Consider the following 57,045-nt stretch of genomic DNA (forward strand, 5'->3'; position numbering starts at 1 on the left):
GGTGAGCGGGGCTTGGTGCGTGCAGCTGCAAGGCGGAGGAGGGAGTCGACGCGGCGCGTCGGCGACCGACGACAACGCGGCAGATGTGCGTGCCAGGCCCCGCGGCCCCGGGGTGATCCGAAAGACACGGCCTAACCCCGCAGGGCCGCGCCGTCTCCCATGACCACGACCGGATGGCGAGCCGGGTCGAGCGTGCGCAGCAGCGACTCCATGGCCTCCTTCGAAACGCTGACGCAGGCCGAGGTGCCACTGCCGTGGTCCATGTGCAACCAGATGCCGCCGCCCCTGTCCGCGCCCCACGGGCGGGTGGCATCGCGCGGCGGTGTGCCTCTGCGGCGGTTGTAGTCGATGGCGATGACGTAGTCGAAGTCGTGCTGGTGTGCCTCGTCCCACTCGGCCGGCGGTGCGTAGGCGCCCGCGTCGTGGTCGTAGGGCAGCCGGGTGCCCGGGTCGGCGAGCACCCCGCCCGCGTCGGTGAGGGTGAAGACGCCGACCGGGCTGCGTCCGTCGCCCTCGTGGTGGTCCCTGGTCCAGCCGTGCCGTCCGTTGTGGGCGGGCCATCTGCCCGCCGGGTGCCAGTACGCGCCCCGCCGGGTGTACAGCACGACCTCGGAGTCCGCCGAGTCCGTACCCGCGCCGTAGACGGCCACGACCTGACGGGAGGCGGCGGGGATCCGGCGGTCCATGCGGTCGCCCAGACCCGGGATACGGGTCGGGTCGGCCGTGGGGGCGGACGATCCGGCGGGAGCGCGCGCGGCCGGGCCGTGGGCACCCTGCGCGCCGCGGGTGGGGCCGGGGGCGGCGGTGCCGCAGGCGGTGAGTGTCGCGAGGAGGGTGCCGAGGGCCGCCCATGCCACCGTCACGCGCCGCGCACTGTCGATTCGCACCCGTCCATGCTGGCACCCCGAACCGGCCGATCGTGCGCACTTCTCCACCATCGCCGTCGTGGGTGCCGCGGCTGCCCGGAGCCTGACGGGCGGGGCGGCGGTCCCGGCTGCGCCGCCGGCTGTGACGTCGGGTGCGGCTCGGCCCTGGCCGGAAGTGGGCGGATCGCGCGGGTGGTCGAGGAAAACCGGTTGAAATCCACGACTTCCTGACGCGAACCTTTCACGGCTTGTTCGCCGCTCGCCGCCCTCCTCCCCTGACACGAGCCACTGGGACGTCATGCAGATTCAAGATCTTCCGTATCCCGATCCGGGCGTGCCCGACGCGCGTTCGGGTCCCCGATTCCTGTGGTGGCTCTGGCGCAATCAGCTGGGCGGGCAGCTGAAGTCGCTCGCCTGGGGCCTGCTCCACTTCGTCTCCGTCTCCGCCCTGCCCTTCTGCGTCGGTCTCGCGGTGCAGGCGGCCGTCGACCGCTCCGGCACCCGGCTCGCCCTGACGGGTGGTCTGATGCTGCTCTGCGGCATCGGCATCGCCGTCGGCGACACCTTCCTGCACCGGACGGCCGTCACCAACTGGATCACGGCCGCCGCCCGCGTCCAGCAGCTTCTGGCGCGCAAGGCCGCCCAGCTCGGCTCCGCCCTGACCCGGCGGGTGGCCGCCGGCGAGGTGGTCGCCGTCTCCACCGGCGACGTGGAGAAGATCGGCTGGTTCGTGGAGGCCGTCTCACGCTTCACCGCCGCGGCGCTGACCGTCGTGGTCGTCTGCGCCGGCCTGCTCGTGTACCAGCCGTCCCTCGGCGTCGTCGTCGCCGTGGGCGTGCCCGTCGTGGCGCTCGCCGTGCTGCCCCTGCTGCCACGGGCGACGCGCCGCGCAGACGAGCAGCGCGAGAAGGCGGGCCGGGCCACCGAGCTGGCCTCGGACACCGTGGCCGGCCTGCGGGTGCTGCGCGGCATCGGCGGCGAGGAGCTGTTCCTCGACCGCTACCGCCGGGCCTCACAGGAGGTACGGCACGCCGCCGTGCGCAGCGCCCGGATGTGGTCGCTCATCTCCGCCGTCCAGGTGCTGCTGCCCGGACTGCTGCTCATCGCGGTCGTCTGGCACGGCATCCACCTGGCCCGCCAGGGCCGGATCTCGGTCGGCGAACTCGTCACCGTCTACAGCGCGGTCATGATCCTCAACTACCCGCTGCGGCACTTCGAGGAGATCGCCATGGCGTACTCCTTCTCCCGCCCCTCGGCCAAGCGCGCCGCGCGCGTGCTGTCGCTGGAACGGTGCACGGCCACCGACGGCTCCCGCGAGGCGGAGGTGCCGAGCGGTGACCTGTACGACCCCGCGACCGGTCTGCTGGCTCCGGCCGGCCGGTTCACCGCCGTGGTGTGCGGGGACCCGGACGCGGCGGGCCGGCTCGCCGAGCGGCTGGGCGGCCACCCCACGGAACCGGGCCGTTCGGTGCTGCTCGGCGGGGTGCCGCTGGACGAACTGCCCCTGGACAGCGCCCGGACCGCGGTCCTCGTCCAGGACAAGGACCCGGTGCTGCTCTCCGGCACGCTGCGCGAACTGCTCGACGTGCCCGCCTCCGGTGCCGTCCGGGCCGCGGACGCGCTGGCGGCGGCGCAGTGCGAGGACGTGCTGGACGCGCTCGCGCAGGGTTCGCTGGACGCCACCGGCCCGATGGACGCCCGCATCACCGAGCGCGGCCGCTCGCTGTCCGGCGGCCAGCGCCAGCGGCTCGCCCTCGCCCGGTCGCTGATCACCGATCCGGAGGTCCTGGTGCTGGACGAGCCGACCTCCGCCGTCGACTCGCACACGGAGGCCCGGATCGCGGACGGACTGCGCCGGCTGCGGTCGGGGCGGACGACGGTGGTCTTCACCTCCTCGCCCCTGCTGCTCGACCGCGCGGACCGGGTCGCCCTGGTCATCGAGGGAGAGGTGGTGGCGGTCGGCCCGCACCGCGAGCTGGTCGACGGCGAGCCCAGGTACCGGGCCGTGGTGACCCGGGAGACCGACGAGGAACTGGCCGCGGCCGATGAGGGCATCCTCCTGGGCGCCCTCCAGGAGCTGGAAGAGATCGAGGAGAGCGCATGATCGGCGTTGCGCCGCCGGCGTACGACCCGGCGGCCCCGACGACCGCCACCACCCTGCCCGTCGGCGCCGCGGCGACCGTACGCGCCTACGTCACCGAGCTGTTCCGCCGGCACCGCCGGGCCTTCCTTCTGCTCATCGCGGTCAACACCGTCGCCGTGGTCGCTTCGATGGTGGGCCCGTACCTGCTCGGCGGCCTGGTCGAGCGGGTGGCCGACGGTGCCGGGGAACTCCACCTGGAGCTCACCGCCGGGGTGTTCGTGCTGGCGCTGACCGTGCAGGCCGTGTTCGTCCGGCAGGTACGGCTGCGGGGTGCGATGCTCGGTGAGCGGATGCTGGCCGACCTGCGGGAGGACTTCCTCGTCCGGTCGGTCGGTCTGCCGCCGGGCGTGCTGGAACGGGCCGGCACGGGTGATCTGCTCTCCCGGATCACCACCGACATCGACCGCCTGGCCAACGCCATGCGCGAGGCCGTGCCGCAGCTGGCCATCGGTGTCGTGTGGGCCGTGCTGCTGCTCGGCGGACTCGTCGTGACGGCACCGCCGCTGGCCGCCGCGGTGCTGCTCGCCGTGCCGGTCCTGGTGATCGGCTGGCGCTGGTACTTCAAGCGTGCGCCGTCCGGCTACCGCTCGGAAGCCGCCGGGTACGCCGCCGTCGCCGCCGCCCTCGCCGAGACCGTGGACGCGGGCCACACCATCGAGGCCCACCGCCTCGGCGCCCGCCGCGTGGCACTCTCGGAGCAGCGGATCAAGGAGTGGACGGCCTGGGAGCGCTACACCCTCTGGCTCCGCTCCGTGCTCTTCCCCGTCATCAACACCGTGCACCTCCTCGTGCTCGGCTCGGTCCTGATGGCCGGCGGTGTGTTCGTCCTGCACGGCTGGATCGGGGTGGGCCAGCTGACCACCGGCGCCCTCATCGCGCAGATGCTCGTCGATCCGGTGAACCTGATCCTGCGCTGGTACGACGAGGTGCAGGTCGCCCAGGTGTCGCTGGCCCGCCTCGTCGGTGTGCGGGACATCGAGCCGGACGCCGGTGACGCCTCGCTGGCCCCCGACGGACAGCACGTGCACGCCGACCGGGTGCACTTCGGCTACCGCGAGGGCGTCGACGTGCTGCGCAAGGTGTCCCTGGAGGTCGCGCCGGGCACCCGGCTCGCCCTGGTCGGCCCGTCCGGCGCGGGCAAGTCCACCCTGGGCCGGCTGCTCGCGGGGATCTACGCGCCCCGGGACGGGCGGATCACCCTGGGCGGCGCGGAGCTGTCCCGGATGCCCGCCGAGCGCGTCCGCTCGCATGTCGCCCTCGTCAACCAGGAGCACCACGTCTTCGTGGGCTCCCTGCGCGACAACCTGCTGCTGGCCATCCCCCACTCCCGGCTCCGCTCGGACGGGGGGAGCGGCACCGGCGCCCACGACGCCGAGCTGTGGGCGGCCCTGGGCGCGGTCGACGCGGACGGCTGGGCCCGGGCGCTGGACGACGGTCTGGACACCGAGGTCGGTTCCGGCGGGCTGTCCCTGACCCCGGCGCAGGCGCAGCAGATCGCGCTGGCCCGGCTGGTGCTGGCCGATCCGCACACGCTGGTCCTGGACGAGGCGACCTCGCTGCTCGACCCGCGTGCGGCCCGCCATCTGGAACGCTCCCTGGCCCGTGTGCTCGACGGCCGCACGGTGGTCGCCATCGCCCACCGTCTGCACACCGCCCACGACGCCGACGTGATCGCCGTCGTGGAGAACGGCCGCATCAGCGAGCTGGGCAGCCACGACGAGCTGGTCGCGGCGGGCGGTGCGTACGCGGCGCTGTGGCGCTCCTGGCACGGGTGAGGCCGGGCCGGTACCGGTGGGGGCGGTACCGGCAGTCCCCCGCTCCTACGCCCGGTGGATCCCGCCCGGCCCGGGAGCGGGGGCCCGCGCCCGCGCCGGGGCGCGTGCCGTTGCGCGGTGCCGAGCAGGGGTGGAAGGCTGGAGAGCGGCACCGGTTCGGGGGGCGCCCGGGAACCTCGGTTCACGGCGTGCCGCCCGCGTGCCGGGCGTGCCGACGGCCTGCCGCCCGCTGGGGCGGCACCCGGCCGTCCTCACCACCTGGAGGTAGTCGTGGACAGCGCGGACGGCTGGGGGGATGACGTCTACCAGCCCGATCCCTCGGAGATCCGGGAGGACTCGGGGGTGCTCGACGTCGAGGACACATTGGACTTCGACGGCGTGGCGGACCCTCTCGACCGCGGCTGGTCCCCTCCCGAGCGACCGTGGGCGGTGGAGCACACCGGCGTGACAGCGGCCGAGCGCCAGGCGGGCGAGACCCTGGACCAGCGGCTCGCCGAGGAGATACCCGACCTCACCGCGCCCGACGGCGACGGCATCGGCGACTGCGACGGCACGGACGGGGAACTCCTGGACAACGAGGTCGGCAAGTCCCGCTCCGGCCGGCTGGTGGCCCCCGACGAGGGTGCGCACGAGGACGAGGAAGCCGCCCTCGTGGCCACCGATGTCGGCATCGACGGTGCCGCGGCGTCCGCCGAGGAGGCAGCGGTGCACATCGTCGACGAGGACCCCCTGCCCGGCTGAGCCCCGCCCGACCGGGCATCCGCCGACCGGACCGGACGATGACGATACGGACGTGCCCGACCCGACCGCCGCGTACGAGGAGCCGCGATGCAGCAGGACAAGCACCCCGACTACCAGCCCGTCGTCTTCCGCGACCGCGCCGCCGGATACGCGTTCCTGACCCGGTCGACCGCGCGGAGCGAGCAGACCATCGAGTGGGACGACGGCGAGACCTACCCGGTGATCGACGTGGAGATCTCCTCGGAGAGCCACCCCTTCTACACGGGCAAGGCCCGCACGGTCGACACCGAGGGCCGCGTCGCCCGCTTCGAGCGCCGGTACGGCGGGGCGGACGCGGGCGGGGCGACCTGAGCGCCGGGGCTCCCTCAGATCACGTTGAGGGCCGCCGCGCAGCCCACTCCCCCGAGCAGCATGAACGCCGGCATCAGCACCCTGAGCTCGACCCAGCTCCCGGCCCGGAACCGCATCGCCTTCGGCGGGCCGACCGGGTACCAGCGCTTGCGGCCCACCGGGATCGGCCACAGGATCGGGCAGCCGGACACCGTCAGCGCGTCGCCGAGGTCGTGCACCAGCGCGCCCAGCACGATCGGCAGCCCCAGCCACAGGTACTCCTGCCCGGGCGCGGTGAACAGCCAGTCCGAGCCGTAGCCCGGCTTGTCCAGCACGCCGGCGATGATCCACGCGCTGGTCGCCGCCAGCAGCCAGACCAGGACGTCGCTGCTGGAGCCGCGCGCCGCCCGCCACAGCAGGCCCTCGATCGCGAGCACCATGTGCACGAACAGGATCGCCAGCACCGCCCAGCGGCCCCCGGTGATCGCCGCGGCGGAACAGCCCGCACCGATCAGGACGGCCCACAGCCAGGTGTGCGTCAGCGTCCGGTGCCCGCCGGAGCGGCGAGGGTCGCCCTGCTTCCTGGTGCCCTTGTAGACCGCGTAGGACAGCTTGTCCACGATCTCGCAGATCCAGCGGGAGACCGGCCCGAAGGCCCGGGAGATGGTGGCCGCCTTGTGGTCCAGGTCCGGGGCGAGTGCGGCGCCGGCGCAGATCAGGGCGCCGGTGAGCAGGACCGGCCAGGGCATCGTGTGCCCGGCCGCGGCGGCGGCCGCCCCGACGCCCAGCCAGGCCGCGGCCCCCGACAGTGAGTGTGCTGGTCCCATCATGGCCGCTTTCCGCCCCATTCCTCGTGTGCCGCTGTCCAGTTGACCTGGTGCGCTGACGCTGCGCCGGCGACACAGCGTAGCGGCCGTGATCTTCGTTCCCGCAGCCGATTCCCCGCTCGGGCGGAAGGCCAGGCAAGATGGGGGCGTGAGCCTCATCGATCAGTTGCCGCCGACCGCCGACCCCGACGCCCTGTACGAAGCCTTCGAGTCGTGGGCACAGGAGCGCGGTCTGACCCTCTACCCCCACCAGGAGGAGGCGCTGATCGAGGTGGTCTCCGGGGCGAACGTGATCGTCTCGACGCCCACCGGCTCGGGCAAGAGCATGATCGCCGCGGGCGCGCACTTCGCCGCACTGGCCCGGGACGAGGTCACGTTCTACACGGCGCCGATCAAGGCCCTGGTGTCGGAGAAGTTCTTCGAGCTGTGCAAGCTCTTCGGCACGGAGAACGTCGGCATGCTCACCGGCGACGCGTCCGTGAACGCCGACGCGCCCGTCATCTGCTGCACCGCCGAAGTGCTGGCGTCGATCGCGCTGCGTGACGGAAAGGGCGCGGACGTCGGCCAGGTCGTCATGGACGAGTTCCACTTCTACGCCGAGGGCGACCGAGGCTGGGCCTGGCAGATCCCGCTGCTGGAGCTGCCGCAGGCGCAGTTCATCCTGATGTCGGCCACTCTGGGCGATGTGTCCTTCTTCGAGAAGGACCTCACCCGCCGCACCGGCCGCCCCACCTCGGTGGTCCGCTCGGCGACCCGTCCGGTGCCCCTGTCCTACGAGTACAAGCTGACCCCGCTCACCGAGACGCTCACGGATCTGCTGGAGAGCAAGCAGGCCCCGGTGTACATCGTGCACTTCACGCAGGCGCAGGCCGTGGAACGGGCGCAGGCGCTGATGAGCATCAACATGTGCTCGCGTGAGGAGAAGGACCGGATCGCCGAGCTGATCGGCAACTTCCGTTTCACCACCAAGTTCGGCCGCAACCTCTCCCGTTACGTACGGCACGGCATCGGCGTGCACCACGCCGGCATGCTGCCCAAGTACCGGCGGCTGGTGGAGAAGCTCGCCCAGGCCGGTCTGCTGAAGGTCATCTGCGGCACCGACACCCTGGGCGTGGGTGTCAACGTTCCCATCCGCACCGTGCTGTTCACGGCGCTGACCAAGTACGACGGCAGCCGCGTGCGTACCCTGCGGGCCCGCGAGTTCCACCAGATCGCGGGCCGGGCCGGGCGGGCCGGCTTCGACACCGCCGGGCTCGTGGTCGCCCAGGCGCCGGAGCACGTCATCGAGAACGAGAAGGCGCTGGCCAAGGCGGGTGACGACCCCAAGAAGCGGCGCAAGGTGGTGCGCAAGAAGGCGCCGGAGGGCTTCGTCGGCTGGACGGACAACACCTTCCAGAAGCTGATCGAGTCGGAGCCGGAGCCGCTGACCTCGCGCTTCCGGGTGACGCACACGATGCTGCTGTCGGTGATCGCCCGCCCGGGCAACGCGTTCGCGGCGATGCGCCACCTCCTGGAGGACAACCACGAGCCGCGCAGGCAGCAGCTGCGGCACATCCGCCGGGCGATCGCGATCTACCGCTCGCTGCTCGACGGCGGGATCGTGGAGAAGCTCGACAAGCCGGACGCCGAGGGCCGCATCGTCCGGCTCACGGTCGACCTCCAGCAGGACTTCGCGCTGAACCAGCCGCTCTCCACGTTCGCCCTGGCCGCGTTCGAACTCCTCGATCCCGAGTCGCCGTCCTACGCGCTCGACATGGTCTCCGTCGTCGAGTCCACGCTGGACGACCCGCGCCAGATCCTCGTCGCCCAGCAGAACAAGGCGCGCGGTGAGGCCGTGGCCGCGATGAAGGCGGACGGGGTCGAGTACGAGGAGCGCATGGAGCGCCTCCAGGACATCACGTACCCGAAGCCGCTGGAGGAGCTGCTCTTCCACGCGTACAACACCTACCGCAAGAGCCACCCGTGGGTCGGCGACCACCCGCTGTCGCCGAAGTCGGTCATCCGGGACATGTACGAACGGGCGATGTCCTTCACGGAGCTGGTGTCCTTCTACGAGCTGGCCCGCACCGAGGGCATCGTGCTGCGCTACCTCGCCAGCGCCTACAAGACCCTGGACCACACCATCCCGGACGACCTCAAGTCCGAGGATCTCCAGGACCTGATCGAGTGGCTGGGCGAGATGGTGCGCCAGGTGGACTCCAGCCTGCTCGACGAGTGGGAGCAGCTCGCCAACCCGGAGGAGATGACCGCCGAGGAGGCCCAGGAGAAGGCCGACGAGGTCAAGCCGGTCACCACCAACGCCCGCGCCTTCCGCGTGCTGGTCCGCAACGCGATGTTCCGCCGGGTGGAGCTGGCCGCCCTGGACCAGGTCGGGGAACTCGGCGAGATGGACGCCGAGTCCGGCTGGGACGCCGACGCGTGGGGCGAGGCGATGGACAAGTACTGGGACGAGTACGACGACCTCGGCACCGGCCCGGACGCCCGCGGCCCCAAGCTGCTCGTCATCAACCAGGAGCCGGAGAACGGACTCTGGCGCGTGCGCCAGATCTTCGACGACCCGAACGGCGACCACGACTGGGGCATCAGCGCCGAGATCGATCTGGCGGCCTCCGACGCCGAGGGCCGTGCGGTCGTCCGTGTCACCGACGTCGGCCAGCTGTGAGCCAAGGAGAACCCCACCGATGACGAATCCGGCCGAGAGACTGGTCGACCTCCTCGACCTGGAGCAGATCGAGGTCAACATCTTCCGTGGCCACAGTCCGGACGAGTCCCTGCAACGGGTCTTCGGCGGCCAGGTGGCGGGCCAGGCCCTGGTCGCCGCCGGCCGGACCACGGACGGCGAGCGCCCGGTGCACTCGCTGCACGCGTACTTCCTGCGCCCGGGCCGGCCGGGCGTGCCGATCGTGTACCAGGTCGAACGGGTCCGCGACGGGCGCTCCTTCACGACGCGCCGGGTCACGGCCGTGCAGCAGGGCCGCACGATCTTCAATCTGACCGCCTCCTTTCACAAGCCTGAGGAAGGACCCTTCGAGCACCAGCTGCCGCCGGCCCGCGAGGTGCCGGACCCCGAGTCGCTGCCGACGGTGTCCGAGGAGATCCGCAAGCACCTGGGGGCGCTGCCGGAGCAACTGGAGCGGATGGCGCGCCGCCAGCCGTTCGACATCCGGTACGTCGACCGGCTGCGCTGGCACGCCGGGGAAATAGAGGGCGCCGAGCCGCGCAGCGCCGTGTGGATGCGAGCGGTCGGACCGCTCGGCGACGACCCGCTGGTCCACACGTGCGCGCTGACCTACGCGAGCGACATGACTCTGCTGGACGCTGTGCGCATTCCGGTCGAACCCCTGTGGGGACCACGGAACTTCGACATGGCCTCGCTGGACCACGCCATGTGGTTCCACCGGCCGTTCCGTGCCGACGAGTGGTTCCTGTACGACCAGGAGTCGCCGATCGCCACCGGCGGGCGCGGGCTGGCCCGCGGGCGTATCTACGACCTCGAGGGACGGCTGCTCGTCTCGGTCGTCCAGGAGGGTCTGTTCAGGGACCTGTAGTGCCTGCCGGCAGCGGCAGCGGCTACGGCAGCGGCCCCCAGGGTGGTCAGACCCGCGAGCAGGGGTGGGAGGGCTTCGGGGGTCGGGGTGGTGACACGGGCCGTCCGGACCGCGTGGATCTCCGCCGCAGCCAGGCCCGCAGTCCGCGGGGCGCCCGCGGCGGATTCGACCGCGCCGGTTCGTGGCCCCTCGGGACGGGCAGCGCCACCGGTCGCACCCCCGCTCCCGGATGCAGGACGGGCAGCGCCGCAGGCCACGCCGCCGGCTCCGGCGACAGCGCCGGAGCCGGCCCGGGCCGCTGCGCCGACGCGGGTGGGTGGTCCGACGGCTCCCCGGCCCGTGTCGCCGGCCGCGGGAGCGTCGCGGCCTCGTCCGCGGGCCGGGTGACGGTCCGGGCCATGGGCGGGATGGGGCGGGCGGCCGCGCGGACGACCGGAGGGACGCGGCGGGCGGCGGGGCGCGGGGCGGGCGAGACGCCGCGGGCCTCCTCGATCGAGCGTGCCAGATCGCTGCGCAGCCAGCCGATCTCGTCCTCGTCCTGAGCCGTCATGATCCGCTGGGCGAGGTCCGCGGAGCGCGACCCGGGAACACCGTGGCCGGGTGGCGCGGGCCGGAACCGGTTCAGGTAGGCACGCTCGTACGGGTCCCTGACGACGTCGGCGATCTCGACGGGCGGGAGGAAGGCGGCCACGGCGCCGGCCCGGGCCCACGGGTCCTCGGCGTGCCGCAGCAGGAGGCCCAGGTGGCGACCACGCCAGTTGCGGGCACGCAGGTCCACTCCCGCCGCCAGCTGACCGCGCAGCGTCTCGGGTGTACGCCCCTTCAGCAGGGTCGCGTTCTCCGGGCCGGAGGCGAACTGGCGCAGCTCCTCCGCCAGATAGAGCCACACCACTGCTCGGTAGCGGTTGAGGTACCACCTGACCGGCACGAACAGGCCCAGGCGGGCGAGCCGGGTGAACCGGCCGGCCGGGACGTCCATGAGGGCGGCGCCCTCCGCGGTGCCCACGACCCGCACCGCGTCCCGGAGGGACTCGGGGAAACCGTCCTGAGCGCGGAGGCGGTCGATCTCCGCGTGTTCCACCCGCCGGCCTCCTCCCCCGCCCTCGTCGGGCACGGTCCGGATGCGTCCGAGCTGTACGGCGAGGCCGAACTCGCCGGGCTTGAGCCCCAGTTCGCGAGCGGCGCTGCTCGGCGTGCAGGTGGTGGCGCGCGGTGGGCCGAAGGTGTCTGCCGGCATGGTCGTACTCCCCCGTGGAGTCCGTGGCTCACGCCCGGTGCGTTTGCCGTGCTCCCACCGTAGCCAGATCGTCGCATCGCGCGGCGAGCCTGTGGATAACTCCACTGGTCAGGCGGAGTTCGCAGGTCAGGGCTCCATTGTGCGAGTCCGCTCAGGGTGCCGGGCATCGACCGCGAGGTGCTCGCCGACCCGGTTGACGAGCAGCGTCATCTCGTAGGCGATCTGGCCTATGTCCGCCTCGGCCCCGCTGAGCAGGCAGAGGCAGCTGCCGGTGCCGGCCGCGGTCACGAACAGCACGGCGTCGTCGTACTCGATCATCGTCTGCCGTACCCGGCCCGCGCCGAAGTGGCGTCCCGACCCCTTGGCGAGGCTGTGCAGCCCGGATGCGACAGCGGCCAGATGCTCGGCGTCCTCGCGGCGAAGGCCCGTGCTCGCCGCGGTCACCAGTCCGTCGTTCGACAGGACCAGTGCGTGGCGTACGTGCTCCACCCGCCCGGTCAAATCGTCCAGGAGCCAGTTGAGTCCCTGGTTCTGCGCCATGTCCGTCTCCCCGTGTGACGTCTCCCCCTGGCTGGAGGAACTCCCCGCCAGCCTTCCCCACGCCCGGCGTGCGGGCAAGCAGGATGGGCCCATGGCAGAGAAGATGACCGATGAGGAATGGCGGGCGTTCGTCTCGGACGGCACCCGCACCGGCAAGCTGTCCACCGTCCGCGCCGACGGGAGCCCGCACGTGGCTCCGATCTGGTTCGTGCTGGACGGGGACGAATTGGTGTTCAACACGGGCAAGGAGTCGGTCAAGGGCCGGAATCTGGCTCGTGACGGCCGGATCGCCCTGTGCGTCGATGACGATCGTCCGCCCTTCCATTTCGTGGTGCTGAACGGCCGCGCCCGGCTGTCGGAGGACCTTGCCGAACTCCGCCTGTGGGCCACCCGGATCGCCGCCAGGTACATGGGCGAGGAGCGTGCCGAGGAGTACGGCGCCCGCAACGGTGTACCGGGTGAACTGCTCGTCCGTGTCTCCATCGACCACGTGGTGGCCGTGCGGGATCTCGCGGCCTGAGCCGCGCACCGGGCTGTACGGGATTTCGCGGCCCGAGTAGCTCACCGAGTTGTACGGTCTCTCGCCGGCCCGAGTAGCGCACGAGCTGTCGGGGATCTCGCGGTCCGAGCCGCGCTCTGGGCCGACCGAGTCCAGGAGCCGGGCGGTGTGCATTCGCCCGGCGTCCTCGACCAGCCGGATCAGTCCGAGAAGTGCCGGGTCATGGCGCACAGTTGCGACGGAACGATCGGTCCCGCTCGAACGTGCGCACCGGGACGTTCGACGGTGAGGAATCATGCGGAGCATGAGCGACGACCACACACACGTCCAGGAGTTCTTCACCGCCCGCGCCGCCGACTGGGACACCCGGTTCCCGGACGACGGCCCGGCCTACGCGGCGGCCGTGGCCGACCTGCGACTGCGCGAAGGTGACCGCGTGCTGGACGCCGGCTGCGGCACGGGACGCGCCCTGCCGCCGCTGCGGGCCGCCGTGGGGGCTTCCGGGGTGGTGCTGGGCGCCGACCTGACGCCGGCGATGCTCCATGCCGCCGTACGGGCGGGCCGGGACCGCGACGGGCGGCTGCTGCTCGCGGACGTCGCCGCGCTGCCGTTGCGCTCGGGGTGCCTGGACGCCGTGTTCGCGGCCGGGCTGATCGCCCACCTGCCACATCCGGTGCACAACCTGCGGGAACTGGCCCGCGGGGTGCGGCCGGGCGGAACACTCGCGCTCTTCCACCCCATCGGCCGCGCCGCGCTGGCAGCGCGCCAGGGCCGCCGGATCACCCCGGACGACCTGCGGGCCGAGGGCAACCTCGGTCCCCTGCTGGCGCGTTCGGGCTGGCGCATGACGTCGTACGTCGACGAGGACGCCCGCTTCCTGGCGCTCGCGGTACGCGACAGCTGACGGCGCGGACGGGTCAGCCCGTTCCCGCGACAGCTGACAGCGCGGACGGTCAGCCCGTTGCCGCGACAGCTGACGGCGCCGACGGATCAGCCCGATCCCGCCCACGAGCCGTGCCGAACCCGCGCGGCTGCGTGACACCCTGGCCTCACTCGACGGGGTCGGCCGCTGAGGTGTCGTGGTGCCGCACCGGGCAGCCGCGCAGCCCGGGGACCGGATGGGTGCCCAGGTCGGCCACGCGGTAGCCGTTCGGGTAACCCTTGACCTCCCGGTTCTGGCGCGCGAAGTGCGGGCTGCGGCGCGGCGGCAGCAGCCGGACGAGCCTGCCGCGCGTCCGTACGGCGCGGCGCACCAGCGCGGTGGCGGCCGAGCCGGGCCGCGGATAGCGGAACGCGCGCAGCAGCGGCTCGTCGAGCAGGGCCAGGGTCGCCGTGCGCAGCAGCGGGGCCAAGGGGCGCGGATACCACGACGCCATCAGGTCGAGGGTGGCGTCGGAGACCCGCCGGGCCTCCTCGTCCCAGGCGAAGTGCTCTTCTTCGTAGGCGTCGAGAAGGGTCTCGAACTCCTCGTACGTACGGGGGACGTCCGGGATGCCCATGTGCCGGCCGAGGGTGCGGTAGTACTCGGTGCCGGCGACGATCTCGTGCCGGGACAGGCGACGCCAGCCGTAGGCGTCGATCCAGCGCCGGGGCACCACGACGAAGGTGCTGAGCACGTACCGCATGTCGTCGTCGCCGATGTCGTAGCTGCGGTGCATCTGGTTGATGCGCCGGATCGCGGTGCGCCCCTGCTCCGTGGCGAAGCCGTGTTCCACGACGGTGTCGAGGAGCAGCACGGTGTCGTCGTACCGCTTCTGCGTGCGCTCGGTCAGCTCCGCCGTCCGCGCGAGCAGCCGGCCGATGCTCGGCACCGCGTAGGTGCGGTACAGAGCCAGTTCCAGGGCCCGCGTGTAGTCCCAGGGGAACTCGTACGCCATGCTGATCCGGTGGATCTCCAGGGCGTCCGCCACCGGGTCGAGCCGGCGGATCCGCTCCAGGCGTTCGAACCGCTTCACCGCGCCGTCCCCCTTCTGCCACCGGATCTCCAACTCTACGTTGTGGAGCAGCAGATGGTGATCGATACTGCATTCCTCCGGGGAGACAGGTGATTCGTGTGTTCGGCATGATCCGCAGGTACAAGGACAGGCTCCGCACCTCCGCGTCCGCGCGGCCAGAGGGCTCCCGGGACAAGCGCTCGCACAACTTGTTCGAAGCCGCGGCCGTCTATGTGGCGGCCCGTGCGCAGGACGACCAGGACCGCGTCGAGGAGGCGTCCGCCTGGGTGTCACCGGAGGCGCTGTCCTTCGGCGTGAGCGAGCTGGCCTGCCGGGCGGTGGTCGCGCTGGCCCGGGAACGCGGTGAGTCCCCCGGTGCGGTGGCCCGCGACCTCCTCGGGCTGCCCGCCGCCTGAGCGGAACATCTCCCTCCAGATGTGACCGTTCCGCCCCTGTCCAGGCGAAGACCCGCAGCTCCGCGCCGGGGCCGGAGTCGTGACAAGCGGGTCCCGCTCGCACTAGGGTGCGCGCCGACGGACGAACCACTGGGAGGCAGGGATGGCCGGGACGGACCATGAGGCCGTCGCCGCCGCGGACGATGCGCTGTACGTGCTGACGGCGGTGCTGCTGACCCCGGCGCAGTTCCCGAGCGTGCTGGGCGACGACTACCCGGAGGCGTGCGCGGCACTGGACCTCGCGCCGCGCGCCGACGGGTACGGCCTGGTGCTGGGCCAGGACGGGGACGGTGCTCGCTGGACGGTCGTCATCGACGACGTCTCGCTGGTCGCCGTGGCGATCGCGTCCTGGGACTGCGGCATGGAGTACGAGCTGTCGCCGGACGAGCGCTCGGTCGTCGCCGCTCTGCCGGGCTGGCCCCTGGCGGTCGCCGTCGCGGCGCCCGGCGTGCCCGCTCCGCACGATCCCCCCGCCGAGGCGGCGGGCCGGCCGGCGCTGAGCCCGCCGGACACCGACTCCTGGGGGCCCGCCCAGCGCCGTCTGGGTGCCGACGAGATAGCGCTGCAGTGGGCGGCCTGGCGGCAGCAGATCGACGACGCCGACTTCCCCGCGCCCGGCGAGCGGGCCGCCTCCTCACAGTCCCCGCCCGAGGGCGGGGAGGGCCCCGTGGTGGGCGGGCACGCCGGTGTCCGCCGGGTGCTCGCGGAGGCGCGCGGCTACGTCGCCTCCCCGCCGCCGCTCGGCCGGGTGCGTTCGTCGTTCGCCCCGGGCGAGGCCCGCACGCTGCGCGCCGACGGCCCCGGCTGGTCGATCGTGGCCCGCACCGACGACATCGCCTTCGTCCTGCTCGACGACGAGCCCGGTGAGGTCCTGCCGGTGGGCCGGGGCCCCGAGCTGCCGGGGCTGCTGGAGGCGCTCGACAAGATGGCCGTACGGCCGCTGTGATCCGGAGCGGGCGGACAGCTGCGCCCCCGGTCGCCCGGAGGTCCGGGGGCCGACGGCGCCTCGTCCGCTCGGCGTGGAACCGAGGAGCCCGGAGGGTGCCGCCGGCGGCGCGACACCGCCTCAGCGGCCGATCTCCTTGCGGGCGACCCGGCGCAGCCTGCGCCGCTGCGCGGGGTCCAGGACCAGGTACGCGCCCGCGGGCACTCCCACCATGATCAGGAACGCCACCCACCACGGCACGGGCAGCCATATGAGCAGGATCAGCCCGATCGCCACCCCGCCTGCGGCGATCTTCGCGTTCTTGGACATGAGCGTCGCCTCCTTCGCGGCCACTGCCGCTCTCACATCCTGAAAACGGCCCGCCGCTCCCCGCCGGTTCCGTCCTCCGGCCCTGAGACATCCCGGAGACGCGCCCCCTAATGGCTCCACCGGAACCGGTGGGACGACCGCCCGTCCACGTGGGGACGGGCGGTCACGCGCGCATGGCGGTCAGCCGCGCGCTCCCAGCAGGTGGTCCATCGCCAGCTGGTCGAGTCGTTCAAAGGCCATCCCGCGCGCGGCGGCCGCGTCCACGTCGAAGTCCTCGAAGGCCGCACGGTCGGCGAGCAGGGCACGCAGTCCGTCGGCCGCCGTCGGCTGGGCCAGCTGGTCCAGCCGCGACGCGCGCAGCGCCTCCTGCACCTCCGGGTCCGCGCGGAAGGCGGCCGAGCGCTCCTTGAGGATGAGGTAGTTGCGCATGCAGCCCGCCGCGGACGCCCACACGCCGTCGAGGTCCTCGGTCCGCGGCGGCTTGAAGTCGAAGTGGCGGGGCCCGTCGTAACCGGCGCTCTCCAGCAGGTCGACGAGCCAGAAGGCGGCCCGCAGGTCGCCGGCGCCGAACCGCAGGTCCTGGTCGTACTTGATCCCGGACTGGCCGTTGAGGTCGATGTGGAAGAGCTTGCCCGCCCACAGGGCCTGGGCGATGCCGTGGGGGAAGTTCAGGCCGGCCATCTGCTCGTGGCCGACCTCCGGGTTGACCCCGTACAGCTCGGGCCGCTCCAGGCGCTCGATGAAGGCCAGCGCGTGTCCGACCGTGGGCAGCAGGATGTCGCCGCGGGGCTCGTTCGGCTTGGGCTCGATGGCGAAGCGGATGTCGTAGCCCTGGTCGGTGACGTACTCGCCGAGCAGGTCGAACGCCTCCTTCATACGGTCCAGGGCGGCGCGCACGTCCTTGGCGGCGCCGGACTCGGCGCCCTCGCGGCCGCCCCAGGCGACGTACGTCTTCGCGCCCAGTTCGGCCGCCAGGTCGATGTTGCGGATGGTCTTGCGCAGGGCGTACCGGCGCACGTCACGGTCGTTGGCGGTGAACGCGCCGTCCTTGAAGACGGGGTGCGTGAAGAGGTTCGTGGTGGCCATCGGGACGGTCATGCCGGTGGCGTCGAGGGCCTGCCGGAACCGCTTGATGTGCGACTCGCGCTCGGTGTCCGAGGAGCCGAAGGGGATCAGGTCGTCGTCGTGGAAGGTCACCCCGTGGGCGCCGAGTTCCGCCAGGCGCTGCACCGTCTCGACCGGGTCGAGGGCACGGCGGGTGGCGTCGCCGAACGGGTCCCTCCCCTGCCAGCCGACGGTCCACAGGCCGAAGGTGAACCTGTCATCGGGGGTGGGCTGGTAGTTCATGCCGCGGCTCCTTGCTGCGTACGACTATTCGTCATGGCGGTTTACAAATTAGTATGCGGACGCACCGCTGGGAAGAGACAACATGTCTTCGACGGCAAGGTGTCTTCGAACAGCCCACCGCACATCCCGCTCAGCCGCGGGAGAGGGAGAGCCCGATGTCAGCAGCCGAGGGTCCGCTCGTCGTCGGAGTGGACACGTCCACCCAGTCCACGAAGGCGCTGGTCGTCGACGCGGCCACCGGCCGGGTGGTGGCGAGCGGCCAGGCACCGCACACCGTGACCTCGGGGGCGGGCCGGGAGAGTGATCCGCGTCAGTGGTGGGACGCCCTGTGCGCGGCGCTGCAGCAGTGTGGCGACGCGGCGCACGAGGCGGCCGCGGTGTCGATCGGCGGCCAGCAGCACGGCCTGGTCACGCTGGACGAGCACGGCGAGCCGGTGCGCCCGGCGCTGCTGTGGAACGACGTCCGCTCGGCACCGCAGGCCCGCCGCCTGGTGGAGGAACTGGGCGGGCCGAAGGCCTGGGCCGAGCGCACCGGGAGCGTGCCGGGCGCGTCCTTCACGGTGACCAAGTGGGCGTGGCTCGCCGAGCACGAGCCGGAGGCGGTCCGCGCGACCCGGGCGGTGCGGCTCCCCCACGACTACCTCACCGAGCGCCTGACCGGACAGGGCACGACCGACCGCGGCGACGCGTCCGGCACCGGCTGGTGGGCCTCCGGGACGGAGGCGTACGACGAGGAGACCCTCGCGCACATCGGTCTCGACCCGGCACTGCTGCCCCGGGTGGCGCGCCCCGGCGAGGTGGTCGGCACCGTGCGCGACATCCACGACCTGCCGTTCTCCAAGGGCACCCTGGTGGCTCCCGGGACCGGCGACAACGCGGCGGCGGCGCTGGGCCTCGGCCTGCGTCCCGGCACTCCGGTGCTGAGCCTCGGCACCTCCGGTACCGTCTACGCCGTCTCCCGGCACCGCCCCACCGATCCGACCGGGACGGTGGCGGGCTTCGCCGACGCCCACGGGGACTGGCTGCCGCTGGCCTGCACCCTGAACTGCACGCTCGCGGTGGACCGTGTCGCGGCGCTCCTCGGTCTGGACCGGGAGGCCGTGGAGCCCGGCGGCTCGGTGACCTTCCTGCCGTACCTGGACGGTGAACGCACCCCCAACCTGCCGCACGCCTCCGGCCTGCTGCACGGGCTGCGCCACGACACATCCGCCGGTCAGCTGCTCCAGGCCGCGTACGACGGCGCGGTGCACGCCCTGCTCGGGGCCCTCGACCTGGTGCTCGACGAGGACGCGGACCGCAGTGCTCCGCTGCTGCTGATCGGCGGCGGAGCCCGGGGGACGGCCTGGCAGCAGACCGTGCGCAGGCTCTCGGGACGGCCCGTCCAGGTACTGGAGGCCAGGGAACTGGTCGCCCTGGGCGCGGCGGCGCAGGCGGCCGGCCTGCTGACCGGAGAGGATCCCGCGGCGGTGGCCCGCCGCTGGAACACGGCCGCGGGCCCGGTCCTCGAAGCCGTGGAGCGGGACCGGGCGGCCCTCGACCGGATCACCGGGGTACTCTCCGACGCGGCCCCGCTGCTCGACCGGGGGACCGGAGCCAGCCGCACGGAGTGAGCCGGGCGGCAGACGACGAGGATTGACGGAGGCATGACCGCACCGCCGCACGAGGCCCGCCAGCCGGGCACCGGCCGCCCACTGCCGGACACCCAGCAGGGCATGCGCCGGCGCAACCTCGCCCGGGTGATGCACGCCGTCAGCGCCGAGGGCTCCCTGTCCCGGGCGGCGGTGGCGTCCCGTATCGGTCTGACCCGGGCGGCGGTGTCGACGCTGGTGGACGAGCTGATCCGCTGGGGGCTGCTGGAGGAGCTGGGCCCGGAGCGGCCGGGCCGGGTGGGCCGTCCGGGCTCGGCGCTCGCGGTCAGCGGCCGGGGCCCCGCCGGGATCGGCGCGGAGATCGGCGTCGACCACCTCGCGGTGTGCGCGGTCGACCTGCGCGGCGAGGTCCGGGCGCGGGCGGTGCGGCACGGCGCCAACCGGGGCCGGGCGGCCGAGCCCGTGATCGCGGAGCTGACCACGCTGATCGGCCAGGTCGTCGCGGAGGCGGAGCGGGCACAGCTCTGGCCCGCCGGGCTCGCGGTCGCCGTGCCCGGCCTGGTGGCCAGGGACGGGCGGACCGTCGTACGCGCCCCGAATCTCGACTGGCACGACACCGACCTCGGCTCCCTGCTCCCCGGCACCTGGCCGCTGACCGTGGACAACGAAGCGAACTTCGGCGCCCTGGCCGAGCTGTGGCTCGGGGCCGGCACCCCCGGTGACTTCCTGCACGTCTCGGCCGAGGTCGGCATCGGTGCCGCGGTCGTCGTGGACGGCCGGCTGCTGCGCGGGACCCGCGGGTTCGCGGGTGAGCTGGGCCATGTGCCGGTACGGCCCGACGGTCCTCCCTGCCCGTGCGGCAGCCGGGGATGCCTGGAGCAGTACGCGGGCGAGGACGCGGTCCTGCGCGCGGCCGGGCTGGAGCCGCGCGAGGACCTGGTGGGCCTGCTCGCCGAGCGCGCCGGGGAAGGCGACGAGGGGGTTCGGGCCGCCCTCCGGGACGCCGGTACGGCGCTCGGTATCGCCCTGACCGGGGCGGTGAACCTGCTCGACCCCGAGACGGTGGTCCTGGGCGGGGCCCTGGCCGGGCTCTCGCCCTGGCTGCTGCCCACGCTGCAGTCGGAACTCACGGGCCGTACGGCCGGCCCGGCCTGCCCGGTGACGGTGTCCCGGCTGGGGCCGCAGGGGCCGCTCCTGGGCGCCGCGCACTCGGTCGTCCGGGCGGTACTGGACGATCCGGCGGTCGTGGCGGAACGGTCCTGACACCAAGGTGGGCGGCCTGCGGGCACGACTGTCGCCCGTGGGCGGTCCGCACGCACGGCCGTGACGAGGCGGGGGCGGCCGGGCGGCCGGCGCGCCCCACTGCGACGGGCCGCCGGTGCTGCCGCCGTCCGCGAGCGCCGGCCGCGCGCCGGCCGGCCCCGCGCGCGAGCGGATCTCACCCGTTCGGGTGACCGGTTTTTCCACAGGCCGCGGGTCGTCCACGGAACCGTGGCGGCCCCTTCTGCCCAACCGCCCCGCGTCGTACCGTGATTCACGCGAGAGGCAGCCGACGGGCCGTCATGACCGGTCAGGCGCTCGCGGAAGTGGCACGAGGTCGACAGGCACAGGCAGCGGGTGGCAGCGGCCCGACACGTATCGGGGGGGACACATGCCCGGGGAACCGAGCGGGACGTTACGGCACGACGCGATCGGATTGCGCGAGGTGCTGTTCCAGAGCATCACGGCGATGGCACCGGCCGCCGCGGTGGCCGCGTCGATTCCGTCCGGTGCCGCCTTCGCCGGCGGCAGCCTTCCGCTGGCGGTGCTGATCGCCCTGGTGGCCTGCCTCTTCACCGCCTCCTGCGTGGCCGAGCTGGCCAGGGAGCTGCCGGCGGCGGGCTCGGTGGCGACCTACGCGGCGCGGGGGCTGCACCCGGCCGTGGGCTTCCTCGTCGGGTGGGCCTACGTCTTCGTGGAGATGCTGGTGCCCCCGCTGCTGCTCCTGCAACTGGGCTTCACCGCGGCCGGCACGCTGCACGCGGAGTGGTCCGCGTATCCGGGCGACCTGTGGTGGCCCTGGTCGCTGGCGGGAGCGGCGGTGATCGCCGGCACCGGCTACCTCGGCGTCCGCGCCTCGGCCCGCTTCGGCACCGTTCTCGGCGTCTTCGAGGTCCTGGTCCTCCTGGTGTTCGCGGTCCTGCTCATCACCGAGGCCGGAAGCGCCAACACCCTGTCGGTGTTCGGCACTTCCCACACCGCGGACGGCTACACGGGGGCCACCGGGGTGTTCGCCGGATCCGTGTACACGGTGCTGGCCTTCGCCGGGTTCGAGGCGGCGGCACCGCTCGCCGAGGAGACGCGCGACCCACGGCGCACGATGCACCGCGCGGTCCTCGGCGCGGCCCTGGGCATCGGCCTGTTCTACGTGCTCACGACGTACGCGATCACCGTCTACGTCGGTCCCGACCGCTTCGCGGGGTTCGGTGCCGCCGGCGAAGCGTCCTGGGAGGGAGTCGCCCGGGCGTCGTTCGGTCTCTTCTGGGTGCTCGTGTTCCTCGCGGTGGTCAACTCCACCATCGCCAACGCCAACGCCAGTGCGAACGTCTCGACCCGCACGGCCTTCGCCCTGGCCCGCATCCGCGTCCTGCCCGGGCTGCTCGCCACGCTCCACCCCCGGCACCGCTCCCCCGTGGCCGGCATCGCCGTGCAGACCGCCGTGGCGGTCGGAGCAGCGCTCGGACTCGGCTTCGCCCACGGCCCGGTGACCGCGTTCCTGCTGCTCGCCACGGTGATCGTCACGGTCGTCGTCGGGGTCTACATCGTCGTGAACCTGTCCTGTGCCGGCTACTTCCTGCGGTCCGGCCGTGCTGCCCTCAAGCCGGTGCGGCACCTGCTGTCCCCGGTGCTGGGCACCGTCGCGTTCGTCCCCGCGCTGCTGACGGCCGCCGGCCTCCCGGTGTTCGACTTCGTGACCGAACTGACGCCGCCGGTGTCCTACGCCGGTCCGGTGGTGGGCGGGTGGATGGTGCTGGGTCTGGTGGTATTGCTCGTCTTGATACGCCGTCACCCCGAGCGCATAGCCGAGACCGCGCGCGTGCACCTGGACGCACACGATCCGGGCGCCGACCGGCAGGGCGGGGCCGTGCCCCGCTGACCAGCCGTCACCGCCGCGACGGCGACACCCGTCCGACCCGCTACCCCGGCCCGACGACCGCCCCGCAGATGGGAGGCATGCCACGATGACCGACCCCCGGATCCTCACCGTGCGCCCGGAACCCGATCAGTACGCCTGGACGTTCGGAGGAGCGGCGCCCCTGGCCCGTATCACGCCCGGCACGGTTCTCGACCTGTGGACGGAGGACTGCTTCGCCGGCCGCGTCCGTTCCGAGAAGGACCTCGTCTCGGAGGTGTGCGAGTTCCCGTTCCTCAATCCGCAGACCGGCCCCTTCCACATCGAGGGCGCCGAGCCCGGTGACACCGTGGCCGTGCACTTCGTGTCCATCGAGCCGGCCCGCGACTGGGCGGCCTCCACGACGGTTCCCCTCTTCGGTGCGCTCACCTCCACGCACACCACGGCCACGCTGCAGCCGCCGCTGCCGGAGCGGGTCTGGATCTGGCAGCTGGACCGGAGCCGGCGGACCGCCCTGTTCCAGGCACGGGACAGCGATCTGGAGCTGGAGCTGCCGCTGGACCCGATGCACGGCACGGTGGGCGTGGCACCCGCCAATCTGGAGGTGCGTTCGGCCCTGGTGCCGGACGCCCACGGCGGGAACATGGACACGCCCGAGATGCGGGCCGGTGTCACCTGCTACCTGGGCGTCAACGTCGAGGGCACCCTGCTCAGCCTCGGTGACGGGCATGCCCGGCAGGGCGAGGGCGAGACCTGCGGCGTGGCCGTGGAGTGCGCGATGAACACGGTGGTGGTCGTGGACCTCCTCAAGGGCGTCGCCACACCGTGGCCCCGGCTGGAGTCGGACACCCACATCATCTCGACCGGTTCGGCCCGCCCCCTGGAGGACGCGTTCCGGATATCACAGCTCGACCTGGTGCAGTGGCTGGTGAGCGACTACGGGTTCAGTGAGCTGGACGCGTATCAGTTCGCGACCCAGGCGGTCGAATCGCCCTTGGCCAACGTGTGCGACACCAACTACACGTGCGTGGCCAAGCTCCGCAAGGAATGGCTGCCCGCGCGCGAGACGTACCGGGGTGTGCACGCACGGCTGCGGGAGACCGCGAGGGCCCTGCGCCCCTGATGTACCCGCCCTGCCCCTGACTCCCCGAGAGGGCCCCCTGAGAGGCATCCCGCCATGGACATGGACCGAGTACCACGGCTCAGCAGACGACGGCTGCTCAAGGGCGCGGCACTCGCCGCCGTCCCCTACGCGCTGCTCCCCGACGCGCGCGCCGGCGCGCACACCGCATCGGTCGACTACCCGGCCGCCGAGTGGCGGCCCGCCAGCAGTTCCAACTACACGGTGTCCGCGCGCCCCGGCGCCTACGCCATCGACCGGGTGATCATCCACGTCACGCAGGAGACGTACGCCGACACCCTGGCGATCTTCGGCAATCCGCAGAAGAAGGTCTCCGCGCACTACCTGGTCCGCTCCGCGGACGGGCACGTGGCCCAGTGCGTGCGCGAGAGCGACATCGCCTGGCACGCGGGCAACTGGACCTACAACACGCGCAGCATCGGCATCGAGCACGAGGGCTGGGTGGACCGACCCGCCTACTTCACCGACGCGATGTACGAGGAGTCGGCGCGGCTCACGGCGGCGGTCTGCGCCGAGTACGGCATTCCCCGGGACCGGGAGCACATCATCGGCCACTATCAGGTGCCCGGCACCGACCACACCGATCCGGGGCCGGGGTGGGACTGGGTGCGCTACATCAGAATGGTCAACTTCGCCTAGCCGGGGCGAAGGCGCCACCACCTGCGCACCGCACCGCAGCATCACCGTCGTTCCACTGTCCGGGGAGGCCGAGTTGACCGATCCTTGGGTGGCCCTGGAGCCGGGGGCCGATCCCGTCGAGCGCGTCCGGGTGCTGCGCCAGGCGCACGAGACCTTCACCACGGCGGGGACGGTGCCGCGTCCGGTGCGCTCGGTGGTGGCGGAGTCGTGGCGGCGCAGCGCGCGGGCCGGTGTCGGGCCGGACGGCACCGCCAGCGTGGAGATGACCGACGGCGACCTCGGCAGCTATCGCGCGGAGCATCCGCTGGCCCGGGTGATGCCGCTGTTCCGGGAGCTGATGGGGACGTTCGCGGCCGACGGGGAACATCTGCTGGCGGTCTGCGACGCGCACGGCAGGCTGCTGTGGGTGGAGGGGCACGCGGCGACCCGGCGCCGTGCGGACCGGATGAACTTCGTCGCCGGGGCCCGCTGGTCGGAGAGCGCGGTCGGCACCAACGCACCGGGGACCGCGGTCGCCGTGGGCCGGCCGGTGCAGGTGTTCGCCGCCGAGCACTTCATGCGGCGGGTCCAGCCGTGGACGTGTGCCGCCGCCCCGGTGCACGATCCGCGTACCGGGTACGTCCTGGGGGCCGTGGACATCACCGGCGGTGACAGGCTCGCCCATCCGCACAGCCTCGGTTTCGTGCAGGCGGTGGCGCGGGCCGCCGAGGCGCAGCTCGCCCTGTCCGCCCCGCGGCGGTGCGAGCAGGCCGCGCTGCTGAGCGCGCTCGGCCGGGACGAGGCGGAGCTCACCCTGGACGGCCGGCGGCTGCGGCTCAGCCGCCGGCACAGCGAGATCCTGGTGCTGCTGTCCCGGCGTCCCCAGGGGCTGAGCGGCGACGAACTGCTGTGCGCGCTGTACGCGGACGAGTCGGTGACCCCGGTGACGCTGCGGGCGGAGCTGGCGCGGCTGCGCAGGCTGCTGGGGCCGGAGCTGCTCGCCTCACGGCCGTACCGGCTGACGGCCGCGGTCGAGTCGGATGTGACGGTGGTCGAGCGGCGGCTGGAGGCGGGTTCGCTCACGACGGCGGTGAAGGCGTACACCGGCCCGCTGCTGCCCGGCTCGCAGGCCCCGGCGGTCGGCAGGCTGCGGGAGCGGCTCGCCGGCGGGCTGCGCACGGCGCTGATCGCGCACCGCGACCCGGACCTGCTGGCGGACTGGGCGCACGCGCCCTGGGGCGAGGACGACATCGAGGTGTGGCGGGCGCTCGCCGCGCTGCGCCCCACTCCCCCGGTCCGCGCCCGGCTCACCGCGCTGGAGGCCGAGCTGGGGGCGCCGTCCGGCCGGTCGCCGGCGCGGCCCCGCGGCGCAACGTACTTGCAACGTCCGCGTCCCTAGCCTCGCGTCGGGAGCTGCCCGACGGCGGGCAGCGCTGCACCGGGAGGCAGACCAGGATGACTCGTTACGCGGCGCCGGGCACCGAGGGCTCGCTCGTCTCCTACCAGGCGCGCTACGACCACTTCATCGGCGGGGCGTACGTGCCGCCGGCACGCGGGCGGTACTTCGAGAATCCGTCACCGGTCAACGGGCAGCCGTTCACCGAGATCGCGCGCGGGACCGCGGAGGACGTCGAGCGGGCGCTGGACGCGGCGCACGAGGCGGCTCCCGGCTGGGGCCGTACGTCGGTGACGGAGCGCTCCGACATCCTGTTGAAGATCGCCGATCGCATGGAGGCCCACCTGGAGCCGTTGGCGGTGGCCGAGAGCTGGGAGAACGGCAAGCCGGTGCGGGAGACGCTGGCGGCCGACATCCCGCTCGCCATCGACCACTTCCGCTACTTCGCGGGGGCGATCCGGGCGCAGGAGGGTTCGCTGGGCGAGATCGACGACGACACGGTGGCGTACCACTTCCACGAGCCGCTCGGGGTCGTCGCGCAGATCATCCCGTGGAACTTCCCGATCCTGATGGCGACCTGGAAGATCGCGCCGGCGCTGGCCGCGGGGAACGCGGTCGTCCTCAAGCCGGCCGAGCAGACTCCGGCTTCCATCCACTACTGGCTGAGCCTGGTCGCCGACCTGCTGCCGCCGGGCGTGCTGAACATCGTCAACGGCTTCGGTGTGGAGGCGGGCAAGCCGCTGGCGTCCAGCCCGCGGGTGGCGAAGGTCGCGTTCACCGGGGAGACCACGACCGGGCGGCTGATCATGCAGTACGCCGCGGAGAACATCAAGCCGGTCACCCTGGAACTCGGCGGAAAGTCGCCGAACATCTTCTTCGACGACGTGTGGGCGCACGACGACGATTTCCGCGACAAGGCACTCGAAGGCTTCACGATGTTCGCGCTGAACCAGGGCGAGGTCTGCACCTGCCCCTCCCGGGCGCTGATCCAGCGCGGCCACTACGCCGAGTTCCTGGAGGCGGCCGTCGAACGCACCCGGCGCATCGAGCCGGGCCACCCGCTCGACACCGACACGATGATCGGCGCCCAGGCGTCGAACGACCAGCTGGAGAAGATCCTCTCCTACCTGGACATCGGCCGGCAGGAGGGGGCGAGGATCCTCACGGGCGGCGAACGCATCGAGCACGAGGGCGAGCTGAAGGGCGGCTACTACGTCCAGCCGACCATCTTCGAGGGTGACAACCGCATGCGCGTCTTCCAGGAGGAGATCTTCGGCCCGGTGGTCTCCGTGGCGTCCTTCGACGACTTCGACGACGCGGTGAAGATCGCCAACGACACGCTGTACGGGCTGGGCGCGGGGGTGTGGACCCGGGACGTCAACACCGCCTACCGCGCCGGCCGCGCGATCCAGGCGGGCCGGGTGTGGACCAACTGCTACCACACCTACCCGGCGCACGCGGCGTTCGGCGGCTACAAGCAGTCCGGGATCGGCCGGGAGACACACAAGATGATGCTGGAGCACTACCAGCAGACCAAGAACCTGCTGGTCAGTTACTCGCCGAAGAAGCTCGGCTTCTTCTAGACACGGCAAGGGGGGCGTGGCGAGGGGAGGTGCCCGCGGCGGACACACCCTGGGCAGCGAGCCGGAAACCGAGGCAAGCCCGGCAGGTCTTTCCGAAGCCTGCCCGTGACGTCCCGGGCAGGCTCGCCGACGCCCTGCGTCGGGGCGGCTGGCGCGGCCGACGGGGAGCTCGCCGCGGGGAACGCCTGCGAGCCGCCCCGTCCTTGGCCGTCACCATCCCGGGGGCGGTCCGGATCCGCACGGTCCGCCCCCGGCGGCGTCTCAGACGCCGACGCTCGCCGCCGGGCCGGGGACGCCGCGGAAGCGGAACGGCTCCGGTTCACGGCCGGCCTGGATGAACCAGCACTCCCCGGTGCCGTCGCCGGTGACGATCCGCAGCACCGTGTCCGCGACGACCTCCGCCGGGATGACGGGCAGACCCTGCTCGGAGAGCATGCCGCGCAGGGGGTCGATGATGCGCGACTCGGCGAAGCCCGGGCAGACCGCGTTGAAGCGTACGTTCTCCGGGGCGAGAGCCGGGCCCAGGGAGCGTGCGAGTCCCACGACCGCGTGCTTGTTGGCCGCGTACAGCGGATCGAGCGGTACCGCCGCCAGGCCCGCGAGGGAAGCGGTCGCCACGATCGATCCCCCGCCGCGGGCCCGCAGCGCGGGCAGCACCGCGTGGGTGCCGAAGACCACGCCGTCGAGATTCGCGCCCATCGCCCGGCGGTAGCGTGCCGGGTCGAAGTCCTCGCCGACGCCGCATCCGGTCGCCACGCCCGCGTTGAGCAGCGCGATGTCCACACCGCCGTACCGCTCCTGGGCGAACTCCACCAGTGCGCGGTTGGCGTCCAGGTCGGAGACGTCGCAGGCCCGGAAGTCGCCGTCGACCATGTCGGCCACCTCCCGCCCGCCCTTCGCGTCGAGGTCGGCGACGACCACGCGCGCGCCCGCCCTCGCCAGTGCCAGGGCCGAGGCCCGGCCCAGGCCGCTGGCGCCGCCGGTGACGATCGCCACCTTCCCCCGGAGCACGCCGCCCGCCTGCTCCTCGGCCGCGGCGACGGCCGCGCCCCCGCCGGCGCTCATGCCAGCTCCAGCACGAGCTTGCCGACGTTCTCGCCGCGGAAGAGCATCTGCAAGGCCGCGGGGAAGTCGTCGACGGTGCCCCGCACCACGTGTTCCTTGACCTTGATGCGGCCGGCACCGATCAGGGCGGAGATCTCCTGCGCGGCCTCCGCGTAACGCTTGGCGTAGTCGAAGACGACGAAACCCTCCATGCGGGCGCGGCGCACCAGCAGCGAGAGGTAGTTGGAGGGGCCCTTGACCGGCGCCGCGTTGTTGTACTGGCTGATCGCGCCGCAGACCACGACGCGCGCGTGCATCGCCAGCCGGGTGAGGGCGGTGTCGAGGATGTCCCCTCCGACGTTGTCGAAGTAGACGTCGATGCCGTCGGGGACGTGCTCCTTCAGCGCCTTCTTGACGTCTTCGGACCGGTAGTCGATCGCCGCGTCGAAGCCCAGTTCCCCGGTGAGCATGGCGCACTTCTCCGGACCGCCAGCGATGCCCACGACGCGGCAGCCCCGGGCCTTCGCGATCTGCCCCGCGATGGTGCCGACCGCGCCGGCCGCGCCGGACACCACGACCGTCTCGCCGTCCTGCAGCGCGCCGACGTCCAGCAGGCCGAAGTAGGCGGTCATGCCGGGCATGCCCAGCGCTCCCAGGTACGTCGAGGGCGGGGCGAGGGAGGTGTCGATCTTCATGGCGCCCCGGCCGTCGGAGACGACGTACTCCTGGACGCCGAACGTGCCGACCACGTGGTCACCGGGCTGGAAGTCCGGGTGGTTCGACGCGGTGACCTCGACGACCGATCCGGCGCGCATCACCTCTCCGATGCCCACGGGCGGCAGATAGGAGGGGCGGTCGTCCAGCCAGCCCCGCATGGCCGGATCCAGGGAGATGACGCGCGTCCGGCCCGCGAACCGGCCAGGGCCCGGTTCCGCGAGCGGTTCGGAACGGTGCTCCCAGTCTTCGGGCTTCACTTCGCCCACGGGGCGGGCTGCCAGACGGATCTGGCGGTTGGTCGTGGACATCACGCCTCCTTGATTGCAACCTCCCGCGACCATACCGACCAGTAGGTACGTCAGCACCAGTGATGTTCGCCACAGCGCTCGCCGTGGCGGAGGAGGTAAGGCGGCGGCGCGTGGCAAGTAGGCGGCCCGCTGCTGTCGTGCGGCCCCGTACGAAGAGCTGGGGCGGCGGGCCCGAGGCCGAGGCCGGGACCGCCCCGCCGACCAGGTTGTCCGGCGGGGGCGGTCCCGGCCGGATCACTTGGCCGGCGGGCCGAACTCCTTGCGGGTGTCCACCGGCTCGCCGAACAGCTGCCAGCGCTCGCCCTTGAACCGCATCAGCTGCATCGTCTCGATCGGGAAGTCGTCCCCGCGGCCCGTGGACAGGGTGACTCCGGGCAGCAGCATGCCCACCTTCACGTCCTTCAGATCGCGCACCGCGTCCCGCAGCCCTTCCCTGGTCGGGCACTTCATCGCGTCCAGGGCCCGGTGCAGGCTGGAGGCGACCGTCCAGCCGTAGGCGTTGAACTGGTTGGCCGGGTCGGCGTCGGGGGCGTACTCGCGCATGGCCTTCTTGTACGTCTTCACCTCGGGGTCGTCCGCCCACTGCGGGTCGGCGGGGTCCTTGAAGTAGGTCGCCGAGACCACGCCCTGGACGTTCTCGAACCCGACGGGCTGGAGCACGGCGGCGGACGAGGCCACGTTGTTCACGATGTGGAGCGGGTTCCACTTGGTGTTCTTGGCGTCGGCGGCCAGGGCCTGGCTGCCGAACTTGGGCGTGGTGATGTCGAGCAGCACGTCCGCCCGGGAGCGGGCGAGGCTCGCCATCTGTGCCGACACGGACGGGTCGGTGACCTCGTAGCTCTCCGCGGCGACCACCTTGACGCCGCTGCCGGCGAGGGCCTTCTCGAATCCGCCGAGCAGGTCCTTGCCGAAGTCGTCGTTCTGGTAGAGGACGGCGACCTCGGCCTTCGGCTTCTCGTCCTTGAGGTACTTGGCGTACACCCGGGCCTCGGCCACGTAGTTGGGCTGCCACCCGCTGGTCCAGGGGTGCTTGTCGTCCGTGCCCCAGACGGAGGCGCCCGTGGCGACGAAGGGCTGCGGCACCTTCCGCTCGTTGAGGTAGTCCCACACGGCCGCCGTGGAGGGGGTGCCCAGGGTCTGGAAGACGGCGAAGACCTTCTCTCGTTCGACGAGTCTGCGGGCCTCCTCGACCGCCTTGGGCGGCTGGTAGCCGTCGTCGCGGACGACGAACTCGACCTTGCGGCCGTCTATGCCGCCCTTGTCGTTGACGTACTCGAAGTAGGCGGCCACGCCCTTGCTGATGGTGCCGTACGCCGAGGCGGGGCCGGACAGCGGGTAGATGCCGCCCAGCTTGACGGCCTTGTCGGTGATGCCGGTGGTCTGCTGGCCCTTGCACGCGCCGCCGGCGGCGGTGTCCTGGGCGTCCTGGTCTCGCCGGCTGCTGCACGCGGTCGCGGCGAGGAGGGCGGCGGTCGCGGCCGCGGCCGTCCGCAGAGCGGTCGTCTTGCGCATGTGGTTCATTCCTTTTCCGTGCGGGGCGGTGCGCCCACGGGTTCGGCGTCGGCGACGGCGGGGGCGGCGGGACCGGGGGCCGTGGGACCGGGGGCCGCGGAGGGGCCGGATCCGGCGGCCCGGGACTGCGGTTCCGCATCGGGAGCGGACACGGTCCGGGGCGTCCGGTCGAGGACGGCGGGGGTTCGGCGCGGGCGGCGGCCGACCGCGCCGAGGACACGGGCCGGCAGACCGGCCAGCCCGGTCGGGGCCACGAACATCACCGTGATGATCAGCAGGCCGAACACCACTCCCGGCGCGGCCTCGTTCAGGTCCTGGGAGACACTCGGCACGTACATCACGAACGCCGCGCCCAGCAGGGGTCCGTACAGCGAGGCGAGCCCGCCGACGACCAGGCCGGCCAGCAGGGTGATGGACAGGACGAAGGAGAAGGAGTCGGGCGAGACGAAACCGATCACCCAGGTGTACAGACACCCGGCGACGCCCGCGAACATCGCGCTCCACGCGAAGGCGAGCGTCTTGTGCAGCGAGAGCCGCACGCCCATGACCTCGGCGGCGCTCTCGTTGTCCCGCACGGCGAGCAGCGCACGGCCGACGCGGGAGCGCAGCAGGTTGCGGGCGAGCAGCAGGGCCGCCGCGGTGACCGCGAGGACGACGAAGTACGTCCACTGGTCCTCGGCCAGCCCGGTCCACGCGGGCGGCCGCGGCTTGTCCACGGTCAGGCCCATGGAACCGCCCGTCACCGGTTCGAGCCGCTTGAGCAGGGGCGGCAGGAACACCGCGAACGAAAGGGTGACCAGGGCCAGGTAGAGTCCGCGCAGCCGCAGCGCGGGGACTCCGAAGCCGAGGCCCAGCAGGAAGCACCCGGCGGCCGCGGCGGGCAGCGTGGCCAGGTGGCCGGTGTCGTACCGGTCGAGCATGACGGCCGCCGTGTAGGCCCCCGCCGCGAAGAACGCGCCGTGCCCGAGCGAGATCTGCCCGCCGAAGCCGACCAGCAGGTTCAGTCCGGTCAGCGCCACGGCGTACAGGAGCACCATGGTCAGCTGGAAGACCTGGAAGGGGGCGAAGTAGAACGGGGCGCCGACGACGGCGGCCGCCGCGAGCAGCACGGTGAGCGCGGTCCGCAGGCGTCGGGCGCGGTCCGCGCCGGGTACGGTCGTGGTCGTGCTCATGCGCGTTCCACCGCCGCCCGTCCGAACAGGCCCTGGGGCCGTACCAGCAGCACCGCCAGAATGATCACCAGGGGGACGCCCACCTTCAGATCGGCACCGATCACGCCCACGTACGCCCCGGTCAGCGTCTCGGCGAGGCCCACGAACAGGCCGCCCACGACCGCACCGACCGGGCTGTCGAAGCCACCGAGGGTGGCCGCGGCGAACGCGTAGATCAGCACCCCGCCCATCATGTTGGGCTCCAGGAACAGCAGCGGGGCGACGAGCACGCCCGACACCGCGCCGACCGTCGCGGCCAGTCCCCAGCCGAGCATCAGCACCCGGGTCACCCGGATGCCCGACAGCCGGGCGGAGGAGGGGTTGCAGGCGACCGCCCGCATCACCAGGCCGGCGGAAGTGTGCTGGAACAGCAGGTACAGCAGGCCCATCACGAGGGCCACCACACCGAGCACCCCGAGGGTCGACCAGTCCATGCGTACCCCGGCCAGGTCGAGCCCGCCGTCGGGGAACGGCTGCGGGAAGTCCTTGACGGTGAACGACCAGACCAGGCCGGCCAGCGCGTTGACGAAGATGAACAGGCCGACCGTGACGATGACCACCGTCAGTTCGGGCGCGCCCTGCACGGGACGGATGACCACCCGCTCGACCAGCATGCCCCCGGCGAAGGACACCACGAGGGTGACCGGCAGCGCCAGCCAGAACGGCATCCCGGACGCCACCAGCTGCCAGGCGACGTACGTCGAGAGCATGGCCAGCTCGCCCTGGGCGAAGTTGACGATCCCGGTGAACCGGTGGATCAGCACCAGGGCCAGCGCCAGGCTGGCGTAGACCGCGCCGGAGCCCAGTCCTTCCACCACTTGCTGGAGGAGATCGGTCACGGCGCTCACCCGGCCTTCCGGGAGCGGACGGAGACCCCGAGGTACACCTCGGCGACCTGCCCGTCCTCGCGGATCCGCGCGGCCGGTCCGGACAGCGCCAGGCGGCCGGCCTCCAGTACGTGCGCCCGGTGCGCGATGTCCAGCGCCAGCTGGGCGTTCTGCTCGACGACGACCACGGTGGTGCGCTCCTCCTCGTTGACGGCACGGACGATCTCGAACAGCTCGCGGGTGACCAGCGGAGCGAGCCCCAGGGACGGCTCGTCCAGGAGCAGCAGCGAAGGGCGCAGCATCAGCGCCCTGCCGATGGCGAGCATCTGCTGCTCCCCTCCGCTGAGGCTGCCGGCGGCCTGCCGGGACCGCTGCCGCAGCTTGGGGAAGTAGCCGTACATCCGCTCCAGGTCGGCCGCGACGGCCGCGCGCTCGGCACGGCCCCGGCGCCCGGTACCGGTGCGCGGGTGGGCACCGATGCGCAGGTTCTCCTCGACGGTCAGGTCGTTGAAGGTGCCCCGGCCCTCGGGCACGTGCGCCACGCCGAGCCGGGCGGCCTGCTCGGGCGAGCGGCCCAGCAGTTCCCTGCCGTCCAGGGTGACCGAACCCCGGCCCCGGACCATGCCGCACAGCGCCCGCAGCGTCGTGGTCTTGCCGGCCCCGTTGGGTCCGAGGACGGCGCACACCTCGCCGCGGGCGACGGAGAAGTCGAGGCCCTGGAGGACACGGGCCTGACCGTATCCCGCGTGCAGGCCGGACACCTTCAGGAAGTCCGGCTCCGCGCTCGCCCCGGCCTCGGCCTTGACCTCGGCCTCCGCGGGGCCGGTGGTGGGCTCGCTCACGCCGCCACCCCCAGGTACGCCTCGACGACGGCCGGGTCGCGCTGGATCTCCTCCGGCGAGCCCTCGGCGATCTTGCGCCCGAAGTCGAGGCACACGACCTTGTCGCACAGGCCCATCACGAACCCCATGTGGTGTTCGACCACCACGAGCGTGAGGTCGAAGTCCGCGCGCACCTGGCGGACCAGATCCGCGAATTGGCCGACCTCGCCGTGGCTGAGCCCGTTGACGGGTTCGTCGAGCAGCAGCAGCCGGGGGCGTACCGCGAGCGCCCGGGCGAGTTCGACGCGTTTGAGCGTGCCGAACGGCAGCCCGGAGGCGGGGTGGTCGGCGACCTCCGCCAGATCGAGCCGCCGTAGCAAGTGGTCCGCACGGTCACGCAGTTCCCTTTCCTCACGCCGGACGCCGGGCAGCCGGAGCGCCGCGGCGAGGTGTCCGGTACGCCCCCGGCTGTGGGCGCCGACCATGACGTTCTCCCGGACCGTGAGGCGCGGGAACAGGCCGAGGTTCTGGAAGGTGCGGGCGATGCCGCGACCGGCCACGGCGTGCGGAGGCAGGTCGAGCAGGTTCTCGCCCGCGAACCGCACCGTTCCCGCATCGGGGGTGCAGCGCCTGGTCAGGCAGTTGAACAAGGTGGTCTTGCCGGCTCCGTTCGGCCCGATGAGCCCTACGGCGGTGCCCGGTTCGACGGTGACCGCGACACCGTCGAGTGCCGTGATCCCGCCGAAACGCACGGTGATACCGTCGACCGCGAGCATGAGTGACGCCCCTTCCGAGGTGCTGGGGGGTGGGCGAGCGTCACAGTAGGTGGGAGCCTTTCGGGCGCACATTGGGTGCGAGCACCCAACTTCCCGGCCGCCGGACTGTGCGCCGCGCACAGGTGCCGGAAGATGTCTCACCCCGCGCCTGTTGACGGAGCACGAGGCGGCGGCGACGATCGGCGCCATGCCGCGTGGTCCCGCCCTGGGCACCTCCCCCCTCCCCGAACCGCTCCGCCGCGAGCGGCGACGGATCCTGCGCGCCGTCCACGACCGGGTCGAGGAGGTGGCGGAGACCGCCATCGAGGTGATGCGCGCCGAGATCCCGTCGTACGCGCTCCAGGACGAACGGTTCTTCGACGACGTGCGGGAGCAGGTGCTCGAGCACTACCGGATGCAGCTGGCGGCGCTGGCCGGCGACCGGGGCATCGCTGCGGAGGACCTGGTGTTCAGCCGCAGGGCGGCGATGCGCAGAGCACGCGCGGGATTCGCCCTGGAGGACTGGATCAGCGCCTTCCGGGTCGGCCGGCAGGTGATGTGGGACGCGCTGCTGGACTGCGCGGGCACCTCCGCCGAGGCCCAGCAGGCCGCGCTGTCCCTCGTCACCCCGCTGATGCGGTACGTCGACTACGCCAGCACCCATGCCGCGCAGGCGTACGTCGAGTACCAGCAGCACGTGGTGGCGGACGCGGACCGGGAGCGACGGGACCTGCTCGACCAGCTCCTGACCGGGGTGGCCCCGGCGCGCGGCCCGTTGTACGCCGCGGCACAGGCGTACGGCATCGGACCGCGCTCGCCGATGATGGCGGTCGTCACGGTCTGCGTGGGGGACACGGCCACGGGGGACGCCACCTCGACCGAGAACGGGTACGCCACCAGTGCGTCGATCAGCGTGGCCGGGCCCTGGGCCGGCAGGACCCTGGTCGTCGTGCGCCACGGCGAGGTGGTGGCCGTGCCCGTGCTCCGAGCCGGCATGGACGCGGACGACATCTGCGCCCACTTCGAGGCCGTGCAGCAGCGGCTGGCGCGGCAGGGCACGACGCTGTGCATGGGCATCAGCACGGTGGCCCGGGGCGCGGCCGAACTGCCGCGCGCCTACGAGGAGGCGCGGGCCGCTCTCGACCTGGTGCCGAGCGGCGGCGGGGTGGCGGCGCTGCCGCGGCTGTCCCCGTTCGACTACCTGGCGCTGCGCGCCGACGACCTCGCCCGTCAGCTGGTCGATCCCCGGGTGCGCGCGCTGCTGGAGGAGGACCGCAGACGGGGTGACACGCTGGCGGCCACCATCCGGGCCTTCGCGGAGGCGGACCTCAATCTGCGGCTGGCCGCCGACCGGCTGCGGGTGCACCACAACACGGCGCACTACCGGTTGCGCCGGATCGAGGAACGCACCGGCCGCAATCCGCGCCGGATCGCCGACCTCCTGGAACTACTGGTCGCCCTCGCCATCCGCGACGGCGCCACGGAAGGTGAGGAGCGCCAGTGAGCGGCATCGTGGAGTCCGCCGGGACCGGGGCGGCACGTCGGCCGCCGGGCGGGCGGGAGGGCACGGCCCCGCCTGCGCGGCACGCCGGGCAGGGGCGGACGGCCCGGCGTGCGCTGCTGGACGCGGCGCTGGAGGTGTTCTCGGAGCGCGGTTACACCGACGCCGGCCTCACCGAGATCGCGGCGCGCTCCGGCCTCCCGGTGGGCAGCCTCTTCCAGCACTACGGCGGCAAGCGCGGCCTCTACCTCACCCTCTGGGAGGAGTTCCGGGAGGAGCAGGAGCGGCGGACCGCGGCCACGCTGGCCGGCGAGCGCGGTCGTGGGGTGGACGACCCCGTCGCCCTCTTCGTGGCGGGAGCCAGGGCGTACCTGGAGGGTGCCTGGCACAACCGGCGGCTCGGCGGGCTCCTCGCGCAGGAGGACGGCCCCTCGGGCTTCGACGCGCTGCGCCGCCAGTGGGACCGGGCGTGGGTGCGGCGCAATGCCCGGCTGCTGGAGGTGGACGAGCGGCGGCGCGCCGGCCGGGTCCGGGTGAGTGTGCTGACCACCGTCATCGGAGGGGCGGCGCGTGAGCTGGCCGACTGCGGGGACGAGACGGAGGCCCGGGAGATCGTGGACGAGGTGTGCGGCATCCTGATCCATCTGTCGACACCGCCCGGCTGACGACGTCGTCCCCGCGGTGACCGGCGTCCGCGGTGACCGGCGTCCGCGGTGACCGGCGTCCGCATTCCGCGTCCGGCGCCCGTCCGGCCCGCTACGTCACGGCGGTCAGCGTCGCGAAGACCACGACGTTGCCCAGGTAGCCGGTGCGCTTGGTGTAGCCGCCACCGCAGGTGATCAGCCGCAGTTCCGGGCGGCCGGAGGCGCCGTAGACCTTTTCGCTGGGGAAGCGCTCCTTGTCGTAGAGCTCGACGGCGCGGACGGTGAACACCGCCGTCCTGTGGTCCGTCCGGCCGATCTCGATGGTGGCGCCCGGGTTCAGGGTGCCGAGGCCGTGGAACACACCGGGGCTGCCGGTGGGGGTGTCGACGTGCCCGGTGGTGACGGCGGTGCCGGCCGAGCCGGGGGTCGTGCCGTCGCCGTACCAGCCGACGACGCCGGGTTCGCCGGGCGGTGGGGGCCGCAGCGCCCCCGCCTCGTCGAGGCCCACGCGGGCCATCGGGGCGTTCACGCCGATGGCGGCGATGCGGAGCCGGACCGGGTCGGCGGGGGGCAGCGGACGGACCGTGGGGCGGGTGGGGACCGCCCGGGTCGAGAGGGCCTGGGCCGCCGACGGCTGCGGCGGCCCCTCCGCGTGCACCCCGCTGATCAGCAGCACCGCACCCGCCGTCATCGCCAGGGCGCCGAGCCGCGTCATGGGGGTGAACGCGTCACGGGAATCGTCGACGGGGCGTCCGGGGGCCATCGCGGCGGACGGTCAGGGTCGGTCGCCGGTCGCGCGGCGGCGCTTCCAGACCACACTGCCGGCGGCGGCCGTGACGAGCAGTCCGCCCAGGGCGAGCCCCGCACCCGTGTCCTCGGCCGGTCCGAAGCCGGCGTCGACCGAGCCGCTCGGCGAGCGGCCGGTGACCCGGTACGTCTCGGTGACCTTGGTCAGTGGCGGACACTTCAGGGTGACGGTGTCGCTGCCCGGCTCGGTGCCTTCCGGGATCTGGAATTCGCCGGTGAGTACGCCTTCCTCGTCCCCTTCGAAGAGGTGGAACTCGCCTGCCACCTCGGAGAAGCCCTTGCCGTAGTCCGCGTCCGGGTCGCAGGCCCCCGTGCTGACCCTGACCGTGGAGCCCGGGGCGGCGTTCCACGGCTCGATGTGGACCTCCGAGTCGTCAGCGGCGGCAGCGGCCGGGATCTGCAGTCCGAACGCGGCGAGAGCCAGAACGACACCCGCACCCATATGTGTACAGCGCATGCGTTTCCTCCAACGGAACAGTGTCCGGCCTGTCTGCGCGGCACCTCTCCTGTGTTCCGCTCACGAGGCAACCGACAGCCCGTCAGGTCCGCAACCTGACGCATCGCCACACGTGTCCCCCGGTCAGGTGCCGCGGCGCTCCGGCTTGATCACTTCCGCAGGTCACCGGCGTGGAGACCACCGGGACGATTCACCCACCGCCCCGTCCCCATACCGGTGAGAGCCGACCGGTGCCGTGGTCGTGTCCCTGTGCGCCCACGCCGCCACGACGGCGGTCTCCGTCCTCGCAGCCTGGGGGCCGGCCAGGCGAGGGCGGAACCACCGCACCCATCGCCCGCACGCGGGCCGCAGCCTCGGCTCACGCGCCCTCCGGCGCCTGGCACTCCTCGTAGGTCCCGGCCTGCGCGGCATCCCGGTGGGACGGGTTCCAGAGCCGGTCGGCCTCTCCGCGGACCACGTGGTCCTCGTAGATCCTCACCTTGCGCCGCACCACGTCCAGGGTCCGCTGCAGGTCGCGGATCTGCGCCTCCACATGGCTCTCGTGCCGGCGCAGCAGCTCCAGCCGCTCGTGCTCGTTGCCGGGGCCCTGGCGGACCAGCTCGATGTACTGCCGGATCATGGCCAGCGGCATGCCGGAGGAACGCAGCTTCGTGCAGATCGCGAGCCACTCCAGGTCTTGCTCGCGGTAGATGCGGCGGCCGTTGGACAGGCGGCGCACCGGGTTGGCGAACAGCCCCTCCCGCTCGTAGAACCGCAGTGCGTGAACGCTTAAGCCACTGCGCTCCGCCACCTCACCGATGCTCAGGTCCATGAGCAACTCCCGTCACACAGCCTTGATCTAGACCCGACTCTAGCTTCTAGCGTCGCCTTGTTGGCCAGTCCGTCGATCGGAATATGGGAGAACATGAGCGTTTGGTTTGTCACCGGTGCGTCGCGCGGGCTCGGAGCGGAGATCACCCGTGAGGCGTTGGATCGAGGGCACAGCGTGATCGCCACGGCGAGGGACGCGTCGGCGGTGCTCAAGGCGTACCCCGAGAAGCCGGAGAGGCTGCTCGCGGTGAGTGCGGACGTGACCGAGCCCGAGCAGTTGACGGCCGCGGTGGAGGCCGGCCTGGCGGAGTTCGGCCGGATCGACGTCGTGGTCAACAACGCCGGTTACGGCCTCGTGGGCACGATCGAGGAGACCGCCGAGGAGGCCGTCCGGGACCTGTTCGAGGTCAACGTGTTCGGCGTACTCAACACCTTGCGGGCGACCCTGCCGACGCTGCGCGCCCAGCGGTCCGGGCACGTCCTGAACATCGGGTCCGTGGCCGGCTTCGCCACCGCTCCGGCGACGGGCCTGTACGGCGCGTCGAAGTTCGCGGTCGAGGGCATCTCCGAGGCACTGCACGGCGAGCTGGCCCCGCTGGGCATCCGCGTCACGGTCGTGGAGCCGGGTGGCTTCCGCACCGACTTCCTGCACAGCTCCAGCATCAAGGTCGCACCGGCCACCATCGACGACTACGCCGACGGCGCGGGGCCGGTGCGTGAGGCGCTGGCCGCCAACGACGGCCGCCAGCCGGGCGACCCGGAGAAGGCGGCCAGGGCCATCGTCGACGTCACGGAGGCCGCGGAACCGCCGCTGCGCCTCCAGCTGGGCGCGGACGCGGTCGAGCGCGTCGAGGCCAAGCTGGACGTGGTGCGGCGCGAACTCGACCAGTGGCGTCAGGTAGCACTCTCCACCGCCATCTGAGTCGCGGGAGGGGCCGCGGACCGGGCGTGTCCGGGCCGTGGCCCCTCCCCCGGCCGACGGGCGTCCCGCGCCGGAGAGGACGACGTTCCCGCCGCCGGCCGTGACCAGGGTGTGTCCGTCCCGGGTCGAAGGCGGCGCGCCGGAAGCCGGCCTCCTTCTCGTCCTCGCAGGCGACGCTGCCCGGCGGCCGGGGACGGCGGGTCCGGGCCGTCGAACAGTGCCAGGCCGCGGTGCGGTGCCGAAGCGCTGTCGCTGTCGGCGCCGGCGATGGGGGTCCCTGCCGGGCCCCTCCGGCCTTCCTCACCCCTGTGAGGCCGTGAGGCCGGAAGGGCGCCCGACGCGGTCAGCTCTCCGGTGGCAGGACCCATCCCTTCTGCACCAACTGGTCGCAGTGCCACTGCGCGTAAGACGGGCTCTCACCGTGCTGCTTGGCGGCTTCGAGGCATGACGCCCAGGTGTAGGGCGGCTGCTGCCGCACGGGTGCCGCCTGGGCGGTCGTCGCCATGGCGCCGCTCACGGCGCCTGCGGCCGCCGCCACGGCCAGAGTGATGGCAAGTCGTCGCACCTGATCTCCTTGTCCGGGGGTGCTGGTACGCCGTGCCAACGACCCCCGCCGACTCCGGTGACGCCGGCCTACGCCACTCGGGTCGGCCTCCGCCGTTCCTCACCCCGCCTCCGGCGCCGGCAGACGCCCCCGCTCAGGGTGTGTGGACCGCGGGGCGCGGGGCGGTGGGCATGCCGGCGCCGATGAAGAAGCCGGGGTGCGGGGGCTGGTTGTAGGCGGTGTTCTGCCAGGCGAGGGCGGTGCGGTACTGGGTGTCATGGAGCAGGGTGGTGATCCTGGTGCCGGTCTGGTGGGGGGTGGAGTAGATGCGCAGGGCGCGGTTGTCGCCGGTGCGCCAGACGACCTCCTCGCGCCAGTCGCCGAGGATGTCGCCGGACAGGGCCGGGGTGGCCTTGGTCCCGTTGTTGGAGGAGACACCGGAGCCGGTCAGCAGGCGGGTCTCGCCGGAGGTGCCGTACTTGTCGATGTGTGTGCCGTCGAGGAGTTCGCGGACGGTGTCGCCGTCCCACCACGACAGGAAGTTGATGCTGGACGGCTCGCGGCCCAGGGAGGCGCCGGTCGCGGAGCGCAGGGTGGTGTCGTAGGCCGACCAGGCCTCGGCGCCGGGACTGCCCGCGTAGACGTCACCGGCGACGCCCCTGCCGTTGTCGGCGCCCGAGGCCGTCTGCCACAGGACCTGGCCGGTGCGGGCGTCGGCCATCCAGGAGCCCGGCTTGCCGGAGTCCTCGGAGACCTTGAAGTACTCCAGGCCGGCGCGTGCGGGGTCGAGGTCGCCGAGGTGGGCCGCGTCGCCGTGGCCCAGTTTCGTGGTCCACAGGCCGGCGCCGTCGTCGTTCACGGTCATCGCGCCGTAGACGATCTCGTCCTTGCCGTCGGCGTCGACGTCCGCGACCGACAGACCGTGGTTGCCCTGCCCGTCGTATCCCTTGCCCGTGTTGGTGGAGGAGTTGGTGTCGAAGGTCCAGCGGCGGGTGAACTGGCCGTTCCGCCAGTCCCAGGCGGCGATGACCGTGCGGGTGTAGTAGCCGCGCGCCATGATCAGAGAGGGCCGGGCGCCGTCCAGGTAGGCGGTGCCGGCGAGGAAGCGGTCGACACGGTTGCCGTAGGAGTCGCCCCAGGAGGAGACGGTGCCGCGGGCCGGGACGTAGTCCACCGTGCCCATCGCCTTGCCGGTCCGGCCGTTGAACATGGTCAGGTATTCGGGGCCGGACAGGACGTAGCCGGAGGAGTTGCGGTGGTCGGCGGCGAAGTCGCCGATGACCGCGCCGGTGCCGTCCCGGGTGCCGTCGGCGGTCTTCATGGCGACCTCGGCCGTGCCGTCGCCGTCGTAGTCGTAGACCTGGAACTGCGTGTAGTGGGCGCCGGAGCGGATGTTGCGGCCCAGGTCGACGCGCCACAGTCGGGTGCCGTCCAGCCGTATGCCGTCGACGAAGGTGTTGCCGGTGTAGCCGGACTGCGAGTTGTCCTTGGCGTTCGTCGGCTGCCACTTCAGGACCAGGTCGAGTCGGCCGTCGCCGTCGAGGTCGCCGACGGAGGCGTCGTTGGCCTCGTAGGTGTACGCCACCCCGTCCGGGGTCGTACCGCCGGCCGGCGGTGAGAGGGGTACGTCCAGATACCCGGCCCGGAACTGGAGCGCGTGCTCGGAGGAGGGCTGCTCGGCGCCGCCGACGACCGCTCGCACCGTGTAGTCGGCGGAGTCCGGGGCACCGGCGTCGAGGTAGTTGGTGGAGGCGGTGAGCGGCGCGGAGTTGAGCTTGGTGGTGCCCCGGTAGACGTTGAACGCCACGTCGTCCGGGTCGGTGGCCAGCCATCGCCATGACACCAGGTTCCCGCTGCCGGTGTGGGTGCTGGTCAGTCCGCGGTCGAGCCGCTCCACCTGCCGGGACGTCGCGGCGTGCGCGGTCTGCGGCAGTCCGGCGAGCGCGGCCGCGGCCAGTGTGCCCGCGGCCGTGACGGCGCCGATCAGCCGGATCCTCGCCTTCTCCGGGCCGCGCGTCGTGCGGGCGGGCCTGGATGCGTCGGTCACGATGGCCTCCGATGCGTGGGGGGTGAGCGACCGCGGGCTGCTCGGGGAGGGCGTGCGGGTGGCGGTGCGCCCGATAGGTGTGGGAACGCTCCCACGGCGTGTGAGGGTAGGCAGGCGCTGATGCGTCGTCAAGGATTCTGTCCGGCTGGCCTGTTCAGTGGTGTTCGGATTCGTTCGCTAGTCGCGCCACTCGCCGTCCGCCGGGCTCAGCGCATCGGCGTAGAGCGCGAACAGGCGCAGCCCGGGAGTGCGTCCGGCCGGGCCGGCTTCGCTCAGCAGCCGCCAGCAGTCGGCCGCCAGGGCCCGGGCGCGGGCCCCCGGCCAGGGCTGGGGCAGCAGTTCCGGCGGCAGGAGCGGGTCCGGGTCCATGGCCCGGGTGAACTGCGCGGCGAGTTCCACCGCCAGGGTGAGCCGCTCGGGGTCCGACGGCTCCGGGTCCTCGGTGAGCCGGTCGAGGCAGGCGTGCGCGAAGGCGGCGAGCTGCTCGTGCCGCTCGGCGATCTCGGGCAGCGGCCACAGCGCGGCGGCCAGCGCCCGGGGCTCGGCCAGGCCGCCGATCCGCAGGTCGGTGCTGGTCAGGCAGGTCAGGGTGGTGAGAACGCCGAGGTGCCGGGCCTGGGCCTCGACGAGCTCGGTGACCGGGTTCGCGGTGACGTACAGCCCGTTGTGGACGGGCGCGGCGCCGAGGTGGAGGAGGTGTTCGCGCAGGGCGTCCCGGGCGGTGCGGCGGGATTCGGCGATGGCGAAGGCGAACAGGTGCCAGGTGCCGTCCCAGGGTGCGGAGCCGGCGTCCTGCCGGTAGGCGTGGCGGACGTAGGCGGCGTCGGGGGCCAGGGCGCCGGTGGCGTCGGCCACGGCGCGCAGGGTGGCCTTGCGTCCCCGGCCTTCCTGCGTGAACAGCCCCTCGATGACGAGCCGTTTGACGCACAGCCTGATCTGCTGGTCGGACATGCCGAGCAGGCCGGCCACGGTGTAGAGCTCGCCGGCGTCGACGGTCCCGTCCTCGCGGACCAGGGCGTGCACGAGCAGCCGGGTGGGGATCTCCGGCCGCTCGGCCCGGCCGTCGGCATGCGCGGTGGTACCGGTGTTCATCGTGCCTCCCGGGTCATCGTCGCATCCGCCGCGGCGACCGGGCGGTGCATGGTCGTCACCGCACCGAATCCCATGAGCCCGCGCAGCCAGGGAGTCTGCTCGGTGCGGTGGGCGGTGAAGCCGTGCCGCTCGTACAGCGACCTGGCACGGGGGTTGGCGTCGATGACGTCCAGGCGGATGCGGTGGCAGCCGTGGTCGGCGGCGACGGCCGCGATCTCGCGCAGCAGGAGGCCGCCGATGCCCCTGCCCCGCTGGTCCGCCTCGACGGCGATGCCGTCCATCACGAGTTCGCCCTCGGCGGGGGTGCGTTCGAACAGGGCGAGGACCGCGAGCCTGGGCAGGCCGCGGAACATGCCGTAGGTGGTCAGGACGTCCTTCACGCCCCCGCCGCACAGCGGACGGCCGCCGAGCCGGTAGCCCGCCACGCCGACCACCCGTCCACCTGCCAGCGCGACCACACCCCGGTCGTGGTGCAGGTGGGCCGCGATGAATGCGCGCCCCTTGTCGGGCGGGTCGAGCGCCGGAGCCAGCTTGCGGCCGAACGCTTCCCAGTACAGGGCCGCCACCTGTTCCTCGCTGCCCGCCGGTACCCCTCTGCGCACCACCGGAGCACCGCTCGCCGCCGCGTGGGTCCCGCCTGTCGTCGTCCGCATGCCACTCCTTCGTCCGCCCCGTCGGCTTGTGCGATCGATAGTAATACGTTCATCATCACTACGACCGTTTCACAAGCGAGCGATTTTCTGGGGGTTGTGGTGTTGCGGAGACGGGGTGCGCCCCTGCGACGCGGATGGCGGTGGGCCGTGTGGACGCTGGTGGCCGTGGTGCTGGCGGCCATGGGGGCCGGCGGGGTGGTGGTGTGGCAGCACACCTACGCCCTGCGCGAGGAGAAGGTGTCGCTACGGCACGACGGAAACCTGCTCAAGGGGGTGCTGGCGCTGCCCGAACGGGGGCGGGGGCCGTTCGGACTGGTGGTCTTCGTCCACGGCGACGGGCCGGTCGACGCCACGCACGAGACGTACTACCGGCCGCTGTGGGAGTCCTTCGCCCGTGCCGGGTACGCCTCGCTGTCCTTCAGCAAACCGGGGGTCGCGGGCTCGCAGGGCGACTGGCTGGACCAGAGCATGGCCGACCGGGCGGACGAGACCCTGGCCGCCGTCGGGTGGGCGCGTGGCCGTCCGGAGATCGACTGCCACCGGATCGGGCTGTGGGGGGCCAGCCAGGCAGGGTGGGTCCTGCCCAAGGTGGCCGCGCGGGACCGGCGGCTGGCGTTCGTCATCGCCGTCTCACCGGCCGTCAACTGGCTGCGGCAGGGCCGCTACAACCTCCTCGCCGAACTGGACCGGGACGGCGCGAGTGCCGGGGAGCGGGCCGCGGCGCTGCGCCGCCGGCAGAGCACCCTGCGCCTGCTGGAACGGGGGGCGTCCTTCGACGAGTACCGGGCCGAGGCCGACGACCCGGGAGACATGACCGCGGCACGGTGGTCGTTCATCGCCAGGAACCACCGCTCGGACGCGACCGCCGACCTGCGGGCCATGCGCGGCACACCGCTGCTGCTCGTCCTGGCCGGCCACGACGTCAACGTCGACGCCGCCGAGACGGAAGCCGTCTACCGCAGGCTCCTGCCGCCGGCGTCCCTCACGGTCGCGCACTACCCCGACGCCACCCACTCGCTGGTGGACGCCGAACTGGAGCGGCGCACGTGGCGTCTGACGCTGACCGCGGTCTTCGCTCCCCGGCAGCTGTACACCGACCGGTTCCTCGCGGACCAGGCCCGGTACGTACGGGAGCGGGGCCCCGGCGAGGAGGGCCGGTGACCACCTCGCCCGGGCCCCGTGGAGAACCCGGGGCCGGTGAGGCGGACGGAGCCGGGGCGGGCCGGTGAGCGGGAGCCGGGGCCGGCGCGGGAGAGCCGGGGCCGGCGCGGGAGAGCCGGGGCCGGCGCGGGAGAGCCGGGGCCGGCGGCGCTGTCGCCGGGAAGCGCCGGGCCCGGGCGACGGCCGGGGAACCCCGCCGTCGCCCGGGCCCGTTGCCCACGTGCGCCCTGCCGGTCAGGCGGTGCGCCGGTGTGTCAGAGGACGTTGACCGCGCTCCAGGCCGCGGCCACGGTGGCGTACTCGGGGCTGGTGGCGCCGTAGAGGTCCCTCGCCGCATTCAGGGTCGCGGTGCGCGCGCCCTTGTAGTCCGTGGTGGAGGTCATGTAGACGGTCAGCGCCCGATACCAGATGGCGGAGGCCTTCTGGTTGCCGATGCCGGTGACGGTGGACCCGTTGCACGTGGGGCTGTTGTAGGAGACGCCGCCCAGGGCCTTGGCGCCGCTGCCCTCGCTCGCGAGGTAGAACCAGTGGTTGCCGACGCCCGAGGAGTAGTGCACGTCGAGACGGCCGACCGACTTCGACCAGCAGTCGGCGGAGCGGCCGTCCAGGGACGGCTTGTCGAAGCGGCGCAGCCACGGCGGGGTGGACTGGTCACTGAAGAGGTAGTCGGGGGTGTCGATCGGGTTGTCGGCGTACCACTCGACCATGGTGCCGAGGATGTCGCTGGTGGCCTCGTTCAGGCCGCCGGATTCCCCGCTGTAGCGCAGGTTGGCGGTGGCCGAGGTGACGCCGTGGGTCATCTCGTGGCCCATCGTGTCGAGGTCGACCTGCTCGGGGTCGACGGTGCCGTTGCCGTCGCCGGTCAGCATGCAGAAGCAGGAGTCCGACCACTGGGCGTTGTCCCAGTTGGTGCCGACGTGGACGAAGACGGTGGCGCCGCGGCCGTCGTTCTTGATGCCGTTGCGGCCGAAGGTCGTCTTGTAGTAGTCGAACGTCTTGGCGGTGTTGGCGTGCGCGTCGACGGCGGCGGTGGCGCGGTCGGTGGAGAACTTCCTGCCGTCGCCCCATATGTTGTCGGCGTCGGTGAACAGGGTCCCGGACGTGCTCTTCAGGGACGAGGACGAGAGGTTGTGCGCGTCCTTGGTGATGTGGCCGCGCACCGGGTCGATGAGGGCGTAGGTGCCGTCGGCCTGCTGGGTGGTGTCGATGCCGACGTCACCGGTGTACTCGGAATGGCCGGTCCCGGTCGCCTCGCGCTCGGCGTCGTAGTTCTCGATCGCCGCGCCGGTGGTGGCGTCGGTGACGAAGACCTCGCCGTGCGGCTGCCCCTTGTCGCCGAGGCCCTGCACGGTGGTGCGCCAGGCCAGGCGCGGGGTGCCGTCGGCGGCCCACACGATCAGTTCGGGGGTGGACCTGGCGTCGCGCACCAGCCCCTGCGAGCGCTTCAGGGCGCTTGCCGCGGTGCCCTTGGCGTCGACGGCGGGAGTGACGGACGCGAGCGCGACCTTGTGGGCCTTGGCACGGGTGGATCCCTTGAGCGAGCCGTCGGCCTTCTGGTGGACGACGAAGTCGCCGCCGACGACGGGGAGGCCGCGGTAGGTCCGCTCGAAGCGGACGTGCTGGGTTCCGTCGGCGTCGATCACGACGTCCTTCACCTGCAGCGCCTGGCCCGTGCCGAACCCGAAGGTCTCGGCGTGCCGGGTCACGTTCGCCTTGGCCTGGGATATCGCCGTGTCGCGGACGGAGCTTGCGCCCTGCGCCGCACGGGGCTGCGAGTGCGCGGGTACGGCCATCGCACCCGTGGTGATGGCGCCGGCGGCGACCATCGCGGAAAGGGCAAGGAGGGGACGGGACATGACGGGGTGATTCCTTCGCTCGTCGTGGGGTGACGACGTCCTGGGACGTTGACGCGAAGTGTTCACCAGGTGACATGTTCCTGACCTGATCCCATCTGGGATATAGCTCCGGAGCTATAGGGCGCGCGGCCCCGAGGAGCTGCCGGTCATCCGCCCCCGCCGAGGGCGAACTCCTCTCCCCCCTGCTCCCACCAGGACAGATATGACGGCCGCTGCCGCACCAGCGACAGATAGGCGGCCAGCAGACGTGTGCACGCCGCGTCGGCGAGCTCGGGCGGGACCGATTCCGTGTTCCAGGCCAGCAGGAGGCGCCGGTGGAACGGGACGTCCGCGAGCGGCCGCTGCACGGTGCCCTGGGCGGAGACGTCGGCGGTCGGCCACACCCCGCAGACGGCGCGCCGGCCGGCGACCAGGATCTGCGCCACGGACAGGTCCGGCGTCACGTGGGCGATGCGCGGCGTGAACCCCGCGGACTGGCAGGTGAGATGGAGGTACGCGTGCACACCGCTCTCGTCGGCCTCCGGCATGACCCAGTCCTCCTCCGCCAGCTCGTGGAGGCTGACCGTCTCCCGGCACGCCAGCGGGTGGTCCTCGGCGAGCAGGACGAAAACCGGCTCGCGGAGCAGGGTGCGGGTCGCCACCGAGTCACCGACCGGGAGAGGGAAGCCGGGGAACTCGCCGAACACCGCGATGTCGCACTTCGACAGGCTCAGCGCTTTCACCAGGGTGTGCACGGAGCGGCGGGCGTCCAGGGTGAGCCGGCGTTCCGGGACGAGTTCGAAGAGGGTGGAGACCAGCAGGGACACCAGGGGGCCGGCGGTTCCGCCCGCCCTCAGCGGGGCGGCGGCACGGCTGTCGGCCTCGGCCGCCGACCGGGCGTGCTCGCGCAGCCGGTCGAAGCCGGCGACGAGATCCCGGGCACAGCGCAGGACGTACTGTCCCCTCTCGTTCGGCTTGACCCCGTCGGCGCCGCGGACGAAGAGCGGGCCGCCCAGCTCCTGTTCGATCCGTTTCAGCTGAGCGCTCGTGGCCGGCTGGGAGAGCTGCAGCCGCGCGGCGGCCTTCCGGATGCTGCCGGCCTCGGCGACGGTGAGCAGGACGCGGAGGTGCCGGAACTCGAGGTGCATGAACATTCCCAGCTCAGCACGGGGGACCCAGGCACCCCCGTGACCAGCGAAACCAGTTGCCCGACGGCATGGTGACCCAGAATCCGACGAGTCCACGGGGGCGACAACCACGGATTGGTAAAGCCTTGGCCGGAAAGCGACGGCCTACGACATCACGGTGCCGATCAGCTCATCTCGGCGCGATCCGGCGTACCGGCACCGCCCCGGACAGGCCCTCGCGCGGCCGGGAACCGGCACCGCCCCGGACAGGCCCTCGCACGGCCGGGAACCGGCACCGCCCCGGACAGGCCCTCGCGCGGCCGGGAACCGGCACGTTCACGTCCCGCCCGCTCGCGCCCGGAGCGGGCGGGACGCCGGTGCGGAGACCCGCCGAAGATCTTCGCGCCACAGGTGAATCCTTTTCGGGCTCCCCCGTCTCTTATCCGTGTACCGGCCGCGCGGGCCGGTGGATATCAGGAGGAATCACCATCGTGATCATCGGCATCGTTGTGATCGGCGTTGTGGCCATGGGCGCGTGCAGCTGGCACCTGATGAGGCGCCGGAAGAGCCGGAGCTGACCGGCGCCCTGCGCGCGCGGCATGTTTCCGGGTATGAGTAGGACGCATGAACCCAAGCTTCTCCTGGCCGGATGAGCGGCTGATCAAGGCCGCTCAGGACGGCGACGTCACCTCGCTCACCACCGTCGTCATGGAGTCGCAGCCTCATGTGCGCAAGTTCGCCATATCGCTGTGCGCCTCGCCGCAGGACGCCGAGGACGCGGCGCAGGAGGCGCTGATCATCCTCTACCGGAAGATCGGCACCCTGCGGGCCACCGGCGCGCTCGCCGCATGGATGTTCCGGATCGTGCGCAACGAATGTCTCCGGCAGGTGCGGCTGCTCGTCTCGCGGAGCGACGAGACGGCGGCCGAACCGGACGCGTGCGCGGAGCCCTCCGCCGAGGAGGCGGTGCTGCGCAGACTGGAGGCGGAGCGGATCGCCGAGGCGGTCAGCGCCCTTCCCCGCGACCAGCGGCAGGTCCTGATCATGCGTGATGTGCAGGGCCTGCCCGGCAAGGTCGTCGCCCGGTCGCTCGGTCTGAGCACCCCGGCGATGAAGTCGCGGCTCCACCGAGCGCGCGCCGCGCTGCGCCAGTCACTGGCGCTGACCGAGCAAGGATCCGATCGAGCAGTCGATCCATCAGTTGGAGGAGAGTTACGACCGTGAACACCGCCGAGCCCACGCAGAGCACGAAGGCCCCGGCCTCCGCGAAGTCCGGGGCGAACGAGATGAACTACGCCAGCAAGTCCGTCGCACGCCACCTGGTGCGCGGTGTCATCGGCTTCGGGCTGATCGTCGGTTCGATCGCCATGGTGCCCGTCGCCGGCCCGGTCACCCTGGTGGCGGCCCCGCTGGGCCTGGTCGCCCTGCGCGGCTGCCCCACCTGCTGGGCGGTCGGCCTGGCGCAGACGATCTCCCGCGGCCGTCTGGAGCGGACGTGTGTGGACGGTGTCTGCACGCTCACCAAGGCCGACCCCGGCAAGAAGGCCGGGGACGCTCCGATAGCCGGCATCACCGTCCCGGGGGACTCCCCCGTGACCATCTCACCCGCCGGGGACAGCGAGCGCGCGAAAGTCTGACCCGCGCACCAGGAGGGTCCGCCGGGTATGTCCGGGGCGCCCCTCGGCAGGGACTAACCGCTCGGTCATGGGGGTCGAGCGGCAGCCCTTCGATCCGCGCGCCTTGGCCGCCGAGCCGGTGGACCGGGGCGCGCACACGGAGATGGCCTCTCCCCATCGAACATGGAGTGCGGGTTTGTTCGAAGGGCGGCGGGTTTCGCTGGATAATTGCACACAGCGGATACCGGAGAGTCGGCCCGCTCTTCCCGCGTGGTGCGAAAGCGACGTGAATTCAGGCCCCGGCCGGGCACCAAGCGATGAGACGCCGCGTCAGCAAGTGCGCCTCAGGCTGAAATCAGGACAACTGTCAGGCGCTTCGTTTCCATCGGCGCGGCTTGCAGTGCTCGACACAGCGTGCGCACGAGCGGAACAGCCGATCCAAGAGCTTCTTCATGGCTGAATCTCAGCACGGCTTCAGAGGGCGATCCAATACATTTTCCATACCGGTGGCAAAGGTTTCGGTATCGTGTGAGTCATGGACTTACGGGGGTTGCGCTACTTCGTGACGGTGGCGGAGGAAGGCAACGTCAGCAGAGCGGCCCGGCGGCTGCACATGTCACAGCCGCCACTCAGCCAGCGGATCCGTGAGCTGGAGGCCGAGTTGGGTTGCGAGCTTTTTCTCCGGGGACCGAAGGGAATGAGACTGACCGCGGCCGGCGACATTCTGCTGGAGGAGGCCAAGGCCCTGCTCGCCGGCGCCGAGCGGGCCAAGGAGCGGGTGTCCCGGCAGGTCACGGCCGCGCCCCTGCTGCGCGTCGGGGTGCTCGGGCCCGGTGAGGCCACCTTGTCGGCACCCCTCGCGGCGGCCTTCGCGCGCAGCCACCCGGAGGCCGTGGTAAGCCTGCGGCAGGGTGATCTGACCGACCCGACGATGGGCCTCGCGGCCGGCCTGATCGACGTGGCGATCACCTGGACACCCTTCGACGAAACCGGCCTGACGGTCCGTACGGTCCAGGAGGACCGCTGCTTCGCGGCCGTCGCCACGAGCAGCCCGCTCGCCGGGAAGACCTCACTGACCAGGGCCGACATCGACCAGAGCGGTTCCGTCCGGTTTCCCGTCGGGGTCGACGCGACCTGGCGTGCGCACTGGCAGCCCTCCGCGTCCGCCGGCGGCCCCGAGGTGCACTCGCTCGACGAGTGCCTGCACGCCGTGCTGTGGCAGCAGTCGATCGCACTGGTACCCGAATCGGCTCTGGAGCGGCACGCCGTCGAGGGGATCTCCTACCGGTGGGTGACCGACCTGCCGTGCACCCGCCTTGTCCTCGCCTGGCGGCGCGAGGACCGGTCGCCTCTCGTCGCCGCGTACATCGAGGCATTCACCACGGCCGGGCGAGAATCCCCGGCCGTCCCGCAAGACCGTGTAGTTTACGTCTAGTTAACAACGCCCGTAGGACGAACACCCCCCACTCTTATCCGGTATATCGAGTTCCGGATATCCCGGACCCCGTCCCCTCATCCTCCCGCGACAAGGTTACCGGCGGACACCGGAAACACACGGCGGCTCCTTGTCGGGCATTGGTTTACGGAGCCCTCGGCTCGGTGCTACCGTCCGAAGCCGACTTGGATGAAGCGAAGACCACCGAGTCGGCAGCACCTTTGATCGCGCTTCACGGGGGGAGCACCGAGCCATGATCCGCCATGCCCGGATAGAAGCAGGACCGCCATCGGAAAACACGGGACGATGTTGTTCCGACACCACGGCGGGCCATACGGACCAGCCGATCCGGGAACCACGAGAACAGCGGGAAATCGATCAGACGGACGACCGGACCATCGCCGTCATCGGAGTTTCCTGCCGCTTTCCCGGCGGGGCGGGGCCCGCCGAATTCTGGGAACTCCTCAGGAATGGCCGCGACGCCATTGCGGAACCACCGCCCGACCGCGCCCATCTCGCCTCGTTATCCGACGGGGCGCCGCGCCCCGGCGGCTTCCTGCCCCGCGTCGACACCTTCGACGCCGAGTTCTTCGGCATCGCCCCGCGCGAGGCCGCCGCGATGGACCCGCAGCAGCGACTCGTCCTCGAACTCGCCTGGGAGGCGCTGGAGGACGCCCGTATCGTCCCGGCCACGCTGGCCGGTACCGACACCGGGGTCTTCATCGGCGCCATCGCCGACGACTACGCGGCGCTCACCCACGCGGCCGGGCCCGCCGCGACCGGTGCGCACACGGTGACCGGGCTGCACCGCGGCATCATCGCCAACCGGGTCTCCTACGTCCTCGGTCTGCACGGCCCGAGCATCGTGGTCGACACCGCCCAGTCGTCGTCGCTGGTCGCGGTGCATCTGGCCTGCGAGAGCCTGCGCCGCGGCGAATCCGTCACGGCGCTGGCCGGCGGTGTCAACCTGAACCTCGCGCCGGAGAGCACCGAGGCCCTGGCCGCCTTCGGCAGCCTCTCGCCCGACGGCCGGTGTCACACCCTCGACGCCCGGGCGAACGGATACGTCCGGGGCGAGGGCGGCGGCGTGGTGGCGCTGAAACTCCTGAGCCGGGCCCTGGCCGACGGGGACCGCGTCCACTGCCTGATCCGCGGCGGGGCGGTCGGCAGCGACGGCGCGAGCGAGACGCTCCCCACACCCAGCGCGCGATCCCAGGAACGCGTCATCCGCGACGCCTGGAAGCAGGCGGGGATACCGCTGGAAGAAGCGCAGTACGTGGAAATCCACGGATCCGGCACCCGGGCCGGCGATCCCGTCGAGGCATCCGCCCTCGGCGCCGTTTTCGCCCCGTCCCGTACTCCGGAGAATCCGCTCAGGCTCGGCTCGGTCAAGACCAACATCGGCCACCTCGAAGGGGCCGCGGGAATAGCGGGACTCGTCAAGACGATCCTCTGCATCAAAGAGCGAGAACTCGTCCCGACGCTGAACTACCGGACTCCCAACCCGCGGATACCGTTCGCGGAGCTGCGACTCGCCGCCGCCACCGGCACCGGGCCGTGGCCGCACCCCGGCCGGCCGCTCGTCGCGGGTGTGACGTCCGTCGGCATGGGCGGCACCAACTGCCATCTGGTGCTGAGCGAATGGCCGGGCGACGCCACCGCCGACGTCGAGAACTCGCCAGAGCAGGGTGAGGATTCGGACAATCGGGCCGGTCCGCTCGCCTGGGTGCTTTCCGGACGCGGCGACGCGGCGCTGCGCGCCCAGGCCGCCCGGTTGCGCGACCATCTCGCCGCGCATCCTCGGTCCGGTGCCGCCGAGATCGCCCGGGCGCTCGCCCACGACCGCACCGCCTTCAGCCACCGGGCCGCCCTGGTCGGCGCCGACCGGGACGAACTGGTCACCGCCCTCGACGCGCTCGCCGACGCCCGGGTCAGCCCGGCCGTCGTCCGGGGCAGCACTCCCCGGCCCGTCCGCGAAGCCGTCTTCGTCTTCCCCGGCCAGGGCTCGCAGTGGACCGGCATGGCCGCGGAACTCCTCGACGCCTCCCCCGCCTTCGCCCACGTCATCGAGGAGTGCGAGCGCGCGCTGCGCCCCTACCTCGACTGGTCGCTGACCGATGTGCTGCGCGCCCGCCCGGACGCGCCCGCCCTGGAGCGTGACGACGTCGTGCAGCCCGCCCTGTGGGCCGTGATGGTCGCGCTCGCCGCGCTGTGGCGCGCGGCGGGCGTCGAACCCGCCGCGGTGGTCGGCCACTCCCAGGGCGAGATCGCCGCCGCCACCGTCAGCGGCGCCCTGACCCTGGACGACGCCGCCCGGCTGATCGCCGTACGCAGCGCGGCCCTCGGCGAGTTGGCCGGGCGCGGCGGCGGCATGCTCACCGTGTCGCTGCCCGCCGACCGGGTACGCGCGGACCTCGCGGCCCACCCCAAGCTGAGCGTGGCCGCCGTCAACTCCCCCGACATGACCGTGGTCGCCGGGGACGCCGCCGCGCTGGACGCGCTGGCCGCGCAGTACGGCGAGGACGTCCGCGCCCGGCGTGTCCCGGTCGCCTACGCCTCGCACAGCGCCCACGTCGACGCCGTACGCGACACGCTGCCGGCCGGGCTCGCCGGTATCGCGCCCCGGGCCGGGCGGGTCCCGCTGTACTCCACGGTGACCGGGACGGTTCTGGACGGCTCCGAGCTGGACGTCGACTACTGGTACCGCAACCTGCGGGAACCCGTGCGGTTCGAGGCGACGGTACGGGCCCTGCTCGACGCCGGGCACGAGCTGTTCCTGGAGATGAGCCCGCACCCCGTGCTGACGCTCGCCGTCCAGCAGACCGCCGAGGCCGCGGACCGGCCGGCCGCCGCGCTGGGCACGCTGCGCCGCGCGGAGGGCGGCCCGCGGCGGCTGCTCTCCGCGCTCGGCGAGGCCTTCTGCCACGGCGCGGAGGTGGACTGGTCCGCCGTCCTGCCCGCCGGTACGTCCCGCGCGGATCTGCCGACGTACGCCTTCCAGCGGCGCCGGCACTGGATATCCGGACGGCGCGGGGCCGGCGCCGCCCTGCCGTCGGAGTCGGCCGCACCGCCGGAACACGCCGGGGAGCCGGCCGAGACCGAGCCGACCGGGTCGCTGACCGGCCCGGCCGCTCTGGAGCTGGTCCGCGGCCACGCCGCCGCCGTCCTCGGCCACGACTCCGCCGAGGACGTGGAGCCCCGGCGCAAGTTCAAGGAGCTGGGCTTCGACTCGGCGATGGTGGTCGAGTTGCGCAACCGGCTCGTCACCGCCACCGGGCGCGCTCTGCCCACCACGGTCGTCTACAACCACCCGAGCCCCGCCGAGCTGGCCGCGGTGCTCGCCGGCCCGCGGCACGGCGTGGCCGCGCCGGTGGCCCGTGACGACCAGGACGACCCCGTCGTGATCGTCGGTATGGGCTGCCGTTTCCCTGGCGGGGTGGACTCGCCCGAGGCGCTGTGGCGGGTCGTCGCCGAGCAGCGCGACGTGATCTCCGGCTTCCCCGCCGACCGCGGCTGGGACCTCGACGGCCTCTACCACCCCGACCCCGCCCACCTCGGCACCACGTACGTGCGCAGCGGCGGTTTCCTGGACGGCGCGGCGGAGTTCGACGCCGAGCTGTTCGGCATCTCGCCGCGTGAGGCGCTGGCGATGGACCCGCAGCAGCGCGCCTTCCTCGAAGTGTGCTGGGAGGCCCTGGAGCGCTCCGGCATCGCGCCGGACTCCGTGCGCGGCACCCGGACCGGCGTGTTCGCCGGTGTCATGGCGCAGGAATACGGTCCGCGGCTGGGTGCGGCGGGGGCCGGTGCCGCCGGGTTCGGGCTGACCGGTACGACGCCCAGCGTGGCGTCGGGCCGGGTGGCGTACACGCTGGGGCTGCACGGGCCGGCGCTCACGGTCGACACCGCCTGCTCGTCCTCGCTGGTCACCCTCCACCTCGCGGTACGCGCCCTGCGCTCCGGCGAGTGCTCCCTCGCCCTCGCCGGCGGGGTGACGGTCATGTCCACCCCCGGCATCTTCATCGAGTTCTCCCGCCAGCGGGGACTCGCCGCCGACGGCCGCTGCAAGTCCTTCTCGGCCGACGCCGACGGCACCGCATGGGCCGAAGGCGTCGGCGTACTCGTGGTCGAACGGCTCTCCGACGCCCAACGGCTCGGCCACACGGTCCTCGCCGTCGTCGCCGGAACCGCCGTGAACCAGGACGGCGCCTCCAACGGCCTCACCGCACCCAGCGGCCCCGCCCAGGAACAGGTCATCAACGCCGCCCTCGCCGACGCCGGTGTCGCTCCTCACGAGGTCGACGCCGTCGAAGCCCACGGCACCGGAACCGTCCTCGGCGACCCCATCGAAGCACAAGCCCTCCTCGCCACCTACGGCCAGGAACGCGACGGCGGACCCCTGCTCGTCGGCTCCCTGAAATCCAACCTCGGCCACGCCCAGGCCGCCGCAGGCGTCGGCGGCATCATCAAAATGGTCATGGCCATGCGCCACGGCGAACTCCCGGCCTCCCTCCACGTCGGCAAGCCCAGCGAGCTGATCGACTGGGACTCCGGCCACGTCGAACTCCTCACGGAACCCAGGCCCTGGCCGACCACGGACGGCAAGATCCGGCGGGCCGGCGTGTCCTCCTTCGGGATCAGCGGCACCAACGCCCACGTCGTCCTGGCAGAGCCGCCCACCGATACACCCGCGTCCGGCGCGGACTCCGGGGACGGCGGCTCCGGTGCCCTGTGGGTGCTGTCCGGCCGTACGGAAGCGGCGCTGCGGGCCCAGGCCGTGGCGCTCCTCGGCGCCCTGGACGCCCTGGACGGGGTGTCCGCGCGCGATCTCGGCCGTGCGCTGGCGACCACGCGTTCCGCCCTCGACCACCGCGCGGCCGTCACCGCCGGGGACCGCGCGGAGGCCGTCGCGGCGCTGGCCGCGCTCGGCCGGGGCGAACCGCACGCCGCGCTGGCCACCGGCACGGCCCGCCCCGAGGACCAGCTCGCCTACCTCTTCACCGGGCAGGGCAGTCAGCACGTCGGCATGGGGCGCGAGCTGTACGAGACCGAGCCGGTCTTCGCCGCCGCCCTGGACGAGGTGTGCCGGGAACTGGACGCCTGCCGTGCTTCCGTGGCCGACGCGCCGCCGATCCGCGAGGTGATGTTCCACGACGCCGAGGCGCTCGACCGGACCGAGCACACCCAGTGCGCCCTCTTCGCGCTCCAGGTCGCGCTGTTCCGGCTGCTGGAGCACCAGGGCCTGGTACCGGACGCCGTGCTGGGCCACTCCATCGGCGAGTTCGCCGCCGCGCACGTCGCCGGCATCCTCACCCTGCCGGACGCCTGCACCCTGGTGGCCGCGCGTGGCCGGCTCATGCAGGCCCTGCCGCCCGGCGGCGCGATGATGGCCGTACAGGCGTCGCGGGAGGAGGTCGGCGCGCTGCTGGAGGGCCGCGAGCACGAGGTGGGTGTCGCCGCCGTCAACGGTCCGGCCTCGGTCGTCGTCTCCGGTGACGTCGAGGCCGTGGAGCAGGTGGCCGCCGGTTTCGCCGCGGCGGGGCGCAAGACGCGCCGGCTCGTCGTCAGCCACGCCTTCCACTCCCACCGCATGGACGGGATGCTCGACGCGTTCGCCGCCGTCACGGCGGGGGTCCGGTACGCCGCGCCGCGCATCACCATGGTGTCCACGGTCACCGGCCGGCCCATCGAGGTCACCGCCGACTACTGGGTCCGGCAGGTGCGCCGGGAGGTACGGCTGTCGGACGGCCTGGCCGCACTCCGCGACCTGGGCGTGCGGACCTACCTGGAACTCGGTCCGGACGGTGTGCTGTCGGCGCTCGGCCCCGGCTGCCTGGACGACGACGGGCCGGCCTTCGTCCCGGTGCTGCGCCGCGGCCGGTCCGAGCGCCGCACCCTGGCGGCCGCGCTCGGTGCCCTGCACGTCCGCGGCCGTGGCCCGGACTGGCACGCCGTCTTCGGTCCGGGGCGTACGCCCGGTCTGCCGACGTACGCCTTCCAGCGGGAACGCTACTGGCTGACCGCGAGCGGTACGGAGGGGCCGGCCGGGCACCCGCTGCTCGGGCCCGCCGTGGAGCTCGCCGACTCCGGACAGTCCGTGCTCACCGCCCGGCTCGGCCGCCGCGCCCAGCCCTGGCTCGCCGACCACGCCGTCCTCGGCTCGGTCCTGCTGCCCGGCACCGCCTTCCTGGAGCTCGCCGCCCACGCGGGCGCCCGCACCGGTGTCCCCCGGGTCGCCGAGCTCACCCTGACCGCGCCCCTGGTGC

General features: G+C 72.7%; 47 protein-coding genes and 1 pseudogene (1 of these 48 only partly in view). 25 read left to right on the top strand and 23 right to left on the bottom strand.

Features of this window, described 5'->3' with window-relative positions:
* Window positions 1-131: 131 nt before the first annotated feature.
* A complete protein-coding gene (locus tag ABZ576_RS32015; RefSeq protein WP_360748807.1) occupies window positions 132-887 on the bottom strand; it encodes a L,D-transpeptidase family protein in 756 nt (251 codons plus the stop codon).
* A gap of 277 nt (window positions 888-1,164) precedes the next feature.
* Here ABZ576_RS32015 and ABZ576_RS32020 point away from each other — a divergent pair, with 277 nt between their 5' ends.
* The 4 genes from ABZ576_RS32020 to ABZ576_RS32035 all read left to right on the top strand — a co-directional run bounded on the left by ABZ576_RS32020 (window position 1,165) and on the right by ABZ576_RS32035 (window position 5,876).
* The gene (locus ABZ576_RS32020; protein WP_360748810.1) at window positions 1,165-2,970 is read left to right on the top strand and encodes an ABC transporter ATP-binding protein; all 1,806 of its coding nucleotides are present in this window, start codon (window positions 1,165-1,167) and stop codon (window positions 2,968-2,970) included.
* Window positions 2,967-4,784: an ABC transporter ATP-binding protein gene (locus ABZ576_RS32025; RefSeq protein ID WP_360748813.1), complete on the top strand. Its 1,818-nt coding sequence runs from the start codon at window positions 2,967-2,969 to the stop codon at window positions 4,782-4,784. Before ABZ576_RS32020 ends, ABZ576_RS32025 begins: the two co-directional genes overlap by 4 nt.
* A gap of 270 nt (window positions 4,785-5,054) precedes the next feature.
* Entirely contained in the window at window positions 5,055-5,525 is a 471-nt protein-coding gene (locus ABZ576_RS32030; RefSeq protein WP_360748816.1) for a DUF5709 domain-containing protein, read from the top strand.
* Window positions 5,526-5,612: 87 nt separating this feature from the next.
* Window positions 5,613-5,876 carry a type B 50S ribosomal protein L31 gene (locus ABZ576_RS32035; RefSeq protein WP_360748819.1) on the top strand — a complete coding sequence of 88 codons (264 nt, stop codon included), beginning with the start codon at window positions 5,613-5,615 and terminating at the stop codon, window positions 5,874-5,876.
* Between the two features lie 14 nt (window positions 5,877-5,890).
* On the opposite strand, the gene ABZ576_RS32040 is transcribed toward ABZ576_RS32035, so the two are convergent.
* Window positions 5,891-6,685, bottom strand: a complete 795-nt coding sequence (locus ABZ576_RS32040; RefSeq protein WP_360748822.1) for a metal-dependent hydrolase — start codon at window positions 6,683-6,685, stop codon at window positions 5,891-5,893.
* A gap of 145 nt (window positions 6,686-6,830) precedes the next feature.
* On the opposite strand from ABZ576_RS32040, the gene ABZ576_RS32045 reads away from it, so the two are divergent.
* Together ABZ576_RS32045 and ABZ576_RS32050 are read left to right on the top strand one after the other, a co-directional pair.
* Window positions 6,831-9,344: a DUF3516 domain-containing protein gene (locus ABZ576_RS32045; RefSeq protein ID WP_360748825.1), complete on the top strand. Its 2,514-nt coding sequence runs from the start codon at window positions 6,831-6,833 to the stop codon at window positions 9,342-9,344.
* A 19-nt stretch (window positions 9,345-9,363) separates the two neighbouring features.
* The gene (locus tag ABZ576_RS32050; protein ID WP_360748828.1) at window positions 9,364-10,230 is read left to right on the top strand and encodes an acyl-CoA thioesterase II; all 867 of its coding nucleotides are present in this window, start codon (window positions 9,364-9,366) and stop codon (window positions 10,228-10,230) included.
* A 451-nt stretch (window positions 10,231-10,681) separates the two neighbouring features.
* Here the strand turns inward: ABZ576_RS32050 and ABZ576_RS32055 are convergent.
* Both ABZ576_RS32055 and ABZ576_RS32060 read right to left on the bottom strand, forming a co-directional pair.
* A pseudogene (locus ABZ576_RS32055) lies at window positions 10,682-11,467 on the bottom strand (DUF6397 family protein); the annotation flags it as partial.
* A gap of 126 nt (window positions 11,468-11,593) precedes the next feature.
* Window positions 11,594-12,007 carry a roadblock/LC7 domain-containing protein gene (locus ABZ576_RS32060; protein ID WP_360748831.1) on the bottom strand — a complete coding sequence of 138 codons (414 nt, stop codon included), beginning with the start codon at window positions 12,005-12,007 and terminating at the stop codon, window positions 11,594-11,596.
* 91 nt (window positions 12,008-12,098) lie between these two features.
* On the opposite strand from ABZ576_RS32060, the gene ABZ576_RS32065 reads away from it, so the two are divergent.
* Together ABZ576_RS32065 and ABZ576_RS32070 are read left to right on the top strand one after the other, a co-directional pair.
* The gene (locus ABZ576_RS32065; protein ID WP_360748834.1) at window positions 12,099-12,527 is read left to right on the top strand and encodes a PPOX class F420-dependent oxidoreductase; all 429 of its coding nucleotides are present in this window, start codon (window positions 12,099-12,101) and stop codon (window positions 12,525-12,527) included.
* Window positions 12,528-12,810: 283 nt separating this feature from the next.
* Entirely contained in the window at window positions 12,811-13,410 is a 600-nt protein-coding gene (locus ABZ576_RS32070) for a class I SAM-dependent methyltransferase (RefSeq protein ID WP_360748837.1), read from the top strand.
* 145 nt (window positions 13,411-13,555) lie between these two features.
* Here the strand turns inward: ABZ576_RS32070 and ABZ576_RS32075 are convergent, their stop codons facing one another.
* The gene (locus ABZ576_RS32075; protein ID WP_360748840.1) at window positions 13,556-14,461 is read right to left on the bottom strand and encodes an oxygenase MpaB family protein; all 906 of its coding nucleotides are present in this window, start codon (window positions 14,459-14,461) and stop codon (window positions 13,556-13,558) included.
* A gap of 107 nt (window positions 14,462-14,568) precedes the next feature.
* Here ABZ576_RS32075 and ABZ576_RS32080 point away from each other — a divergent pair, with 107 nt between their 5' ends.
* Both ABZ576_RS32080 and ABZ576_RS32085 read left to right on the top strand, forming a co-directional pair.
* Window positions 14,569-14,856, top strand: a complete 288-nt coding sequence (locus tag ABZ576_RS32080) for a hypothetical protein (RefSeq protein ID WP_360748942.1) — start codon at window positions 14,569-14,571, stop codon at window positions 14,854-14,856.
* Window positions 14,857-14,998: 142 nt separating this feature from the next.
* Entirely contained in the window at window positions 14,999-15,841 is an 843-nt protein-coding gene (locus tag ABZ576_RS32085) for a hypothetical protein (RefSeq protein WP_360748843.1), read from the top strand.
* Between the two features lie 120 nt (window positions 15,842-15,961).
* On the opposite strand, the gene ABZ576_RS32090 is transcribed toward ABZ576_RS32085, so the two are convergent.
* Together ABZ576_RS32090 and xylA are read right to left on the bottom strand one after the other, a co-directional pair.
* Entirely contained in the window at window positions 15,962-16,150 is a 189-nt protein-coding gene (locus ABZ576_RS32090) for a hypothetical protein (protein WP_360748846.1), read from the bottom strand.
* Between the two features lie 180 nt (window positions 16,151-16,330).
* A complete protein-coding gene (xylA, locus tag ABZ576_RS32095) occupies window positions 16,331-17,497 on the bottom strand; it encodes a xylose isomerase (protein ID WP_360748849.1) in 1,167 nt (388 codons plus the stop codon).
* 155 nt (window positions 17,498-17,652) lie between these two features.
* On the opposite strand from xylA, the gene xylB reads away from it, so the two are divergent.
* From xylB to ABZ576_RS32130, 7 genes are all read left to right on the top strand, one after another.
* Window positions 17,653-19,107, top strand: coding sequence for a xylulokinase (gene xylB, locus ABZ576_RS32100; RefSeq protein ID WP_360748853.1), 1,455 nt, complete (start codon window positions 17,653-17,655; stop codon window positions 19,105-19,107).
* A 33-nt stretch (window positions 19,108-19,140) separates the two neighbouring features.
* A complete protein-coding gene (locus tag ABZ576_RS32105) occupies window positions 19,141-20,349 on the top strand; it encodes an ROK family transcriptional regulator (RefSeq protein WP_360748856.1) in 1,209 nt (402 codons plus the stop codon).
* A 388-nt stretch (window positions 20,350-20,737) separates the two neighbouring features.
* Entirely contained in the window at window positions 20,738-22,222 is a 1,485-nt protein-coding gene (locus ABZ576_RS32110) for an APC family permease (RefSeq protein ID WP_360748859.1), read from the top strand.
* 85 nt (window positions 22,223-22,307) lie between these two features.
* On the top strand, window positions 22,308-23,321 hold the full coding sequence (locus tag ABZ576_RS32115; protein WP_360748862.1) for an acetamidase/formamidase family protein: 1,014 nt from the start codon (window positions 22,308-22,310) through the stop codon (window positions 23,319-23,321).
* Window positions 23,322-23,375: 54 nt separating this feature from the next.
* Window positions 23,376-23,978 (top strand): N-acetylmuramoyl-L-alanine amidase, encoded by a 603-nt coding sequence (locus ABZ576_RS32120; protein ID WP_360748865.1) that lies wholly within the window; start codon window positions 23,376-23,378, stop codon window positions 23,976-23,978.
* 73 nt (window positions 23,979-24,051) lie between these two features.
* The gene (locus ABZ576_RS32125; protein ID WP_360748868.1) at window positions 24,052-25,356 is read left to right on the top strand and encodes a GAF domain-containing protein; all 1,305 of its coding nucleotides are present in this window, start codon (window positions 24,052-24,054) and stop codon (window positions 25,354-25,356) included.
* Between the two features lie 56 nt (window positions 25,357-25,412).
* Complete coding sequence (locus ABZ576_RS32130; RefSeq protein ID WP_360748871.1) at window positions 25,413-26,936, top strand: aldehyde dehydrogenase family protein; 1,524 nt, start codon at window positions 25,413-25,415, stop codon at window positions 26,934-26,936.
* Between the two features lie 261 nt (window positions 26,937-27,197).
* Here the strand turns inward: ABZ576_RS32130 and ABZ576_RS32135 are convergent, their stop codons facing one another.
* The 7 genes from ABZ576_RS32135 to ABZ576_RS32165 form a co-directional block, all read right to left on the bottom strand.
* The gene (locus ABZ576_RS32135) at window positions 27,198-28,001 is read right to left on the bottom strand and encodes an SDR family NAD(P)-dependent oxidoreductase (protein WP_360748875.1); all 804 of its coding nucleotides are present in this window, start codon (window positions 27,999-28,001) and stop codon (window positions 27,198-27,200) included.
* The gene (locus ABZ576_RS32140) at window positions 27,998-29,005 is read right to left on the bottom strand and encodes an NADP-dependent oxidoreductase (RefSeq protein ID WP_360748878.1); all 1,008 of its coding nucleotides are present in this window, start codon (window positions 29,003-29,005) and stop codon (window positions 27,998-28,000) included. The genes ABZ576_RS32135 and ABZ576_RS32140 overlap by 4 nt, the downstream gene beginning before the upstream one ends.
* A gap of 234 nt (window positions 29,006-29,239) precedes the next feature.
* On the bottom strand, window positions 29,240-30,517 hold the full coding sequence (locus tag ABZ576_RS32145; protein WP_360748881.1) for an ABC transporter substrate-binding protein: 1,278 nt from the start codon (window positions 30,515-30,517) through the stop codon (window positions 29,240-29,242).
* Window positions 30,518-30,522: 5 nt separating this feature from the next.
* Window positions 30,523-31,689, bottom strand: coding sequence for a branched-chain amino acid ABC transporter permease (locus ABZ576_RS32150; protein WP_360748884.1), 1,167 nt, complete (start codon window positions 31,687-31,689; stop codon window positions 30,523-30,525).
* Complete coding sequence (locus ABZ576_RS32155; protein ID WP_360748887.1) at window positions 31,686-32,567, bottom strand: branched-chain amino acid ABC transporter permease; 882 nt, start codon at window positions 32,565-32,567, stop codon at window positions 31,686-31,688. Before ABZ576_RS32155 ends, ABZ576_RS32150 begins: the two co-directional genes overlap by 4 nt.
* Window positions 32,568-32,572: 5 nt before the next feature.
* Window positions 32,573-33,397, bottom strand: a complete 825-nt coding sequence (locus ABZ576_RS32160; protein ID WP_360748890.1) for an ABC transporter ATP-binding protein — start codon at window positions 33,395-33,397, stop codon at window positions 32,573-32,575.
* Complete coding sequence (locus ABZ576_RS32165) at window positions 33,394-34,152, bottom strand: ABC transporter ATP-binding protein (protein ID WP_360748893.1); 759 nt, start codon at window positions 34,150-34,152, stop codon at window positions 33,394-33,396. The genes ABZ576_RS32160 and ABZ576_RS32165 overlap by 4 nt, the downstream gene beginning before the upstream one ends.
* Window positions 34,153-34,303: 151 nt before the next feature.
* On the opposite strand from ABZ576_RS32165, the gene ABZ576_RS32170 reads away from it, so the two are divergent.
* Window positions 34,304-35,635: a helix-turn-helix domain-containing protein gene (locus ABZ576_RS32170; protein ID WP_360748896.1), complete on the top strand. Its 1,332-nt coding sequence runs from the start codon at window positions 34,304-34,306 to the stop codon at window positions 35,633-35,635.
* Window positions 35,632-36,297, top strand: coding sequence for a TetR/AcrR family transcriptional regulator (locus ABZ576_RS32175; protein WP_360748899.1), 666 nt, complete (start codon window positions 35,632-35,634; stop codon window positions 36,295-36,297). The genes ABZ576_RS32170 and ABZ576_RS32175 overlap by 4 nt, the downstream gene beginning before the upstream one ends.
* Window positions 36,298-36,388: 91 nt before the next feature.
* Here ABZ576_RS32175 and ABZ576_RS32180 read toward each other — a convergent pair whose 3' ends face one another.
* The 3 genes from ABZ576_RS32180 to ABZ576_RS32190 all read right to left on the bottom strand — a co-directional run bounded on the left by ABZ576_RS32180 (window position 36,389) and on the right by ABZ576_RS32190 (window position 38,351).
* Window positions 36,389-37,039 carry a class F sortase gene (locus ABZ576_RS32180; RefSeq protein WP_360748902.1) on the bottom strand — a complete coding sequence of 217 codons (651 nt, stop codon included), beginning with the start codon at window positions 37,037-37,039 and terminating at the stop codon, window positions 36,389-36,391.
* A gap of 12 nt (window positions 37,040-37,051) precedes the next feature.
* On the bottom strand, window positions 37,052-37,540 hold the full coding sequence (locus tag ABZ576_RS32185) for a sortase (RefSeq protein WP_360748905.1): 489 nt from the start codon (window positions 37,538-37,540) through the stop codon (window positions 37,052-37,054).
* 358 nt (window positions 37,541-37,898) lie between these two features.
* On the bottom strand, window positions 37,899-38,351 hold the full coding sequence (locus ABZ576_RS32190) for a MerR family transcriptional regulator (RefSeq protein ID WP_360748908.1): 453 nt from the start codon (window positions 38,349-38,351) through the stop codon (window positions 37,899-37,901).
* A 93-nt stretch (window positions 38,352-38,444) separates the two neighbouring features.
* Between ABZ576_RS32190 and ABZ576_RS32195 the strand changes: the two genes are divergently transcribed.
* On the top strand, window positions 38,445-39,272 hold the full coding sequence (locus tag ABZ576_RS32195) for an oxidoreductase (protein WP_360748911.1): 828 nt from the start codon (window positions 38,445-38,447) through the stop codon (window positions 39,270-39,272).
* Between the two features lie 343 nt (window positions 39,273-39,615).
* On the opposite strand, the gene ABZ576_RS32200 is transcribed toward ABZ576_RS32195, so the two are convergent.
* The 4 genes from ABZ576_RS32200 to ABZ576_RS32215 form a co-directional block, all read right to left on the bottom strand.
* Window positions 39,616-39,837: a hypothetical protein gene (locus ABZ576_RS32200; protein WP_360748914.1), complete on the bottom strand. Its 222-nt coding sequence runs from the start codon at window positions 39,835-39,837 to the stop codon at window positions 39,616-39,618.
* Window positions 39,838-39,970: 133 nt separating this feature from the next.
* Window positions 39,971-41,800, bottom strand: coding sequence for a rhamnogalacturonan lyase (locus tag ABZ576_RS32205; RefSeq protein ID WP_360748945.1), 1,830 nt, complete (start codon window positions 41,798-41,800; stop codon window positions 39,971-39,973).
* Window positions 41,801-42,040: 240 nt separating this feature from the next.
* Window positions 42,041-42,955, bottom strand: coding sequence for a PaaX family transcriptional regulator C-terminal domain-containing protein (locus ABZ576_RS32210; protein WP_360748916.1), 915 nt, complete (start codon window positions 42,953-42,955; stop codon window positions 42,041-42,043).
* A complete protein-coding gene (locus ABZ576_RS32215; protein WP_360748919.1) occupies window positions 42,952-43,608 on the bottom strand; it encodes a GNAT family N-acetyltransferase in 657 nt (218 codons plus the stop codon). The genes ABZ576_RS32210 and ABZ576_RS32215 overlap by 4 nt, the downstream gene beginning before the upstream one ends.
* Window positions 43,609-43,755: 147 nt before the next feature.
* Between ABZ576_RS32215 and ABZ576_RS32220 the strand changes: the two genes are divergently transcribed.
* Window positions 43,756-44,769: a CocE/NonD family hydrolase gene (locus ABZ576_RS32220; RefSeq protein WP_360748922.1), complete on the top strand. Its 1,014-nt coding sequence runs from the start codon at window positions 43,756-43,758 to the stop codon at window positions 44,767-44,769.
* Between the two features lie 254 nt (window positions 44,770-45,023).
* On the opposite strand, the gene ABZ576_RS32225 is transcribed toward ABZ576_RS32220, so the two are convergent.
* Both ABZ576_RS32225 and ABZ576_RS32230 read right to left on the bottom strand, forming a co-directional pair.
* On the bottom strand, window positions 45,024-46,625 hold the full coding sequence (locus tag ABZ576_RS32225) for a M4 family metallopeptidase (protein WP_360748925.1): 1,602 nt from the start codon (window positions 46,623-46,625) through the stop codon (window positions 45,024-45,026).
* A gap of 146 nt (window positions 46,626-46,771) precedes the next feature.
* Complete coding sequence (locus ABZ576_RS32230; RefSeq protein ID WP_360748928.1) at window positions 46,772-47,752, bottom strand: LysR family transcriptional regulator; 981 nt, start codon at window positions 47,750-47,752, stop codon at window positions 46,772-46,774.
* Window positions 47,753-48,355: 603 nt separating this feature from the next.
* Here ABZ576_RS32230 and ABZ576_RS32235 point away from each other — a divergent pair.
* The 4 genes from ABZ576_RS32235 to ABZ576_RS32250 all read left to right on the top strand — a co-directional run.
* Window positions 48,356-48,955, top strand: coding sequence for an RNA polymerase sigma factor (locus tag ABZ576_RS32235; protein WP_360748930.1), 600 nt, complete (start codon window positions 48,356-48,358; stop codon window positions 48,953-48,955).
* 62 nt (window positions 48,956-49,017) lie between these two features.
* Window positions 49,018-49,368, top strand: coding sequence for a hypothetical protein (locus ABZ576_RS32240; RefSeq protein ID WP_360748948.1), 351 nt, complete (start codon window positions 49,018-49,020; stop codon window positions 49,366-49,368).
* A 514-nt stretch (window positions 49,369-49,882) separates the two neighbouring features.
* Window positions 49,883-50,782: a LysR family transcriptional regulator gene (locus ABZ576_RS32245; protein WP_360748933.1), complete on the top strand. Its 900-nt coding sequence runs from the start codon at window positions 49,883-49,885 to the stop codon at window positions 50,780-50,782.
* A 253-nt stretch (window positions 50,783-51,035) separates the two neighbouring features.
* On the top strand, window positions 51,036-57,045 hold the 5' portion of the coding sequence (locus ABZ576_RS32250) for an SDR family NAD(P)-dependent oxidoreductase (RefSeq protein WP_360748936.1). 3,503 nt of this gene lie beyond the right edge of the window; only the first 6,010 of its 9,513 coding nucleotides appear in the window; it begins with the start codon at window positions 51,036-51,038; its stop codon lies off the right edge, out of view.

This window comes from Streptomyces sp. NPDC013455, assembly GCF_040632975.1.
GTDB lineage: Bacteria > Actinomycetota > Actinomycetes > Streptomycetales > Streptomycetaceae > Streptomyces.

What these genes read in the sequence shown, in the direction of transcription:
- ABZ576_RS32020 (WP_360748810.1), top strand. Translation starts at nt 1,165, where the DNA reads ATGCAGATTCAAGATCTTCCGTATCCCGATCCGGGCGTGCCCGACGCG.
- ABZ576_RS32025 (WP_360748813.1), top strand. Translation starts at nt 2,967, where the DNA reads ATGATCGGCGTTGCGCCGCCGGCGTACGACCCGGCGGCCCCGACGACC.
- ABZ576_RS32035 (WP_360748819.1), top strand. Translation starts at nt 5,613, where the DNA reads ATGCAGCAGGACAAGCACCCCGACTACCAGCCCGTCGTCTTCCGCGAC.
- ABZ576_RS32040 (WP_360748822.1), bottom strand. Translation starts at nt 6,685, where the DNA reads ATGATGGGACCAGCACACTCACTGTCGGGGGCCGCGGCCTGGCTGGGC.
- ABZ576_RS32050 (WP_360748828.1), top strand. Translation starts at nt 9,364, where the DNA reads ATGACGAATCCGGCCGAGAGACTGGTCGACCTCCTCGACCTGGAGCAG.
- ABZ576_RS32060 (WP_360748831.1), bottom strand. Translation starts at nt 12,007, where the DNA reads ATGGCGCAGAACCAGGGACTCAACTGGCTCCTGGACGATTTGACCGGG.
- ABZ576_RS32065 (WP_360748834.1), top strand. Translation starts at nt 12,099, where the DNA reads ATGGCAGAGAAGATGACCGATGAGGAATGGCGGGCGTTCGTCTCGGAC.
- ABZ576_RS32070 (WP_360748837.1), top strand. Translation starts at nt 12,811, where the DNA reads ATGAGCGACGACCACACACACGTCCAGGAGTTCTTCACCGCCCGCGCC.
- ABZ576_RS32080 (WP_360748942.1), top strand. Translation starts at nt 14,569, where the DNA reads ATGATCCGCAGGTACAAGGACAGGCTCCGCACCTCCGCGTCCGCGCGG.
- ABZ576_RS32085 (WP_360748843.1), top strand. Translation starts at nt 14,999, where the DNA reads ATGGCCGGGACGGACCATGAGGCCGTCGCCGCCGCGGACGATGCGCTG.
- ABZ576_RS32090 (WP_360748846.1), bottom strand. Translation starts at nt 16,150, where the DNA reads ATGTCCAAGAACGCGAAGATCGCCGCAGGCGGGGTGGCGATCGGGCTG.
- xylA (WP_360748849.1), bottom strand. Translation starts at nt 17,497, where the DNA reads ATGAACTACCAGCCCACCCCCGATGACAGGTTCACCTTCGGCCTGTGG.
- xylB (WP_360748853.1), top strand. Translation starts at nt 17,653, where the DNA reads ATGTCAGCAGCCGAGGGTCCGCTCGTCGTCGGAGTGGACACGTCCACC.
- ABZ576_RS32105 (WP_360748856.1), top strand. Translation starts at nt 19,141, where the DNA reads ATGACCGCACCGCCGCACGAGGCCCGCCAGCCGGGCACCGGCCGCCCA.
- ABZ576_RS32110 (WP_360748859.1), top strand. Translation starts at nt 20,738, where the DNA reads ATGCCCGGGGAACCGAGCGGGACGTTACGGCACGACGCGATCGGATTG.
- ABZ576_RS32115 (WP_360748862.1), top strand. Translation starts at nt 22,308, where the DNA reads ATGACCGACCCCCGGATCCTCACCGTGCGCCCGGAACCCGATCAGTAC.
- ABZ576_RS32120 (WP_360748865.1), top strand. Translation starts at nt 23,376, where the DNA reads ATGGACATGGACCGAGTACCACGGCTCAGCAGACGACGGCTGCTCAAG.
- ABZ576_RS32130 (WP_360748871.1), top strand. Translation starts at nt 25,413, where the DNA reads ATGACTCGTTACGCGGCGCCGGGCACCGAGGGCTCGCTCGTCTCCTAC.
- ABZ576_RS32135 (WP_360748875.1), bottom strand. Translation starts at nt 28,001, where the DNA reads ATGAGCGCCGGCGGGGGCGCGGCCGTCGCCGCGGCCGAGGAGCAGGCG.
- ABZ576_RS32140 (WP_360748878.1), bottom strand. Translation starts at nt 29,005, where the DNA reads ATGTCCACGACCAACCGCCAGATCCGTCTGGCAGCCCGCCCCGTGGGC.
- ABZ576_RS32145 (WP_360748881.1), bottom strand. Translation starts at nt 30,517, where the DNA reads ATGCGCAAGACGACCGCTCTGCGGACGGCCGCGGCCGCGACCGCCGCC.
- ABZ576_RS32150 (WP_360748884.1), bottom strand. Translation starts at nt 31,689, where the DNA reads ATGAGCACGACCACGACCGTACCCGGCGCGGACCGCGCCCGACGCCTG.
- ABZ576_RS32165 (WP_360748893.1), bottom strand. Translation starts at nt 34,152, where the DNA reads ATGCTCGCGGTCGACGGTATCACCGTGCGTTTCGGCGGGATCACGGCA.
- ABZ576_RS32180 (WP_360748902.1), bottom strand. Translation starts at nt 37,039, where the DNA reads ATGGCCCCCGGACGCCCCGTCGACGATTCCCGTGACGCGTTCACCCCC.
- ABZ576_RS32185 (WP_360748905.1), bottom strand. Translation starts at nt 37,540, where the DNA reads ATGCGCTGTACACATATGGGTGCGGGTGTCGTTCTGGCTCTCGCCGCG.
- ABZ576_RS32190 (WP_360748908.1), bottom strand. Translation starts at nt 38,351, where the DNA reads ATGGACCTGAGCATCGGTGAGGTGGCGGAGCGCAGTGGCTTAAGCGTT.
- ABZ576_RS32195 (WP_360748911.1), top strand. Translation starts at nt 38,445, where the DNA reads ATGAGCGTTTGGTTTGTCACCGGTGCGTCGCGCGGGCTCGGAGCGGAG.
- ABZ576_RS32210 (WP_360748916.1), bottom strand. Translation starts at nt 42,955, where the DNA reads ATGAACACCGGTACCACCGCGCATGCCGACGGCCGGGCCGAGCGGCCG.
- ABZ576_RS32215 (WP_360748919.1), bottom strand. Translation starts at nt 43,608, where the DNA reads ATGCGGACGACGACAGGCGGGACCCACGCGGCGGCGAGCGGTGCTCCG.
- ABZ576_RS32225 (WP_360748925.1), bottom strand. Translation starts at nt 46,625, where the DNA reads ATGTCCCGTCCCCTCCTTGCCCTTTCCGCGATGGTCGCCGCCGGCGCC.
- ABZ576_RS32230 (WP_360748928.1), bottom strand. Translation starts at nt 47,752, where the DNA reads ATGCACCTCGAGTTCCGGCACCTCCGCGTCCTGCTCACCGTCGCCGAG.
- ABZ576_RS32235 (WP_360748930.1), top strand. Translation starts at nt 48,356, where the DNA reads ATGAACCCAAGCTTCTCCTGGCCGGATGAGCGGCTGATCAAGGCCGCT.
- ABZ576_RS32240 (WP_360748948.1), top strand. Translation starts at nt 49,018, where the DNA reads ATGAACTACGCCAGCAAGTCCGTCGCACGCCACCTGGTGCGCGGTGTC.
- ABZ576_RS32245 (WP_360748933.1), top strand. Translation starts at nt 49,883, where the DNA reads ATGGACTTACGGGGGTTGCGCTACTTCGTGACGGTGGCGGAGGAAGGC.